Source organism: Streptomyces coryli, assembly GCF_011044975.1.
Classification (GTDB): domain Bacteria; phylum Actinomycetota; class Actinomycetes; order Streptomycetales; family Streptomycetaceae; genus Streptomyces; species Streptomyces coryli.
The window spans coordinates 1-51,021 of record NZ_JAAKZV010000030.1; the positions used below are offsets into that span (position 1 = coordinate 1).

General features: G+C 71.7%; 44 protein-coding genes and 1 pseudogene. 23 read left to right on the forward strand and 22 right to left on the reverse strand.

Annotated features, from left to right (window positions below):
* The 7 genes from G5C51_RS09990 to G5C51_RS10020 form a co-directional block, all read right to left on the reverse strand.
* Window positions 1-2,141, reverse strand: a 2,141-nt coding sequence (locus tag G5C51_RS09990) for an FAD-dependent oxidoreductase (RefSeq protein ID WP_165235160.1), incomplete at its 3' end; no start/stop codon positions are given.
* Between the two features lie 11 nt (window positions 2,142-2,152).
* A complete protein-coding gene (locus G5C51_RS09995) occupies window positions 2,153-3,040 on the reverse strand; it encodes a MurR/RpiR family transcriptional regulator (RefSeq protein ID WP_165235163.1) in 888 nt (295 codons plus the stop codon).
* Window positions 3,041-3,048: 8 nt separating this feature from the next.
* Entirely contained in the window at window positions 3,049-3,873 is an 825-nt protein-coding gene (locus tag G5C51_RS10000; protein WP_165235166.1) for a carbohydrate ABC transporter permease, read from the reverse strand.
* Window positions 3,866-4,828 carry a carbohydrate ABC transporter permease gene (locus tag G5C51_RS10005; protein WP_165235169.1) on the reverse strand — a complete coding sequence of 321 codons (963 nt, stop codon included), beginning with the start codon at window positions 4,826-4,828 and terminating at the stop codon, window positions 3,866-3,868. The genes G5C51_RS10000 and G5C51_RS10005 overlap by 8 nt, the downstream gene beginning before the upstream one ends.
* Window positions 4,828-6,129: an extracellular solute-binding protein gene (locus tag G5C51_RS10010; RefSeq protein WP_206313658.1), complete on the reverse strand. Its 1,302-nt coding sequence runs from the start codon at window positions 6,127-6,129 to the stop codon at window positions 4,828-4,830. Before G5C51_RS10010 ends, G5C51_RS10005 begins: the two co-directional genes overlap by 1 nt.
* A gap of 94 nt (window positions 6,130-6,223) precedes the next feature.
* Window positions 6,224-7,201, reverse strand: coding sequence for an acetylxylan esterase (locus G5C51_RS10015; protein ID WP_165235172.1), 978 nt, complete (start codon window positions 7,199-7,201; stop codon window positions 6,224-6,226).
* Between the two features lie 20 nt (window positions 7,202-7,221).
* Entirely contained in the window at window positions 7,222-7,947 is a 726-nt protein-coding gene (locus tag G5C51_RS10020) for a polysaccharide deacetylase family protein (RefSeq protein WP_165235175.1), read from the reverse strand.
* 223 nt (window positions 7,948-8,170) lie between these two features.
* On the opposite strand from G5C51_RS10020, the gene G5C51_RS10025 reads away from it, so the two are divergent.
* The 9 genes from G5C51_RS10025 to G5C51_RS10065 all read left to right on the forward strand — a co-directional run bounded on the left by G5C51_RS10025 (window position 8,171) and on the right by G5C51_RS10065 (window position 20,548).
* The gene (locus tag G5C51_RS10025; RefSeq protein ID WP_165235177.1) at window positions 8,171-9,832 is read left to right on the forward strand and encodes an ABC transporter substrate-binding protein; all 1,662 of its coding nucleotides are present in this window, start codon (window positions 8,171-8,173) and stop codon (window positions 9,830-9,832) included.
* Between the two features lie 11 nt (window positions 9,833-9,843).
* A complete protein-coding gene (locus G5C51_RS10030) occupies window positions 9,844-10,890 on the forward strand; it encodes an ABC transporter permease (RefSeq protein WP_240929529.1) in 1,047 nt (348 codons plus the stop codon).
* Window positions 10,891-10,896: 6 nt separating this feature from the next.
* Window positions 10,897-11,799 (forward strand): ABC transporter permease subunit, encoded by a 903-nt coding sequence (locus G5C51_RS10035; protein WP_165235180.1) that lies wholly within the window; start codon window positions 10,897-10,899, stop codon window positions 11,797-11,799.
* Window positions 11,796-12,800 (forward strand): ABC transporter ATP-binding protein, encoded by a 1,005-nt coding sequence (locus G5C51_RS10040; RefSeq protein WP_165235183.1) that lies wholly within the window; start codon window positions 11,796-11,798, stop codon window positions 12,798-12,800. The genes G5C51_RS10035 and G5C51_RS10040 overlap by 4 nt, the downstream gene beginning before the upstream one ends.
* On the forward strand, window positions 12,797-13,864 hold the full coding sequence (locus tag G5C51_RS10045; RefSeq protein ID WP_165235186.1) for an ABC transporter ATP-binding protein: 1,068 nt from the start codon (window positions 12,797-12,799) through the stop codon (window positions 13,862-13,864). The genes G5C51_RS10040 and G5C51_RS10045 overlap by 4 nt, the downstream gene beginning before the upstream one ends.
* A complete protein-coding gene (locus G5C51_RS10050; RefSeq protein ID WP_338118077.1) occupies window positions 13,861-14,907 on the forward strand; it encodes a LacI family DNA-binding transcriptional regulator in 1,047 nt (348 codons plus the stop codon). The genes G5C51_RS10045 and G5C51_RS10050 overlap by 4 nt, the downstream gene beginning before the upstream one ends.
* Before the next feature lie 78 nt (window positions 14,908-14,985).
* Window positions 14,986-16,575 (forward strand): FAD-dependent oxidoreductase, encoded by a 1,590-nt coding sequence (locus G5C51_RS10055; protein ID WP_165235192.1) that lies wholly within the window; start codon window positions 14,986-14,988, stop codon window positions 16,573-16,575.
* A gap of 20 nt (window positions 16,576-16,595) precedes the next feature.
* Complete coding sequence (locus G5C51_RS10060; RefSeq protein WP_165235195.1) at window positions 16,596-18,767, forward strand: glycoside hydrolase family 3 N-terminal domain-containing protein; 2,172 nt, start codon at window positions 16,596-16,598, stop codon at window positions 18,765-18,767.
* 62 nt (window positions 18,768-18,829) lie between these two features.
* The gene (locus tag G5C51_RS10065) at window positions 18,830-20,548 is read left to right on the forward strand and encodes a right-handed parallel beta-helix repeat-containing protein (RefSeq protein ID WP_240929526.1); all 1,719 of its coding nucleotides are present in this window, start codon (window positions 18,830-18,832) and stop codon (window positions 20,546-20,548) included.
* Between the two features lie 76 nt (window positions 20,549-20,624).
* Here the strand turns inward: G5C51_RS10065 and G5C51_RS10070 are convergent.
* A pseudogene (locus tag G5C51_RS10070) lies at window positions 20,625-20,942 on the reverse strand (PLP-dependent aminotransferase family protein); the annotation flags it as partial.
* A gap of 25 nt (window positions 20,943-20,967) precedes the next feature.
* Here G5C51_RS10070 and G5C51_RS44000 point away from each other — a divergent pair.
* Window positions 20,968-21,321, forward strand: a complete 354-nt coding sequence (locus G5C51_RS44000) for an MFS transporter (RefSeq protein ID WP_338118082.1) — start codon at window positions 20,968-20,970, stop codon at window positions 21,319-21,321.
* A gap of 100 nt (window positions 21,322-21,421) precedes the next feature.
* Window positions 21,422-23,680: an MMPL family transporter gene (locus G5C51_RS10075; RefSeq protein ID WP_165235198.1), complete on the forward strand. Its 2,259-nt coding sequence runs from the start codon at window positions 21,422-21,424 to the stop codon at window positions 23,678-23,680.
* 75 nt (window positions 23,681-23,755) lie between these two features.
* Here the strand turns inward: G5C51_RS10075 and G5C51_RS10080 are convergent, their stop codons facing one another.
* Both G5C51_RS10080 and G5C51_RS10085 read right to left on the reverse strand, forming a co-directional pair.
* Window positions 23,756-24,619, reverse strand: a complete 864-nt coding sequence (locus G5C51_RS10080) for a PhzF family phenazine biosynthesis protein (protein WP_165235201.1) — start codon at window positions 24,617-24,619, stop codon at window positions 23,756-23,758.
* A 47-nt stretch (window positions 24,620-24,666) separates the two neighbouring features.
* Window positions 24,667-26,112, reverse strand: coding sequence for an MFS transporter (locus tag G5C51_RS10085; protein ID WP_165235204.1), 1,446 nt, complete (start codon window positions 26,110-26,112; stop codon window positions 24,667-24,669).
* 64 nt (window positions 26,113-26,176) lie between these two features.
* Between G5C51_RS10085 and G5C51_RS10090 the strand changes: the two genes are divergently transcribed.
* Together G5C51_RS10090 and G5C51_RS10095 are read left to right on the forward strand one after the other, a co-directional pair.
* Window positions 26,177-26,938, forward strand: coding sequence for an ArsR/SmtB family transcription factor (locus G5C51_RS10090; protein ID WP_240929527.1), 762 nt, complete (start codon window positions 26,177-26,179; stop codon window positions 26,936-26,938).
* Between the two features lie 10 nt (window positions 26,939-26,948).
* Window positions 26,949-27,578: a LysE family transporter gene (locus G5C51_RS10095; RefSeq protein ID WP_165235211.1), complete on the forward strand. Its 630-nt coding sequence runs from the start codon at window positions 26,949-26,951 to the stop codon at window positions 27,576-27,578.
* Between the two features lie 10 nt (window positions 27,579-27,588).
* On the opposite strand, the gene G5C51_RS10100 is transcribed toward G5C51_RS10095, so the two are convergent.
* Window positions 27,589-28,401, reverse strand: a complete 813-nt coding sequence (locus G5C51_RS10100; RefSeq protein WP_165235214.1) for an amidohydrolase family protein — start codon at window positions 28,399-28,401, stop codon at window positions 27,589-27,591.
* Window positions 28,402-28,449: 48 nt separating this feature from the next.
* Window positions 28,450-29,694 carry an NAD(P)-binding protein gene (locus tag G5C51_RS10105; RefSeq protein WP_165235217.1) on the reverse strand — a complete coding sequence of 415 codons (1,245 nt, stop codon included), beginning with the start codon at window positions 29,692-29,694 and terminating at the stop codon, window positions 28,450-28,452.
* Window positions 29,695-29,853: 159 nt separating this feature from the next.
* On the opposite strand from G5C51_RS10105, the gene G5C51_RS10110 reads away from it, so the two are divergent.
* Window positions 29,854-31,290, forward strand: coding sequence for a sugar porter family MFS transporter (locus tag G5C51_RS10110; RefSeq protein WP_165235220.1), 1,437 nt, complete (start codon window positions 29,854-29,856; stop codon window positions 31,288-31,290).
* An 11-nt stretch (window positions 31,291-31,301) separates the two neighbouring features.
* Here the strand turns inward: G5C51_RS10110 and G5C51_RS10115 are convergent, their stop codons facing one another.
* From G5C51_RS10115 to G5C51_RS10130, 4 genes are all read right to left on the reverse strand, one after another.
* On the reverse strand, window positions 31,302-32,318 hold the full coding sequence (locus G5C51_RS10115; RefSeq protein ID WP_165235223.1) for an LCP family protein: 1,017 nt from the start codon (window positions 32,316-32,318) through the stop codon (window positions 31,302-31,304).
* Between the two features lie 33 nt (window positions 32,319-32,351).
* Entirely contained in the window at window positions 32,352-33,077 is a 726-nt protein-coding gene (locus G5C51_RS10120) for a GntR family transcriptional regulator (RefSeq protein WP_165235226.1), read from the reverse strand.
* 130 nt (window positions 33,078-33,207) lie between these two features.
* On the reverse strand, window positions 33,208-34,443 hold the full coding sequence (locus G5C51_RS10125) for an aldehyde dehydrogenase family protein (RefSeq protein WP_165235229.1): 1,236 nt from the start codon (window positions 34,441-34,443) through the stop codon (window positions 33,208-33,210).
* An 83-nt stretch (window positions 34,444-34,526) separates the two neighbouring features.
* Window positions 34,527-35,453 (reverse strand): TIGR03619 family F420-dependent LLM class oxidoreductase, encoded by a 927-nt coding sequence (locus G5C51_RS10130; RefSeq protein ID WP_165235232.1) that lies wholly within the window; start codon window positions 35,451-35,453, stop codon window positions 34,527-34,529.
* Window positions 35,454-35,756: 303 nt separating this feature from the next.
* On the opposite strand from G5C51_RS10130, the gene G5C51_RS10135 reads away from it, so the two are divergent.
* From G5C51_RS10135 to G5C51_RS10150, 4 genes are read left to right on the forward strand one after another with little or no spacing between them, the layout of a single operon-like run.
* Window positions 35,757-37,472 carry a BCCT family transporter gene (locus G5C51_RS10135; protein WP_338118079.1) on the forward strand — a complete coding sequence of 572 codons (1,716 nt, stop codon included), beginning with the start codon at window positions 35,757-35,759 and terminating at the stop codon, window positions 37,470-37,472.
* Window positions 37,473-37,494: 22 nt separating this feature from the next.
* Window positions 37,495-38,169 carry an endonuclease V gene (locus tag G5C51_RS10140; protein WP_165235238.1) on the forward strand — a complete coding sequence of 225 codons (675 nt, stop codon included), beginning with the start codon at window positions 37,495-37,497 and terminating at the stop codon, window positions 38,167-38,169.
* 37 nt (window positions 38,170-38,206) lie between these two features.
* Window positions 38,207-39,226, forward strand: coding sequence for an SPFH domain-containing protein (locus G5C51_RS10145; RefSeq protein ID WP_165235241.1), 1,020 nt, complete (start codon window positions 38,207-38,209; stop codon window positions 39,224-39,226).
* On the forward strand, window positions 39,223-40,122 hold the full coding sequence (locus G5C51_RS10150; RefSeq protein ID WP_165235244.1) for an NAD(+)/NADH kinase: 900 nt from the start codon (window positions 39,223-39,225) through the stop codon (window positions 40,120-40,122). The genes G5C51_RS10145 and G5C51_RS10150 overlap by 4 nt, the downstream gene beginning before the upstream one ends.
* Before the next feature lie 3 nt (window positions 40,123-40,125).
* Here the strand turns inward: G5C51_RS10150 and asnB are convergent, their stop codons facing one another.
* The gene (asnB, locus tag G5C51_RS10155) at window positions 40,126-41,670 is read right to left on the reverse strand and encodes an asparagine synthase (glutamine-hydrolyzing) (RefSeq protein WP_165235247.1); all 1,545 of its coding nucleotides are present in this window, start codon (window positions 41,668-41,670) and stop codon (window positions 40,126-40,128) included.
* Between the two features lie 165 nt (window positions 41,671-41,835).
* Here asnB and G5C51_RS10160 point away from each other — a divergent pair, with 165 nt between their 5' ends.
* Window positions 41,836-42,483, forward strand: a complete 648-nt coding sequence (locus G5C51_RS10160; RefSeq protein WP_165235251.1) for a biliverdin-producing heme oxygenase — start codon at window positions 41,836-41,838, stop codon at window positions 42,481-42,483.
* A gap of 54 nt (window positions 42,484-42,537) precedes the next feature.
* On the opposite strand, the gene G5C51_RS43730 is transcribed toward G5C51_RS10160, so the two are convergent.
* Together G5C51_RS43730 and G5C51_RS10170 are read right to left on the reverse strand one after the other, a co-directional pair.
* Entirely contained in the window at window positions 42,538-44,115 is a 1,578-nt protein-coding gene (locus G5C51_RS43730; RefSeq protein WP_165235254.1) for an HtaA domain-containing protein, read from the reverse strand.
* 51 nt (window positions 44,116-44,166) lie between these two features.
* Complete coding sequence (locus G5C51_RS10170; RefSeq protein WP_165235257.1) at window positions 44,167-45,579, reverse strand: HtaA domain-containing protein; 1,413 nt, start codon at window positions 45,577-45,579, stop codon at window positions 44,167-44,169.
* 100 nt (window positions 45,580-45,679) lie between these two features.
* Between G5C51_RS10170 and G5C51_RS10175 the strand changes: the two genes are divergently transcribed.
* From G5C51_RS10175 to G5C51_RS10185, 3 genes are read left to right on the forward strand one after another with little or no spacing between them, the layout of a single operon-like run.
* Window positions 45,680-46,714, forward strand: coding sequence for a heme/hemin ABC transporter substrate-binding protein (locus G5C51_RS10175; protein WP_338118080.1), 1,035 nt, complete (start codon window positions 45,680-45,682; stop codon window positions 46,712-46,714).
* Window positions 46,714-47,805, forward strand: a complete 1,092-nt coding sequence (locus tag G5C51_RS10180; protein WP_165235260.1) for a FecCD family ABC transporter permease — start codon at window positions 46,714-46,716, stop codon at window positions 47,803-47,805. Before G5C51_RS10175 ends, G5C51_RS10180 begins: the two co-directional genes overlap by 1 nt.
* Entirely contained in the window at window positions 47,802-48,656 is an 855-nt protein-coding gene (locus tag G5C51_RS10185; RefSeq protein WP_165235263.1) for a heme ABC transporter ATP-binding protein, read from the forward strand. Before G5C51_RS10180 ends, G5C51_RS10185 begins: the two co-directional genes overlap by 4 nt.
* A gap of 60 nt (window positions 48,657-48,716) precedes the next feature.
* Here G5C51_RS10185 and G5C51_RS10190 read toward each other — a convergent pair whose 3' ends face one another.
* The 3 genes from G5C51_RS10190 to G5C51_RS10200 all read right to left on the reverse strand — a co-directional run bounded on the left by G5C51_RS10190 (window position 48,717) and on the right by G5C51_RS10200 (window position 50,761).
* Window positions 48,717-49,343 (reverse strand): DUF305 domain-containing protein, encoded by a 627-nt coding sequence (locus G5C51_RS10190; RefSeq protein ID WP_165235266.1) that lies wholly within the window; start codon window positions 49,341-49,343, stop codon window positions 48,717-48,719.
* A gap of 76 nt (window positions 49,344-49,419) precedes the next feature.
* Window positions 49,420-49,836 (reverse strand): DUF6153 family protein, encoded by a 417-nt coding sequence (locus tag G5C51_RS10195; protein WP_338118081.1) that lies wholly within the window; start codon window positions 49,834-49,836, stop codon window positions 49,420-49,422.
* 34 nt (window positions 49,837-49,870) lie between these two features.
* Window positions 49,871-50,761: a fumarylacetoacetate hydrolase family protein gene (locus G5C51_RS10200; RefSeq protein ID WP_165235273.1), complete on the reverse strand. Its 891-nt coding sequence runs from the start codon at window positions 50,759-50,761 to the stop codon at window positions 49,871-49,873.
* Window positions 50,762-50,793: 32 nt separating this feature from the next.
* Between G5C51_RS10200 and G5C51_RS10205 the strand changes: the two genes are divergently transcribed.
* A partial coding sequence (locus G5C51_RS10205) for a VOC family protein (protein WP_276617613.1) occupies window positions 50,794-51,021 on the forward strand: 228 nt, incomplete at its 3' end.

The window sequence follows — 51,021 nt, forward strand, 5'->3', positions numbered from 1 at the left end:
GTGAGCGGGGTGGGCTCGGGGAGGCGGTGGCGGACGGTGCGGCGGCGGTTGGCGTGGACGGTGGCGACGGTGTGCCAGGGGGCGTCGCCGTTGCGGACCTGGAGGGTGTAGTCGCGCAGCAGGGTCGGGAGGATGTCGTACGGGGTGCGGTGGTGGTGGAGGTTGATGAGGTCCTCTTCGACGTCGTCGTCGAGGATGACGACGATCTCGGCGATATCGACGGTCGCGGGCCAGGTGAGTTCGATCCAGGGCTCGGGGTCCCAGGCGAGGTCGTCGGAGGCCCAGAGCTGGGGGCCGCCGTACGGGCGGGCGTAGCCGCCGATCACCTTGCCGGGGGCGTACGCGGCGGTCTCGCCGAGCCGCAGGCACAGTCCTGAGCGGGGCAGGATGTGCTTCCAGGAGCGGAATTGCTCGGTCCACTGCTCGTCGGGGGCGGGGTCGCGGTGGGCGAAGAAGATCACGCCGGGTGGGGCGGAATCCGCGGTGTGCAGGGAGATCGCCGGATTCGCCCGCAGGACGACGACGGCGTTGGCCGGCCGCTCGGGGCGCCAGTCGAGGGGTATGCGAAGCCAGCGCTTCTCGCCCGCGGCCACCTGCACCGAGCGGGAGGCGATCAGGGCCAGGGGCAGGTAGTTCTGCGGTTTCAGCGGGTCGTGCAGCTCGACGGTGAGCGATGTCGCGGCGGCGGCGTCGACCAGGAGCTCCAGGTCGTGCAGTGCCGGGTCGGCGGGCACCACCATGGCGATGTCGGTGGTCAACGGCAGGGTTCCCGAGGACACTTCGGCGGTCGGGCGGGACAGCGCGGACGACGCCCGTACCGTCGCCTGCAAGGCCAGATTCGCCGGGTCGTCGTCGACGACGCCAAGCACCGAGGCGTCCGCCCGCCGCAGCGCAGAGCGCATCAGCTCGAAGCGCTCGCGGGCCAGCTCCCGCGGTGTGAGGCCGTGGCGGGTGGCGACGGCGGAGGCGATTCCGACCGCCTCGCCCAGGACCGCGCAGGTGGCCATCACGCGTGTGGTGCCGAAGGCCACGTGGCTGGCGCTGATGTTGCGTCCGGCCATCCACAGGTTGGTGATGTTGCGCGAGTACAGGGAGCGCAGCGGTATGTGGTAATTCCCGTTCGGGTGCCAGTGCTTGGAGCCGTGCTCGGTGGCGTAGACCCCGCCGGGAGGATGCAGGTCGATCGACCAGCCGCCGAAGGCCACGCGGTCGTCGAAGTCGGTCTGCCCGAGGACGTCGTGCTGTGTCAGTACGTGGTCGCCGAGGAAGCGCCGGTACTCCCGCTTTCCCGGCACCGATCCGATCCACTCCAGCGTGAGGTGGTCGGCGTCGAACCGGCCCGAGTTCTTGATGTAGTCCCAGATCCCGTAGACGACGGCCTGCAGCTCGTCCCGGATCCGTTCGTTGTCGTCGACGACGTCCAGCTCGCCGCCCCACTCGATCCACCAGTAGGCGCAGCCGTTGTGATCGGTGCGGATGATCCGGCGGTCGGGGATCGCGGTCTCGGTGATGTCCCGGGCGAACGACGGCGGCACGAAGCGCACCGGCTCACCGGCGTCCTTCGTATAGAAGAGGATCGTGCTGCCGAGGGTGTTCCCGTCCGGTACGACCGGCGCCCACGACTCCCCGTACAGCGATCTGGGCTCCCGCCCGGTGCGGAAGTCCGCGCCCGCGAGGAGGCCGACCAGGCCGTCGCCCGAGCAGTCGGCGAAGGCGGGGCTGTGGAAGGTGATGTCCTTCTCGGATCCCATCTGCCAGCCCGTGACGGAATTGATCCTCCCGTCCGCGGCATCCACCGTCCGTACGTCCGTGTTCAGGAAGAGCTGGATCCGCGGCTCGGCGCGCACGGCCTCCAGGAGGACGAGATCCCAGTAGTACGGATTGCCCGCGGGATTGCGGTACTGGTTCTCGACGAACAGTTCGCCCATGACGCCGGTCTCCCGGGCGAAGTGCTGCACGCCGTGGGCGGTCGCGCCGCACACCCACACCCGCACCTCGCTGGAGGAATTGCCGCCGAGCACCGGCCGGTTGTGGACCAGGGCCACGGTGCTGCCCTGCCGGGCCGCGGCGATCGCCGCGCAGATCCCGGCGAGGCCGCCCCCGACGACGGTCAGATCGGTGTGGATGTCGAGGTGCTGCATGCAGGGGCCTTTCAGGAATCCGGGCGTACGACGGGGTGCGCGGGCTCGTCGGGTTCGTTGGCGGCGAGGTGATCGGGGACGCGTTGCGCCACCAGGACGAAGAGCAGGCCGGCGGTCAGGCTGTCGCTGGCCCGGCCGGCGAAGAAGTCGGTCCAGGTCCCGCCGGCCGGCGTGCCGGTGTCGAGGACGACCTCGGCCGCCCGCCCGATCGCCGAGTCGGCGATGCCGGTGATCGCGACGGTGAGCGCCCCCTCCCCCGCCGACCGCTCGAGGAACTCCAGCGCCTCGGGCTCGGTGCCCGACCGCGACACGACGAGTGCCACATCCCCGGCGCCCAGCAGCCCGGAGGCGATGCGCGACGACTGCGGCCCGTCGAAGAACCACACCGGGATCGCGATCCGCAGCAGGCGGATGTAGAGCTCCCGCGCCGGGATCGCGTCGCCCCACTCCCCGTAGATGTGGACCCGACGGGCTCCGGCGATGGCGTCGGCGACGCGGGTGGCGGCGGTGAGGTCTATGGCCGCCAGGGCATTACGGATCGCGTTCGCGCTGGTGCTGGCGAGCACGTTGAGCACCTGCTCGGCCGGGTCCGCCGGGCCGATCGCCAGCCCGATGTCGCTCGCCCAGCCCGCCTCGCGGCCGCGGCCGATCTCCATCGCCAGGGCGGCGCGCAGCGCCGGGTAGCCGGCGAATCCGAGGTGTGTGGACAGCCTGCTCACGGTCGCGGCCGAGGTCTCCGCGGCCTCGGCGAGCTTGGTGATCGAGCCGCCCGCGACCTCGTCGGGGTGGGCCAGGATGTGCTCGGCGACGCGATGCGTCGCACCGGTCAGCCCCGGCAGGGCCTGCTTCAGCAGCTGCAGCGGGCTCGGGCTGTCCGCTCTTCCCGTCGACTTTCCCATTCCCTCTCTCATTTGATTCCGGTGTGCGTCATGGCGGCGATGAACCGTCGCTGCAGGAGGATGAAGACGATCAGCACCGGCACGATCGAGATCACCGACGCCGCCATGGTCAGACCGGGAGCGATCTGGCCCTGCTCATTGACGAAGTTGGACAGGCTGAGCGGCAGCGTGTAGCGCTCCGGATCGCTGATCAGCACCAGCGGCGTCTCGTAGTCGTTCCAGGACCAGACGAACGCCAGGATGCCGAGCGCGCTCAGCACCGGCTTCGCCAGCGGCAGATAGATCCGGGTGAACACCCGCCACTCGCTCGCCCCGTCCATCCGGGCCGCCTCGGCGAACTCGGCCGGCTGGGCGGCAAAGAACTGCCGCATCATGAAGGTCCCGAGGACGGTGAACATGCCGGGCAGGATCAGCGCCCAGAGCGTGTCGTAGAGCCCGAGCCGCTGGAAGTAGATGAACCGCGGCACCAGCAGCAGCTGCACGGGAATGATCGCCGTCGCGAGGTACATCAGGAAGATCTTGTCCCGCCACTTGAAGGACATCCGCGCGAACGCGTAGCCCGCCATCGTCGCCGTGACGAGTTCGCCGGCCACCCGCAGCGCGGCGACGAAGACCGACCGGCCGAAGGCCGGCAGCACCGAGGTCGCGCCCGTGAGCACGGACCGGAAGTTCTCCCACTGGAACGGATCCGGGATCCACTGCATCGGCACCTTGTAGGCGTCCACGTCCGGCTTCAGCGCGGTCGACAGCATCCACGCGAACGGTGCGAGGAAGGCGAGCGCGAGAATCCACATCCCGATGCCCCAGACCCACTTCGCGGTCCTGTCAGTCATGGAGGGCCCTCCCTCGCTGGGCACGCCAGGTCAGCAGGGTCAGCACCAGTACACCGGCGAACGTCACCAGGCCGATCGCGGACGCGTAGCCGAACCGGTAGAACTGGAAGCCGGTTTGGTACATGTAGTACGAGAGCGTGGTGGTCGAGTCGCCCGGACCACCCGCGGTGATCAGCGCAATCAGGCCGAACCCCTGCGATACGCCGATGATCAGCGTGACCACCAGGAAGATCGTGGACGGCAGCACCGACGGCCAGGTGATCACCCGGAACTTCGTCCATGCCCCGGCGCCGTCGATGTCGGCCGCCTCGTACAACTGGCGCGGCGCATCCTGAAGCGCGGACATATAGATCAGGGACGCGTAGCCGACGCCACCCCAGACCGCCATCACGATCAGCGCCGGCAGCGCCCAGTTGGACGAGGCGAACCAGCCGGGCTCGAGACCGAGGCCGCCGAGCACCTGGTTGACCAGGCCGGAATTCGGGTTCATCAGCATCAGCCAGGTCATGCCGACCGCAACGATGTTGACGATGTACGGGAGGAAGAAGATCGCCCGGAGTGCGGCGCGCCCCGGCAGCGGCCGGTTCAGGGCGATGCCGAGAGCGAGTCCGAGTATGACGGTCAGCGGCACACTCACCCCGGCGTACACCAGGGTCAGGCCGACCGCCTTCCAGAAGGCGGGGTCCTGGGCGATGGCGACGAAGTTGTCCGTGCCGGTGAACCTGATGCCGCCGAGACCGGAGACCAGATTCCAGTCGGTGAAAGCGAGCACGACGACGCTGACGAGCGGAATCAGCGTGAAGGCGATCACGCCGAGCAGATTGGGCAGGATGAACAGCAGCCCGACCCAGCCCTTGGGCCGGATCCCGGGCGGCGCCTTCTTCGTCCGCTTCTTCGTCCGCGCGGCGGTTGGCTTCGCCGCTGCGGAGGTCTCTGCCACGGTGGCGGTACCCATCACGGCCTCCTGTCGTTACGGGCGATCGCGGCGTCGGCGACGCGTCGTACGTCACGAATGGCCGGCCCGGGAGCCTTCTCGCCGAGCCAGCACAGGTCGCGCTGCTGCTTCTCGGCGAGCCTGATCTCCGGGAAGGCTGTCAACCGGGTGCCGGTGGCGAGCTTGAGCTTCGGGTCCAGTACGACCCGGCGGAACGACTCGACGTCGAAGTACCGCTCCGGCTCCTCGCCGAGCATCCCGCTGATCACCTGGTCTTCGGAGAGATTGCTCAGGGACGGCAGCTGGCCGGCGCTGAGCATCGGTCCGGAGCCCTCGGTCAGATAGAACTTGATGAACTCCCAGGCCACCTCTTGCTTCGGCGACTTCGGGTTCACCATCAGGAAGTTGCCGCATTCGCCGCTGTTCCAGTCCCGGCCGTCGACGGTCGGCAGCGGGGCGAAGGAGACCTTGAAGTCATGCGGATACATCTTCGCGTCGCGCAGGTACCGCAGGTTGAACGGCCAGGTCGGCCAGAGGTGGAACTCCTCCCCGAGGAAAGCGTTCTGCTGATAGACGTCGAGATGGCGCGACAGCACCTCGGTCCACCGGAACGCCGACCCCTCAGCGATCATCTCCTGGCCGATCCGGAACTCCTGCTCGAAGTGCGGATCGCCGAAGTTCGACCGATCCCCGTCGTACCAGTAGTCCGGGCCGAGGGCGATCCGGGCGACATCGGGGACCCGGTACGCGCCGACGGTGTCCGCGGTCGTCAGCCTCTTCGCCGTTGCGCGGTATTCCTCGATCGTCCACTCGTGGGGGAGTTCCACACCTGCTTGCCGGCGCAGCTTCTCGTTGAACATCACGAACGACGGCACGGACGCGGTGGCGAGCCCCTTGACCCGGCCGTTGTCGAAATACGCCCGGGGCTGCTCGGTGTCCAGGAAGGGGCGCAGCTCCGGAGCCCGCCGGACCTGATCGGTCAGGTCCGCCGCCAGTCCGGAACCGGCCCGCAGCGCCAACGGCCCCAGCCCGTAGGTGAAATACACATCGATGTCGACCCCGCCCTGCAGCGCGGTGTCCAGCTTGAGATTGCCGCGATCGTCGTTCACGTAGCGCGTGTACGTGACCTTGTGCTGCGGGAACTTCCGCTGGAACGCCTCCACCACCGCCGCGGGTCCGGACTCGGGCGGCACGCCGCCCCACACCTGCAGCGCGGCGGACCGCGAGCCCTGATCGGTGGAACACCCGGGAAGCACCGCCGTCCCAGCGGCCGCCCCCAGCACGGCCAACGCCTCGCGCCGTGAAAATCCTTTGCGCCTCACACTCCACCTCCCTCGAAATCCTGCAAAAGATTAACCAGGGAGGCCTGCACCGGCCAGACTCCGTGCAAGACTTTTCGGGACGGGCTCCCGGCTGTCAGCCCTTCCCGGCCAGGAAGGCCCGCTGAGCCGCTTCCAGTTCGGCCGTCTCGGCCGGCCCGCCGGGGTGGTCGAAGTGCCCGGCCCGCAGCACGAAGAGCTCGCGCGGCCCGGCGAGGGCGTTGTGCACCGCGAACTGCCCCGGCGGGGGCACCGAAGGATCGAAGAGGGCGGCGCCCACATGCACCGGGATACGGATATGCCCTGCCGCCGTCGCGGCGTCGAAGTACGCCAGCACGTCCAGCACCGAGGGGTCGGCGGCATGCCGCGTGCGTACCGACTCCCCGCTGCCCGTGCACGGCAGCGTCACCCGGAGCGGATGGTTGCCGAAGGTCGGCACCGTGAGGCCCGCGGCGTGGAAGCGGTCGTCCCAGGGGAGCGCGAGGGCGCCGATGCCGCCGCCGAAGCTCGTGCCCAGGTAGGTCAGGCGCTCGGCTGCCGCGGGGACCAGCCGCAGCAGGGCAGTTGCCGCGCACCAGACGTCGGCCGCGCAGCCGCCCAGGACGTAGCGCTCCCTGGCGGCGATGCCGTGCAGCACATGGCCGGCCGAATCCGGCGGGATGCCGGGCAGCAGGCTGCGGCTGCCGAGGCCGCGCAGACAGGGCCAGATGGTCGCCGCGCCCGGCACCGGCTGCCAGGGGGCCGGGGCCTCGCGGCCGCCGTAACCGTGCGTCACGACGCAGCCCTGGGTGATCCGGCCGTCGGCCGGCGTCGTCAGCCAGCCGCCGATGCGGTAGCCGTCGGTCGAGGTGTACGAGACGGGGCGGACGACCGTCCCGTCCATCTCGGCCTCGGGCGGCCCGACTTCGGGGGCCGGATCGATCCGGCGCGCCGACTCGTAGCGCTGCCGCCAGAAGGCCGCGAAGTCCCGCGGCCCCGCGGGCGCGCCCACCTCCAGCAGCCGCGGCAGGTCGTATCCGTGCGCGGGGTCGAAAGGGAAGTCGTGCGGCAGCGTGCCGGTTGCGTGCTCGGGCAAGGCGTCTCCTGGGGCTCGGGTCAGCTGGGGCTGATGATCTCGTCCAGGTCATCGAAGCCGATGCACCGTACCCCCAGCTCCGTAGCCTGCTCGATCAGCCAGGTCACGCGGGCGGGGGTGATGTAGTTGTTCTCGTGCGCCTCGGCGATGGCATGGGCGTACAGCGTCAGGGCCTCGTCGCGGTCGGCGGCGCGGCGGAGGGCGGCGAGCAGGGCGGCGTCGGAGTTGCCGCAGGGCCGGAAGTCGCGGCCGTTGTCCGCGCCGGCGGCGGTCAGCAGCCGGCGTGACGGGAGCTCGCTGACGGGGATGAAGTACCCGTCATCCTCTGCCAGTTGACGACCGTCGGACGGGGCCGAGTAGCCGCCGCGCAGCCGGGTGAAGGTCCGGGCCAGCAGCTCGTCGATCGCCGGCGAGCGGCCGCCGAACGGGTAGGCGAAGCTGCGCGGCGCCAGGCCCTCGGCGCGCAGGCCTGCGAGGCACGGGGCGATCTCGTCGCGTACGTACGCCTCCGGGCCCACGCGTGCGATCTCCTCGGCGGCGTCGAGGTGGTGCAGGCCGTGGGCCCCGATGGTGTGGCCGTCCGCGGCGAGGTCACGGAGTTTCGAAAAATCGGGCCGCGACAGCCGCCCCAGGTCGCTGACGAAGAACGTGACGCGCGCCCCGTGCGCCCTTACCACCTCCCGGGCCGCGGCCCACTCCGGCACGAAGAAATCGTCGAAGGTCAACAGCAGCGCGCCTCGGGTCATGCGGCGAGCGTAGCCAACCGGCCGCCATCGAGGCGGCGTTGGCCCGACCCCAGGACCGGGATCGTTGCGAAAAGTCTTCGCAACACCATTGACGCGTCCACGCAACGTCTCTACGGTCCTTGCTCATACGTAGAAGCACCGCCGCGAGCTGACCGCGCGACCTCTGCTCATACGTATGCACAGCCCATCCCCGCTTGCCGTTCACTCCGCCCGGGAGACAGCCATGCCAAGTAGGAGATCGACCGTTCTGTGCACGACCGCATCAGCCGCGGCGCTGGCCCTGACCGCCGCCTGCACCGCGGGTACGGACACGGGTGCGGGACCGGCGGGGGCCACTGCCGACGGGACGCTGACCGTCGGCCTGATCGACGCGGGCACCACCTTCGTACGCAACTACAACACCGTCTCGCCGTCCCCGCGGAAGGCCCCGGGCAACAACTGGGTCTACGAGCCGCTGGCCCGCGTGGACTACGCCGATGGCGCCAAGGTCAAGCCCTGGCTGGCGAAGAGCCTGGAGTTCGACGACGCCGGCACCACGCTCACCGTGAAGATCCGCGACGACGTGAAGTTCTCCGACGGCAAGCCCATGACGGCCGACGACGTGCACTTCTCCCTGGAACTTCCGCTGAAGAACAAGGACTTCAACGCGGGCGGCATCACGTACACCGGAGTCAAGAAGGTGGACGACACCACGGTCGAGCTCACCTACCCCAAGCCCGCCTTCAGCGAGCTCAACCAGCTCGCCGGCATCAAGTCACCCATCGTGCCCAAGCACATCTGGGCCAAGCAGAACCTCCGCACCTGGACCAACCCGAAGCCGGTCGGCACCGGCCCGGTCACCGTGGACAAGTTCGCCCCGCAGCAGATCACCTTCGCCGCCCGCAAGGACTACTGGGGCGGCGCGCTCCCGATGAAGCACCTGAAGGTCATCCCGTCCAACCCCGACGCCGTCAAGGCGCAGCTGCTCCGCGGCGACATCGACTACGCGTCCGCCTCCTGGGCCGCCGCCAAGAAGGAGTACGTCGCCAAGGACCCGAAGCACCACCACTACGAGCTCTACGCCGCCGGCGGCGCCTCGTCGCTGTTCTACAACACCGCGAAGGCGCCCTTCGACAACGTCCATCTGCGCCGCGCCCTGGCCATGACCATCCCGCGCACCGACGTCGTGGCCACCCTGGAGCGCCCCGGCACGGAGGCGGGCCCGTCGGGGCTCGTCGACGAGATCTACGGCGACCAGCTGCTGCCGAAGTACAAGGGCAAGGTGCAGAAGGTCGACGGCGCCGGCGCCAAGGCCGAGCTGAAGAAGAGCGGCTACACCGTCGAGGGCGGCAAACTGGTCAAGGACGGCACGTCCTACGCCCCGAAGCTGCTCTTCAACCAGGACATCGCCTGGGACCCGTACGCCAACATGCTCGTCAAGAGCTGGGAGAAGCAGCTCGGGATCAAGGTCAAGCCCGCGGGCGCGCCCGGCGCCAACCACTGGGAGCAGATGCAGAAGGGCGCCTTCGACCTGGCGGTCAACGACACCTTCGGCGCGGGCCCGGCCGGCGTCTACAGCGCGCTCAGCAGCCGCGCGTACCGCCCGCTGAAGGAGATGGCGGCCACCAACTTCGGCCGCTGGAAGGACGCCAAAACGGACCGGTTCATCGGCGACCTGATCGGCTCGAAGGACCCGGCGAAGGTGAAGGCGGCCACCGAGGGCATGCAGCGGATCGTCGCGGAGCAGGTGCCGTACTCGCCGATCTACAACCTCTACAACTTCGTCCTGGTCAACTCCAAGCGCTGGACCGGCTGGCCCACCGCCGAGAGCTACGACGTGGTGCCGGCCATCGCGCAGCCCACCGAGTTCATCCTCACGCTCAAGAAGCTGAAGCCGGCGAAGTGACCGCGACCACCCTGACCCCCGCGGACCCTGCGCCGGGATCCGCCCGGCGCCGGGTCCCCCGGCGCTGGCGGTTCCTGGGCCGCCGGCTGGGCTTCTACCTGGCCGCCGCCTGGTCGGCGATCACGCTCAACTTCGTCCTCCCCCGGCTGATGCCCGGCGACCCGGCCGCGGCGATCATCGAGCAGCTGCAGAGCGCCGGCGGCCAGCAGGTCGACGTCCAGACGCTGGAGGCGATCCAGCGCCTGTTCGGCAACCCGGACGCCAATCTCTGGCAGCAGTACTGGGAGTATCTGGGCCAGCTGGCCACCTTCGACCTCGGCACCTCGATCACGTACTTCCCCACCCCGGTCGCCGATCTGGTGTGGCAGGGCCTGCCCTGGACGATGCTGCTCGTCGGCACCACCACCGTGCTGGGCTTTCTGCTCGGCACCGGCCTCGGGATGGTCGCCGGCTGGCGGGCCGGCAGCCGCTTCGACACCCTCGTCAGCCCGCTGACCATCTTCGTCTCGGCCATCCCGTACTTCTGGATGGCGCTGCTCGGCCTGTGGGTCTTCAGCTTCCTGCTCGGCTGGTTCCCGCTCTCCGGCGGCTACGACCCGGACCTGCCGGTCGGCTTCAACGGCCCGTTCCTGCTCAGCGTGCTGCACTACGGCGCCATGCCCGCCGCCACCATCGTCTTCTCCGCCTTCGGCGGCTGGCTGCTCGGCATGCGGAACATGACGGTGACCACGGTCCGGGAGGACTACGTGCTCCTCGCCCAGGCCAAGGGCCTCTCCCCGCGCCGCGTCCTGCTCCGCTACGCCGCCCGCAACGCCATGCTGCCGAACCTCACCGGCTTCGCCATGGCGCTCGGCGGGGTGGTCGGCGGGGCGCTGCTCACCGAGATCGTCTTCAGCTATCCGGGGATCGGCTATCTCATGTACGCGGCGCTGCGGCAGCGCGACTACCCCGTCATGCAGGCGGTGTTCTTCCTCACCACCATGACCGTGCTGCTGGCGAACCTGATCGCCGACTCCGTCTACGCGCTGCTCGATCCGCGGATCAGGGAAGAGGGGTGAGCGGCGGTGCGCACTGAATTCCTGCGCAGCTGGAAGGTCAGGACCGGCCTCGGCGGCATCCTCTTCTTCGTGCTGCTGGCCGTCCTCGGCCCGTGGCTGGTGGACGCGCTGCTCGGCGTCGATCCGCGGGCGAACGACACCTCCGCCATCGCACAGCCGCCGAGCGGTGAACATCTGCTGGGCACCAACCAGTTCGGCGAGGACGTCCTCGCCCAGACCATCGCGGGGGCGCGCGGCTCGATGTTCGTCGGGTTCCTCGGCGCCGCGGTCGGCACGGTGATGGCGATCCTCGTCGGGGTGCCCGCCGGCTACTTCGGTGGCCGGGTGGACGCCGCGCTGAACTTCGTCACGAACATCTTCCTCGTCATGCCCGTCCTGCCGCTGATCCTCATCGTCGCCGGCTATCTGCAGGGCACCGGGCTGTGGGTGATCGCGCTGATCATCGGCCTGTTCGGCTGGTCCGGCGGGGCGCGCACGCTGCGGGCCCAGTCGCTGTCCCTGTCCGGGCGGGATTTCGTACGGGCGATGCAGATGCTCGGCGAGCGCGGCCACCGGCTGGTCTTCGCGGAGGTGCTGCCGCATCTCACGGGAATCATCGCCTCGATGTTCCTGCACGCGATGATCGGCGCGGTGCTCGCCGAGGCCGGCCTGGCGTTCCTGGGGATCTCCGACGCGTCGGCGATCAGCTGGGGCACGATGATCCAGTCGGCGCAGACGCAGAGCGCTGTGCTGCGCGGCCTGTGGTGGTGGTTCATCCCGCCGGGCCTGTGCATCGCGCTGATCGGCACGGCCGCCGCGCTGGTGAACTTCGGCGTGGACGAGCTGGCCAACCCCAAATTGCGCACCGCCCGCCGCAAGACCGTGCGGCGCACGGCCGCGGCCCTGGAGAAGACGGGGAGCCAGGCATGACGAACACGCGGACGGTCCTGGAGGTGCGGGGCCTGGACGTCGAGTATGTGACGGCGGATCTTCCGGTACGGGCCTGCGCGGACGTGTCGTTCACGCTGGGCCGCGGCGAAATCCTCGGCGTCGCGGGCGAGTCGGGCTCCGGAAAGTCCACGCTGATCACCGCGCTGACCAGGCTGCAGCGGCCGCCGGCCGTCACCACGGCCGGGGAGATCCTCTTCCACGGCCGGGACGGCGCGCCGCCGGTCGACCTCGCGGCGCTGGACGCCAGGGAGCTGCGCCGCTACCGCTGGACGGCGGTGTCGATCGTGATGCAGTCGGCGATGGACGCGCTCAATCCGGTGATGCGGATCGGCGCCCAGTTCGCCGACGCGCTGCGAGCCCACGACAAGGCCCTCGACAAGCGGGCGGCCTGGGTGCGGGCGGCGGAGCTGCTGGCCATGGTCGGCATCTCCGGCGACCGGGTCCGCGACTACCCGCACCAGCTGTCGGGCGGCATGCGGCAGCGGGCGGCGATCGCGCTGGCGCTGGCCTGCCGGCCGCAGCTGGTCGTGATGGACGAGCCGACCACCGCCGTCGATGTGGTGATGCAGCGGCAGATCCTGGCTCAAGTGCTGCGGCTGCGCCGCGAGCTGGGCTTCGCCGTGGTGTTCGTGACCCACGACCTGTCGCTGCTGCTGGAGCTCGCCGACCGGATCGCGGTGATGTACGCGGGCCGGATCGTCGAGCTCGGCAGTGCCGCGGAGCTCTACCGGGCGCCCCGGCACCCTTACACCCAGGGGCTGCGCGACTCCTTCCCGCCGCTGCACGCACCGCTGCGGCCGCTGTCCGGCATCCCCGGCAGCCCGCCCGACCTGCGCCGGCCGCCGTCCGGCTGCGCGTTCCATCCGCGCTGCGCGCGCCGTATCGAGGGCTGCGACGCCCGGCTCCCGCTGCTCGAAGCGGTCGGCGACGGCCATCAGGCCGCCTGCCTGTTCAACACCAGGGAAGGGGCGGGCCGATGAGCCCCGACTACGTACTCGAGGCGAGAAACGTCTCCAAGCACTTCACGGTGCGCGGATCGCTCGGACGCTCCGCGGTGGTGCAGGCCGTGCAGGACGCGACCGTGCGCCTCAAGCCCGGGCAGATCCTGGCGCTGGTCGGGGAGAGCGGCAGCGGGAAGACCACGCTGGCGCGGCTGCTCGCCCGGTTCTACGAGCCGACCAGCGGGGAGATCGCGCTGCGCGGTGAGCCGGTGGCCGGTGGCGGGCGGGCCGCGCGGCGGGCGTACCACTCCGACGTGCAGCTGATCTTCCAGGACCCGTTCGGCTCGCTGAACCCGCTGCACCGGGTGCGCTACAACCTGGACCGGGCGCTGAAGCTGCACCACCCATCGCTGGACGGCGATGCGCGGCTGCGGCGCGCCACCGCGCTGCTGGAGCGGGTCAGCCTCACCCCGGCCGCGGACTACCTCGACAAATTCCCGCACGAACTCTCCGGCGGCCAGCGCCAGCGCGTGGTGATCGCCCGCGCCCTCGCCGTGGAGCCCAAGGTGCTGCTCGGCGACGAGCCGATCTCCATGCTGGACGTCTCCATCCGGCTGGAGATGCTCAACCTGCTGGAGAAGCTGCGCGCGGAGGACGGCCTGGCGCTGCTCTACATCACCCACGACATCGCCAGTGCCCGCTATCTCTGCGACGACATCGCGGTGATGTACGCGGGGCAGATGGTCGAATCGGGACCGAAGGAGGAGGTGATCGCCGCGCCGCAGCACCCGTACACCAAACTGCTCATCGAGTCCTCACCGGACCCGGAGCGCGCGGCCGGCGACAGGGACGAGCTCTTCGAGGGCGCCGACGAACTGGGCGAGCCGCCCAGCCTCATCGACCCGCCGGCGGGCTGCCGCTTCCACCCCCGATGCCCGTTCGCCATGACCCAGTGCCGCAGCGAAGCGCCTCCCGTCACCGGCCTCGGCGACGGACACTGGGCGCGATGCTGGCTGCACCAGCACGGCCGGGCCGGCGAATTGGCCCGTACGACCCACGCCGCGGCAATGGCCCGGCGCGCACCACAGGAGGTTGCAACGTGAGCGACGGACGACGGCGCCGGGCGCCCAACCAGGCCGATGTGGCCCGGCTCGCCGGGGTGTCGCAGTCCGCGGTGTCCCGCGTCGTGAGCGGGAACGCGGCGACCGCGCGGATCCCGGAGGAGACCAGGCAGCGGGTCTTCGACGCGGTGAAGGAGCTCGGCTACGTGGCCAATCCCGCCGCCCGGGCGATGCGGAACAAGCGCAACAACCTGCTCGGCGTGCACACCTTCGAACCGGTCTTCCCGCGCGCGCACGAGGACTTCCATTTCCCGTTCCTGCTCGGCATCGAGGAGCGGGCCGAGGAGACCGACTACGACCTGGTGCTGTTCACCGCCACCACGCCCGGGAAGAACCGGCGCCCGATCTACCGCAAGGGCACCAACCGGCTGAACCTGGCCGACGGCACCGTGCTGCTGGGCGAGTCCACCGACCGCGGCGAGCTGGCCCGGCTCTGGTACGACGGCTACACCTTCATCCACATAGGCCGCCGCGAGGTGCCCGGCGCGGAGATCCCCTGCGTGATCCCCGACTACGAGAGCGCCACCGAGCGCCTGGTGGAGCGGCTCGCGGACCGGGGCCACCGGCGGGTCGCGTATCTCCGCGCCCTGGAGGATTCCGAGTGGTTCCTGGACCGGCGCAAGGGCTATGCGCACGCGGTCCGGCGGCTCGGGCTCACCGACACCTCGGCCCGGTTCACCAGCGACCCGGACGCCCTGGAGGACTGGTTCGACGAGCTGGCCGCGGGCGACGAGACGGCGGTCGTGGTGGAGACCCAATGGCTGGTGGGATTCCTGGAGAAGGGCCTCGCCGCGCGCGGCCTGCGCATCCCGGAGGACATCTCGGTGGCACTGCTGGAGGTCACGCCGACGGAGGGGCTGCGCTACGACTCCCTGGAAATCCCGCGGAAGCAGATCGGCCGCATCGCGGTCGACCGGCTGATCGCCATGCTCGACGACCCGGACCTGCGCTCGGCCAACCTGCTGGTGCCCTGCCCGGTGGTCCCGGGCGACTCCATCGGCGCACCCTCGGCACGGCCCGCCTGATCCAGCACACCTGATTCGTCAGCTCACCCCGAATTTCGTCAGCTCACCCCGACACCGGAGCGAAGGGGCTATCCCGGCATGCCCGAAATACGGACCGACCTGCTGATCGTCGGCGGCGGACTCGGCGGCACCGCCGCCGCGTTGACGGCCGTCCGGCTCGGCAGGCAGGTGGTGCTCACCGAGGCCACCGGCTGGCTCGGCGGCCAGCTCACCGCCCAGGCCGTACCGCCCGACGAGCACCCCTGGATCGAGGGCGCGGCCTGCCCGCCCGGCTACGCCGGCCTGCGCCGCCGCGTCCGGGACTACTACCGCCGCAACTACCCGCTGCGCCAGGACGATCCGCTCCTCGACCCCGGCCTCGGCATCGTCAGCCACCTGTGCCACGAGCCCCGGGTCGCCGCCGCCGTCATCGAGGAGATGCTGGCCCCCTGGCGCGCCTCCGGCGCCCTCACCGTGCTCACCGGACACACCCCGGTCAAGGCCCACACCAGCGGCGACGAGATCGAGGCTGTCACCCTGGCGGGCCCGGACGGCACCGAGATCACCGTCCACGCCGCCTACGTCGCCGACGCCACCGAGCTCGGCGACCTGCTCGAACTCGCCGGCGTGGAGCACGTGATCGGCGCCGAGGGCCGCGACGAGACCGGCGAGCCGCACGCCCCCGACACCGCCGACCCGCTCGACCAGCAGGCCGTCTCCTGGTGTTACGCGCTCGACTACCGGCCCGGCGAGGAGCATGTGATCGACCGGCCGGACGCGTACGAGCACTGGAAGACCACCGCCGCCCCCTTCTGGCCCGGCCCGCAGCTCTCCTGGACCGACGTCGAGCCGATCAGCCTGGAGCGGCGGACCTGGCGGCTGATGGGCGCAGACCGGGAGGCGGGCGACCACTTCGACCTGTGGCAGTTCCGCCGCATCCTGGCCCGCGAGCAGTTCGCCCCCGGCGCCTTCGCCTCCGATCTGACCATCGTGAACTGGCCGCAGATCGACTACTGGGAGGCGCCGCTGCTCGGCGTCGACACCGCGGCCCGCGACGCGGCGCTGGCGGCGGCGCGGGGGCTGTCGCTGTCGTTCCTGCACTGGATGCAGACCGAGGCCCCGCGCCCCGACGGCGGCGCGGGCTATCCGGGGCTACGGCTCCGGCCCGACGTCACGGGCACGCCCGACGGCCTGGCCAAGGCCCCGTACATCCGCGAATCCCGGCGCATCAAAGCCGAGTTCACCGTCCTCGAACAGCACGTCGGGGTCGAGGCCCGGCCGGCGGGCGCCGGCGGCGAGGTCTTCCCCGACGCGGTCGGCATCGGCAGCTACCGCATCGACCTGCATCCGAGCACGGCCGGGCGCAGCTATGTGGACATCGAGTCGTATCCCTTCCAGATCCCGCTGGGCGCCCTGCTTCCCGTACGGGTCGAGAACCTGCTGCCCGCCAACAAGAACATCGGCACCACCCACATCACCAACGGCTGCTACCGCCTGCACCCCGTCGAGTGGGCGGTCGGCGAGGCGGTCGGCGCCCTCGCCGGCTTCTGTCTCGACCGCGATCTGCCGCCCCGCAAGGTCCGCAGCGACCCGGGTCAGCTCATCGACTACCAGCGGCTGCTCAGCCACACCCTCGGCGTCCGGCTGAGCTGGCCGGAGGAGATCCGCACCCGCCCGCACCACTACTGAGCTGCTGAGAGGAACCCGCCATGAGCGGCCATGATCACGAGTCTCGCATCAAGGAACTCCTGGACGGGATGACCGTCGAGGAGAAGCTCGGCCAGCTGCAGCAGCTCGCCTGGGCCTGGGACACCGGGCCCGGCGGCGGCGATACGGCGGCGGCCGAGGCCGCCGCCCGTAAAGGACTGCTCGGCTCGGTGCTCAATGTCGTCGGCGCGGAGGCGAGCAATGCCCTGCAGCGCATCGCCGTCGAGGAGTCCCGGCTCGGCATCCCGCTGGTCTTCGGCCTCGACGTGATCCACGGCTACCACACCACCTTCCCCATCCCGCTCGCCCAGGCCGCCGCCTTCGACCCGGCGGTGACCGAGCGGGACGCCGAGGTCTCCGCGCGCGAGGCCCGCTCCAACGGCATCCACTGGACGTTCTCCCCGATGATGGACGTCACCCGCGAGCCGCGCTGGGGCCGGATCGCGGAGAGCCTCGGCGAGGACCCGTATCTGACGACCCGCTACGCGGTGGCCAAGGTCCGCGGCTACCAGGGCGCCGACCTGGCGGCGCCGGACCGGCTCGCCGCCTGCGCCAAGCACTTCGTGGCCTACGGCGGCGCGGAAGGCGGCCGCGACTACAACACCGTCGACGTATCCGAGCAGCGGCTGCGCAATCTCTACCTGCCGCCGTTCCAGGCCGCCGTCGATGCCGGCGCCGCCACCGTCATGGCCGCCTTCAACACCATCAGCGGCATCCCGGCCCACGCCAACCCGCACACCCTGACCGGCATCCTCAAGGAGGCCTGGGACTTCGATGGCGTCGTGGTCAGCGACTGGACCGGCGTCCAGGAACTGATCCCGCACGGCAACGCGGCCGACGAGGCGGAGGCGGCCCGGCGGGCGGTGACCGCGGGGGTGGACATGGAGATGGTGTCCACCACCTTCGCCGACCACGGCCGGGACCTGCTGGCCTCCGGAGCGCTGAGCGCGGACCGGCTGGACGACGCCGTGGCCCGGGTGCTGCGGCTGAAGCTGCGGCTCGGGCTCTTCGAGCGCCCGTACGCCGAGGAGTCCGCGGCGGTCACCGGCCCGACCGCCGAGACGCGGGCGGCGGCGCGGGAGGCGGCCGGGCGGTGCATGGTGCTGCTGAAGAACTCGGGCGGGCTGCTGCCTCTCGACGGGCCTGGCCTGCGCTCACTTGCCGTGATCGGCCCCTTCGCCGACTCCGGTGATCTGCTGGGCACTTGGTCCCTTCCCGGCGCCCCGGAGGCGGTCCCCGTCCTGCACGGGCTGCGCAAGGCGCTGCCGGAGGCCGACATCACTCATGCCGCGGGGGTCCCGGCGGAAGGCTTCGACACGTCCGGCATCCCCGCGGCCGTAACAGCCGCCGAGGCCGCCGACGCCGTCGTGCTCGTCGTCGGTGAGCCGGCCGCGATCAGCGGCGAGGCGGCGGTGCGCAGCGACCTCGGCCTGCCCGGCGCCCAGGAGCAGCTGATCGACGCGGTCGCGGCGACCGGCACCCCGTGCGTCGTGGTGGTCGTCGGCGGCCGCCCGCTCACGATCGGCGGCTGGGCGGACCAGGTCCCCGCGATCCTGCTCGCCTGGCACCCGGGCATCGAGGCGGGCCCCGCCGTCGCGGACGTGCTGACCGGGGCCGTCGTGCCGGGCGGCAAGCTGCCCGTGACCTTCCCGCGGGCCGTCGGCCAGGTCCCGCTCTACTACAACCACGAGCGCACCGGCCGCCCGTACGACCCCGCCGCCCCCGAGGTGAAGTACGTCTCGAAGTATCTCGACCTCGCCGACGGCCCGGAGTTCGCCTTCGGTTACGGGCTGAGCTACACCGCCTTCGCGGTGGGCGAGCCCTCGCTGAGCAGGGAGCGCGTCGGGGCGGAGGAGCTGCGCGCGGGCGCGACGGTCGAGGTGACCGTCCCCGTCCGCAACACCGGCGACCGCGCGGGCGACGAGGTCGTCCAGCTCTACGTCCAGGACCCCGCCGCGAGCATCGCTCAGCCGGTCCGCCGCCTGCGCGGCTTTTGCAGGGTCCGGCTGGCGGCGGGCGAGGAGCGGGAGGTCCGCTTCACCCTCGGGGCCGACGACGTCGGCTACTGGACGAACGACCCCGCCGGGGTGTTCACCGTCGAGCCGGGCGAGATCCACCTCCACACCGGGACCAGCTCGCGGACCCGGGCCCGGCGCACCCTCTTGATCACCTGAAGAAAGGAGTGCCGCACCAGAGCTCTGCCAAGCACGTGCCCCATCCACGAATTGGGAGAAGCATGCGAACCAGAACGAGAACGAAGCTATGGGCAGGACTGGCGACTTCGGGCCTGCTGGGCCTGGGCCTCGCGGGTGCCACCACCGGCACCGCGGGCGCCGCCGCCACCACGTACTACGTGTCGCCGACCGGCAGTGACAGCAATGCCGGCACCTCACCGGACCAGGCCTGGAAGTCGACCGCGAAGGTCAACGGCTTCACCTTCCCGCAGGGCAGCACCGTGGCCTTCCAGGGCGGCCAGACGACCACCGGCTGCCTGACCTTCAACGGCGACAATGTGCCCACCTCGTCGGCGACGACGCCGTTCAAGGTGACCTCGTACGGCACCGGTCAGGCCACGCTCAAGTCCAACTGCACCGGGGACTTCTCGGCGGCGGTCAACGCCGACAACGTGAGCGGCTTCCAGCTGGACAACCTGAAGCTGGTCAACGGCGGCACCACCGCCGCCGGCGTGCTGCTGCAGAATCAGAAGTCGTCGACGGCGACCAAGGGCCTGAAGGTCACCAACTCGGACATCTCCGGTTTCGCCACCCCGGAAGGCAGCAGCAGCGCCTTCGGCGGTCAGATCATGATTCTCGGGTACGCGGTGAACGCCAACACCGGGCCGCTGGACGACGTGCAGATCCTGGGCAACAAGCTGCACGGCGACAGCGTGACCTCCAAGTCCGGGCCCGGCATCTACGGCTGGAGCTCCGGCGTCAACATCACCAACGTCCGGGTCGAGGGCAACACCGTCTACAACCTCGGCATGAAGGCCAACAGCGTCGGCGCGGCCCTGACCGCGGGCGGCTGGAACGGCGCCGTCATCCAGAACAACGTCGTCCACGACATCGGCGCCAACGTCACCTCCTGCGGCGGCACCAGCGGGATCATGGCGTACGAGGCCAGCAAGGTCACCATCCGTAACAACGAGGTCTACCGGGTGCAGCCGTCACCGGCCTTCACCGCCGGCTGCGACTTCGACGGCATCGATCTCGACGGCGGCACCACCGACTCGGTGGTGGAGTACAACTACACCCACGACAACGCGGGCAACGGGCTGCTGGCCTTCACCTCGACGGTGAATTCGCGGGTCTGGGGACCGAACACCTTCCGCTACAACATCTCCGAGAACGACGACTGGGCCAATGCCCAGGGCGGCCTGATGAACGTGGTCCCGAACGCCCCGAAGAAGCCGCTGTCCGTCTACGGCAACACCTTCTACACGGACAAGGACCAGACCAACAACGTGAAGTCGGGCGCCAGCGCCTGCTTCAACTTCGGCTACACCTCGGGCACCTGGGCCAGCGGCTCGCAGATCAAGAACAACATCTGCCACATGGCCAACAAGGGCGACAACGGCAAGGCCGGCCAGCTCTACTACAACCCGTACGGCCAGACCGGCATGACCCTCTCCAACAACCTCTACTACGGCCCGTCGAACACCGGCGGCTGGCGCTGGGGCGGCACCACCTACCCCGACTTCGCCGCCTGGAAGGCCGCGGGCAAGGAGTCGAACGCGGTGTGGGGCGACCCGCTCTTCACCGCACCCGGCGGCGGCAACACCTGCACCTGGACCCCGACCTCGGGCAAGGGCCCGCAGCCGTGCCCGTCGGCGTACACGCTCAAGTCCGGCTCCCCGGCGCTGCAGAAGGGCGCCTCTGTGCCCGACAACGGCGGCGTGGACTACTACGGGGCCACCATCCCCGGCACCCCGAACATCGGGGCCGATGCCGGGTAGGCCCTGACTGACCCCCCATTGGCGGTCGGCATCGGTCTCCCTCCCTGACAGGGGAGACCGATGCCGTCCGTGGGTTTCAGCGGTCCCGGAGCGCCACGCACAAGGCATCCAGGGCGCCCGCGAAGGCATGTTCCGCCGGCGTCCCGTATCCGATGACCAGGCCGTCGCGGGCCGGTGCGGTGCTGTCCGGGTGCCGGTAGGGGGCCAGGCCGTCCAGAGCCAGTCCGTGGCGGGCGGCGGCGCGCAGGGTGGTCACCTCCGTGCCGGCGGGGAGTTCGAGGACGGCGTGCAGGCCCGCGGCGATGCCGGTGACGGTGATGTGCGGGGCCCGGTCCGCGAGGGTGGTGGTCAGCTGGTCGCGGCGGCGGCGGTAGACCTTCCGCATCCGGCGCATCGCGGGCGCTCTGATCGGCGCGCGCCTGCGGCAGACCGTCCTCGGCCTCGCGCTGATCCTCACCACCGCGCTGGCGGCCCTTGCCCTCGCCGACACCGGCATCGCCTCGGCCACCGCGATCCTCGTCCTGTGGGGCCTGGGCTACGGCGCCGTCCCGGTCACCTTCCAGACCTGGATCCTCAAGTCCGCCCCGGACGACACGGAAGCCGCCTCTTCCCTCTACGTCTCGGCCTTCAACCTCTCCATAGCCCTCGGCGCGCTCCTCGGCGGCTTCGCCGTCAACGCCCTCTCCACCACGAGCGTGCTCTGGCTCGGCGCCGCCCTGGCCGCGCTCACCCTGCTGGTGGCCGCAGGCCGCCGCACCGCAGAAACCCGTTGAAAGCGCGCTGAAAGCCTGCTGAGAGCTACCTGAAAGCGGGTGAGCGGAGGGTGTGGACCACAAGGTTCGAATTCCCCCCACCCCGACAGGAGTTCCCGCCATGGCTACCTTCCTCTACAAAGTGGGCCGTCTCGCCTTCCGGCGGCGATGGCTGATGGTGCTGCTGTGGGTGGTGGTCTTCGGCGGCGCCGGCGTCGCCGCCTCCTCCGCCCCGACGCCGCCCGCCGACACCTTCTCGATGCCGGGTACGGAGTCGCAGAAGGCCTTCGATCTGCTGGAGAAGAAGTTCCCGGACGCGAGCGCCGACGGGGCCAGCGCGCGGGTCGTGGTGCGGGCACCGGAGGGCGGGAAGATCTCCGCCCCGGCGCAGAAGGCCGATGTCGACGCGCTGGTCGGGCAGTTGAAGAAGTCCCCGCAGGTCGTCTCCGTCAGCGACCCGTTCGCGACAAAGACGGTGAGCAAGGACGGCTCGACCGCGTACGCCGTGGCCACCTACAAGGTCCCCGCCGCCGAGGTCGGCGACAAGGCCCACCAGGCCCTCGACGACGCGCTGGCCGACGCCCGCGACGCAGGGCTGAAGGCCGAAGCGGGCGGTGACGCCGTCAAGGTCGACGCCGCGATGAAGGGCACCGGCGAGCAGATCGGCATCATCATCTCCGCCGTCGTCCTCGTCCTCACCTTCGGCTCGGTGATCGCCGCCGGCATGCCGCTGCTCACCGCCCTCATCGGCGTCGGCATCGGGATCAGCGCCATCACCGCGCTCGGCACCACCCTCGGCCTGTCCAGCACCACGTCCACCCTCGCGATGATGCTCGGCCTCGCCGTCGGCATCGACTACGCCCTGTTCATCGTCTCCCGCTACCGCGCCGAACTCACCGAGGGCCGCGACCGCGCCGACGCCGCGGGCCGGGCCGTCGGCACCGCGGGCTCCGCGGTCGTCTTCGCCGGTCTTACGGTCATCGTCGCCCTCGCCGGCCTGGCCGTGGTGAACATCCCGATGCTCACCAAGATGGGCCTCGCCGCCGCCGGTACGGTCGCCGTCGCCGTACTCGTCGCCCTCACCTTCGTCCCCGCGCTGCTCGCCTTCGCGCCGGTCAAGGTGCTGCGCCGCCGGGACCGCAAGCACTTCACCGGCAAGCCGCTCACCGCCCGCCAGCAGCGCAAGGCCGCCAAGCGCGCGGCGAAGGACGCCCGCCGCAAGCCCAACCTCGGCTCCCGCTGGGCCCGTTACGTGCTGCGCCACCCCGTCGCCGTACTGGTCGTGGCCGTCGTCGGCCTGGGCGCGGTCGCCGTACCGGCCGCGAGCCTGGAGCTGGGCCTGCCCGGCGAGGGCACCATGGCCACGGACACCACCCAGCGCAAGGCCTACGACATGCTGTCGGAGTCCTTCGGCGACGGGTTCAACGGGCCGCTGATGATCACCGTGGAAGGCCAGGACGCCAAGGCCGCCGCCGAGACGGTCGGCAAGCGGCTCGCCGGGCAGGACGGCGTCACCACCGTCACCCCGGCCACCGCCAACGAGGCCGGCGACACCGCGATCCTCAACGTCGTCCCGGCCACCGGACCCACCGACGCCGCGACCGAGGACCTCGTCCGCTCGATCCGCGGCCAGGCCGCCGGCTTCCAGGCGGACACCGGCGCCGAGGTGCTGGTCACCGGCCAGACCGCGATGTTCATCGACTTCTCCAAGACCCTCGATGACGCGCTGCTGCCCTACCTCGGCCTGATCGTGGGCCTGGCGTTCCTGCTCCTGATGGTGGTCTTCCGCTCCATCCTCGTACCGCTGAAGGCCGCGCTCGGCTTCCTGCTCTCGGTCACCGCCGCGCTCGGCGCCGTCGTCGCGGTCTTCCAGTGGGGCTGGCTCGCCGAGGTGTTCGGGGTCGACCAGCCGAGCCCGATCATGAGCACGATGCCGATCTTCATGATCGGCGTGGTCTTCGGACTGGCGATGGACTACGAGGTGTTCCTGGTGACCCGCATGCGGGAGGCGTACGTCCACGGGGCGCGGCCCGGCGAGGCCGTCGTCACCGGCTTCCGCTACGGCGGCCGGGTGGTGGCCGCGGCGGCCGCCATCATGATCAGCGTGTTCTCGGGCTTCATCGTGGAGGACAACGACTTCGTGAAGATGATCGGCTTCGGCCTCGCGGCGGCGGTGCTCTTCGACGCCTTCATCGTCCGCATGACGATCGTGCCCGCGCTGTTCGCCCTGCTGGGCAAGAGCGCCTGGTGGCTGCCGCGCTGGCTCGACCGGCTGCTGCCCGACCTGGACGTCGAGGGCGCGAAGCTGTCCCGTAAGGACCGGGCTGAGGTCCCGGCCGGGCGGATGGCGCCGCGGCGCGAGCACCAACTGATCAACTGACCAACCCGGTTACCACGCACCGGGGCCCAGCGGCTCGCCGCCGCTGGGCCCCGGTGCGTGCGTGCTCCGCCCCCGTCAGATCCGGATCGCGGTGCCGGAGACGCGGATCTGCGGCTCGCCGCGCCGCAGTTCGACCTCCAGCAGGGACGGGCGGCCCATGTCGTGGCCCTGGTGGAGGGTCAGCTTCTCGTCCGGCTCGACCAGGCCCAGTTCGCGGGCGTACCCGCCGAAGGCCGCCGCCGCGGCGCCGGTGGCCGGGTCCTCGACGACGCCGCCGATGGGGAAGGGGTCGCGGACGTGGAAGACCGTCGCCGACTCGCGCCAGACCAGCTGCACCGTGGTCAGGCCGAGGCGCAGCATCAGGGCGAGCAGGCGGTCGAAGTCGTAGTCCAGATCCGCCAGTCGCTCCCGGGTCGCGGCCGCGAGGACCAGGTGGCGGACGCCCGCGTAGGCGATCTTCGGGGGCAGCGCCGCGTCCAGCTCGCCGGCCGCCCAGCCGAGCGCGGCCAGCGCCTCCGAGACGTCGGCCGGGTCCACCTCGTCCACCCGGGGCGGGACGCTGGTGAGCGTGGCCTTGAGCAGCCCGCCCTCCTCGCGGACGGTGACCGGCACCAGGCCCGCCTGGGTGTGGAGGGAGAAGTCACCGGCGCCGTGCTGCTCGCCGAGGGCCACGGCAGTGGCGACGGTGGCGTGGCCGCAGAAGTCCACCTCCGCCTTGGGGCTGAAGAAGCGCAGGGTGAAGGACCGGCTGTCGTCCGGGTCGGGCCCCGGGGTGAGGAAGGCGGACTCCGAGTAGCCGAGTTCGGCGGCTATCGCCGTCATCGCGGCGTCGTCCAGGCCGGACGCGTCGAGGAGGACCCCGGCGGGGTTGCCGCCGTCCGGGGTGGTGGCGAAGGCGGTGTAGTGCAGCACCTTGGTGGACTTGATGGCGTCGCTCATGGTGGGAAGCGTCCTTTCGTACGGAACTGGTGGATAACCGGAGGAAGTCACAGAGCCGCTCTCCGCCGCACCGCCAGGGCGAGCAGCGTACCCGCGGCGAAGGAGCCGGCGGCGAGCGCGGCGGACAGCCGCAGGCCTGCGGTGAAGCTGCCGGAGGCGGCGGCGAAGGTGCCGAACAGCGCCACGCCGACGGCGCTGCCCGTCTGCCGGGAGACGTTGAAGACGGCGGCGGCGATGCCCGCCCCGGCCGCCGGGGCGGCGTCGATGATCGCGGCGGTGGCGGCCAGGGCCGTCGTGGTCTGGCCGAGGCCGGTGGCGATCAGGGCGAAGAGCAGCACCGGGTACGGGGTGTGCGGCCCGGCGAGCAGCCAGCCGAGGAAGCCCGCGGTCCCCAGCGCGAGACCCGCGGCCATCGGGACATACGGCCCTGTGCGGGCGGCGACCCGGCTGAACAGCGGCGCCGCGATCAGCCCCATGCACACCGACGGCAGCAGGGCGAGCCCGGTGGCCAGCGCGCTGAAGCCGCGCTCCTGCTGGAAGTACAGGGTGGTCAGGAACAGCATCCCGTAATAGCCGAGGCTGATCAGCAGGCCGATCGCGGCGGTGCCGGTGAAGGCGCCGGAGCGGAAGAGGGACGGCGGCAGCAGCGGGGCGCGCTCGGTGCGGCCGGCCGCCGCCCGCGCCTCCAGGCCGCGCTCGACCAGCGCGAAGGCGACCAGTGCGGCCGCGCCGGCGCCGAAGGCGGCCAGGACCGGCGGGGACGTCCAGCCGCGCGCGCCCGCCTCGTTGAGGCCGCCGGCGAGGGCGATGAGGCCGATCATGCCGAGCAGCTGGCCCAGGGGGTCCATGCGGCGGCGCTGCGGCGTACGGGCGGAAGCGGGCAGATGGCTCAGGGTGAGGTGGACGGCGAGCGCGCCGACGGGCAGGTTCAGCAGGAACACCGAGCGCCAGTCGAAGGCGGAGATCAGCAGCCCGCCGACCACCGGACCCGCGCCGAAGGCGACCGACGCGACCGCGCCCCAGATCGCGATGGCCCGGGCCCGTAGCGCCCGGTCCTGATAGGTGGCCTGGAGCAGCGCGAGCGACGCGGGCACGAGCAGCGCCGCCCCCGCGCCCTGGGCGAGCCGCCCGGCGATCAGGACGCCAGGGGAGGCGGCGAGGCCGCAGGCCAGCGAGGCGGCGGTGAAGACGGCGAGGCCGGCCAGGAAGACGCGGCGGTGCCCGAGCCGGTCGGCGAGGCCGCCGCCGAGGAGGAGCAGGCCGGCGAAGACGGTGCTGTAGCCGTCGACGATCCACTGCAGGGCGGCGGCACCGGTGGCGAGGGAGGTGCGGATGCCGGGGATGGCGACGTTGACGACGGTGACGTCGAGCATCACCAGGAAGTAGCCGAGGCTGAGGGCGATCAGCGGAGGCAGGGCGAGGGCGGGCCGCGCGGCCGGTGCGGGGGCGGGCGGCGGTGGAGCCGTCCGGCCGCCGAGGTCCGTGGAGGTCATGCAGAGATCATCGAAGCCGGATGCTTCGTCACCCGTCAAAGTGTCGATGTCGTACGCTACGACCATGCCGGACGCCCACCCGCTCAAGCAGCAGACCGACATCGCCCGCGCCGCGGCCCTGATCGCCGACCCCTCGCGGGCCCTGATGGTCAAGTGCCTGGCCGACGGCCGCGCGCTGCCCGCGAGCGCGCTCGCCGGCGAGGCCGGGGTCAGCGCCGCCACGGCCAGCGTGCACCTGGCCAAGCTGACCGAGGGCGGCTTCGTCACGGTGACGCGGCAGGGCCGGCACCGCTACTACCGCCTCGCAGGACCCGACATCAGCGCCGCCCTGGAGGCGCTGGCGCTGATCGCCCCGCCGCTCCCCATCACCTCGCTGAAGCAGAGCAACCGCACCAACGCCCTGCACCGCTCCCGCACCTGCTACGACCACCTCGCGGGACAGCTCGGCGTCGCCCTGATGCAGTCGCTGCTCGACCGCGGCGTCCTGACCGGCTACGACGGCATCCACCGCCCCGAGAAGGCGGTGCGCGACCGTCCTTCCTCGTACGGACACGACATCCGCTACGAGCTCACCCGCAGCGGCCACCGGCAGCTCGCCGAACTCGGCGTCGACACCGACCGGTTGCCCCCGCGCCGCCCCGCGATCCGCTACTGCGTCGACTGGAGCGAACACCAGCACCACCTCGCCGGCGGCCTCGGCGCGGCCCTGACGGCGCGGCTGTTCGCACTGGACTGGGTGCGCTGGGGCGCCGCCCCGCGCGTGGTGCACCTGACGGACGAGGGGGCCGCGGGCCTGGAGCGGTCGCTCGGCATGGTCCTGGCTTAGGCTCGATGGCGTGCAGTGGCATCAAGTCCTTGCCTTCGTAGCGGCCGTTACGCCCCTGACGCTGCTCCCCGGCACCAGCTTCACGCTGGTGACGCAGCAGGTGATCGCGGGCTCGCGGGCCGACGGTGTCCGCGCGGCGCTCGGCTCGGTGTGCGGGCTGCTGGTGCACGCGACTTTTGCGGCGGTCGGCCTGTCGGCGCTGGTCATGTCGTCGGCGCAGGCGCTGACGGTGGTGAAGGTCGCGGGCGGTGTCTATCTCGTCTGGCTCGGCGTGACCACGTGGCGCTCTACGCATCGCGGAGCCGAGCCGGCGACGCGACGGCGGCGCCCGCGCCTCCCCTGGTCGCGGCTAGGCGGCTTCGGGCAGGGGCTGTTCTCCAACGTCCTCAACCCCAAGGCGGCGTCGGTCTATCTCACCCTCGTCCCCCAGTTCCTCACCACCGACCACGCCATCGCGCCGCAGATCGCCGTGCTGTCGCTCGCGCACATCGCCGTAGCGCTGGTGTGGCTGCTCTTCTGGTCGTCCGTGGTGGCCGCGGCGCGTACCGTGATCGACACGCCCCGCTTCCGGCGCGGGATGAGCCGGGTGGCGGGAGCCGTGCTGATCGGCCTTGGCATCCGTACCGCCACGGCCAGGTGAACCGCCCCCCTCAGAGCTTGAAGACCCGCCGGGCATTGCCGGACAGGAACAGCTCCGTGGCCTTCGCGTCCAGGCCGAGCTCACCGAGGTGCTCCAGCGCCCGAGCCGGCGTGATCATGGGGTAGTTCGAGCCGAAGAGCACCTTCTTACGCCCCCGGCCCCGCAGGTATTCCACCAGCTCGCGCGGATAACGGCGGGCGGTGTAGGCGCTGGTGTCGATATAGACATTCGCGTGCTTGTCGGCCACCGCGATCATCTCCGTGGTCCACGGATAGCCGATGTGCCCGCACACGATGGTCAGCTCCGGGAAGTCGAGCGCGACTTGATCGATATACGGAATGGGCCGCCCGGTCTCGGACGGCCGCAGCGGCCCGGTGTGGCCGACCTGGGTGCAGAACGGGACCCCGAGATCGACGCAGGCGGCATACAGCGGGTAGTACAGCCGGTCGGTGGGCGGCAGCTGCCACAGCCACGGCACGACGCGCAGCGCGACGAAGCCGAGCTCCTCCACCGCACGGCGCAACTCCCGCACGGCCGCGACCGGCTTGGTGAGATCGGCCCCGGCGACCCCGCGCAGCCGCCCCTCCGCCTGGGCGACAAACCCGGCCACCTCGTCATTGCTGACCAGCGCCCCCTCAGGCCCGTACCAGGCCGACGCCAGCCCGATCTCGACATCCCCCGCGGCCAGCGCCGCGACGGTCGCCTTGACCGGCAACTCCTCCTCCAGCAGCGCCATCCCCGTCCACCGGCGCAGCGACTCGAACATCTCGTGATTCGAGTGCCGCAGCGTGGGGTGCTGCATCCATGCGTCGACGATTGCCACCGGATCCGCCTCTCCCTGAGCGACTGAGCGACCGCTTAGGGCGACCGCTCAGAGCGACCCTAGCGGCTGCAGGCCGAGCGCGGACCTGAGCCGGTGGGACGCGGCGGTCCGCGGTTCGTGCCGCGACCGCCGGATCGCCGTCCGCCAGGCGGGCGCCAACTCATGCGCCAGCGCCCGGCGCAGCCGGTAGGTGATGCCGATCGCCGTGCCGTGCGCCGCCAGCATGGCGTCGAGGACGTTCGCGGCCTGCACGGCGAGCGTCATGCCCTGCCCGTGGGCCGGGTCGAGGGTGGCCAGGGCGTCGCCGACGACGAGGTACTGGTCGGGCCAGCGGCGCAGCTTCCCGTAGTGGCGCCAGCGGCTGTCGGTGCCGCTGAAGCGGTAGACCGGGCCGAGCGGAGTGGCCGCTTCCAGTACGTCGCCGAGCACCGGGTCGCGGAGGGCCGCCGCGGCGCGCAGCTCCCGGTGGTCGGCGGGCGCCGGCTCGCCCGCCGGGGTGCGGAGCGCGACCGACCAGCGGCCGCCTTCGACGGGGTGCAGCACCGCCGCCCCCGGGTCACCGGGGCCGCCCGTCAGCCAGAGCGCCTTCCAGTCGGCGACATGGCCGAGCGGCGGCGCGAACTCGGCCGCGGTATGCGTGCCGTGCCCCGGATGCAGCGTCACCGCGGGCGGTTCGTAGCCGAGCTCGGCCGCCCACTCCGGGCTGCGGGACTCCCGGCCCGAGGCGTCCACCACGAAGTCCGCCGGAATGAGGCGGCGCCGCCCCCACCCGTCCGGCGCGCGGCGGTCGCGCGCGCGGGCCCACACGCCGGTGACCGTGTCCTGCGGCCCCGGGCGCAGCCCGACGACCTCGTGCCCTGCCAGGAAGGACACCGTGCGGTCGGCGCGCAGCCGGTTCCGTACCGTCGCGTCGACAAGATCACGCCCCGCGCTCAGCAGCGGCGGCCCGGAGCCGAAGCGTGGCGGCCGGCCGCCCTGCCCCAGCAGCAGCACGTCCTCGGGCAGCGCGATACGGACCGCGCCGGCCCGGAGCAGGTCCTGGCGGATGCCGGGGAAGAGGTCTTCGAGGCCCTGCTGGGTGGCGGCGGTGAGGGGATGCGGATGCCGCGCCTGCGGTACGCCACGGCGCCGGCCCGCGTGCCCGGGCGGCAGCGGGTCCCGCTCGATCACCGTCACCCGGTCCATGAAGTTGGCCAGCGCCCGCGCCGCGGCCAGCCCGGCGAGGCTGGATCCGATGACGACGCCGTGGCCGTGGCCGCCGCCGACCTGCCGTGCATTCCGTTCCCGCCCCATAGCCGCCGCCCTTCGAGGAGTGCCCGCTGCCCGTAAGACGGGTGGGCCGTCCCGGATGTGACATGCCCCCCGGGTCACCCGATCGGCTCTCCCCCACCCCGCAGCGGCGGCCGCGGCCAGCGACCATGATCAGCAAGGGGCCGGCAGTGAGGACACGTCATGGTTCAGGGCTTCTCGCGGGAACCCGGCACCGCCGGGCCGATCACCGAGGCCGAACTCCCGCAGGCGGCGAAGCGGAAGATCACCGGCTGGGCGACCGCGATCGCGGTCGGCGGCTTCCTCTTCGGCTTCGACACCGGCGTCGTCTCCGGCGCGCTGCTGTACATCCGCGACGACTTCGACCTCAACTCCTTCCAGCAGGGCAGCGTCGTCAGCGTCCTGCTCATCGGCGCGGCCCTCGGCTCCACCTGGGCCGGAAAGCTGTCGGACCGGTTGGGGCGGCGCAAGGCGCTCGGCCTGATCGGCGTCATCTTCCTCATCGGTACGGCGATCGTGACGCTCGCGAACGGCTACCTCGTGCTGATGGCGGGCCGCATCGTCCTGGGCCTCTCGGTCGGTGCCGCGTCCGCGACGGTGCCGGTCTATCTGTCGGAGATCTCCCCGACGGCGATCCGCGGTCGCCTCCTCACCCTCAACCAGCTCATGATCACCATCGGCATCCTGGTCGCCTACCTCGTCAACCTCGTCTTCGCGGGCAACGAGGCGTGGCGGGCGATGTTCGCGGTCGGCGCGATCCCGGCGCTGGTGCTGGTGGCGGCGGCGCTGTGGTTCCTGCCCGAGTCGCCGCAGTGGCTGATCGCGCACGGGCAGAAGGACCGGGCCCACCGCGGCATCGCGGCGCTCACCGACGAGGCCACCGCCGACCGGCTGGTCGAGCGCGCCGAGCAGCGGATCGCGGAGGACCGGGAGAAGCAGGCGGCGGCGAAGAGCGCCGGGGAGACCGGCAAGCGACTGCTGGCCCCTGACGTACGCCCGGCGCTGATCGTCGGCCTCACGCTTGCCGCGGTGCAGCAGTTCGGCGGCATCAACACGATCATTTACTACGCGCCCACCATCATCGAGAAGACCGGCCTCAACGCCTCGAACTCGATCCTCTACTCCGTCTGCATCGGCGTGATCAACCTCGCCATGACGATCGTCGCGATCCGCCTCGTCGACAAGGCGGGCCGCCGCCCGATGATCCTGGTGTCCCTCGCCGTCATGGCCGTCTCGGTCTTCCTCCTCGGCCTGGCCTTCATGACCGGCATGAACTCGCTGTTCACCCTGCTCTTCATGGTGATCTACATCGCCGCCTTCGCCGGCGGCCTCGGCCCGATCTTCTGGACCCTGATCGGCGAGATCTTCCCGCCCTCCGTACGCGCCGAAGGCTCAGCCGTCTCCACCGCCGTCAACTGGATCTCCAACTTCATCGTCAGCCTCGCCTTCCTCCCCCTCGCGGGCGCCATCGGCCAGGGCGAAACCTTCTGGATCTTCGCAGCAATCTGCGCAGTAGCTTTCGTCTTCGTCAGCAAGTACCTCCCAGAAACCCGCGGCCGCGATCCGGAACAGATCGAAACGGCTCTGAACCAGCGCTTCGGCCACGCAGAGCGCCGCTGAGCAGCCGGGCTTCAGGATTTCGGCGGCAGCCGCTTGTCCTCGCGGAGGGCTTGCCACAGGTCACCGGCGGCCGGCTGAGACGGCTCGACGCGGTTCGGGTCGGCGGGATACGGGCGGACCGGCAGGGTGCGGAAGGTGATGGCGTCCGGGTTGACGCCCTTCAGGCTGCGGGCCAGGCCCAGCAAGGCGCTCAGGGAGCCGAGTTCCTTGTCCGTGGTCAGGGCCGAGGTCGCGGCGTCCGCGACCTTGTACAGGCGGACCGGGTCGCCGAGCAGGCCCTCCGACTTGAGCTGGTCGGCCAGGGCGGCCATGAACTTCTGCTGCAGCCGTATCCGGCCCAGATCGCTGCCGTCGCCTATCCCGTAGCGCGTACGGACCAGGGCGAGCGCCTCCTCGCCCCGCAGCCGATGAGTCCCCTTGCCCAGGTCGAGGCCGCTCTTCGGATCATGGATCGCCTGCGGCACCGTGACCCTCACCCCGCCCATCGCGTCGATCAGCCGCTTGAAGCCCGTGAAGTCGATCTCCATCACATGGTCGACGCGGATGCCGCTCATCCCCTCCACCGTCTTCACGGTGCAGGCGTTCCCGCCCACGCCGTACGCGGTGTTGAACATCGCGGCCCGCTCCCCCGGCGCCGTACCACCACCGTCCAGCGGGCAAGCAGGCCGCCGGACGATCGTGTCCCGCGGCACGCTCACCACCGCCGCACTCTTACGCCCCGCCCCCACATGCACCAGCATCGCGGTATCCGACCGGGCGCCCGCGACCCCCGCCCCGTACGACTGATTCTCCCCGGCCCGCGAATCCGACCCGAGCACAAGGATGTTCATCCCCGCCCCACTGCGCGGCGGCCGGTCCGAGCCCAGCCGGGAGTGCAGATCGGTGGTGGCGATATTGCCGCTGAGCCCCGTATACGCGGCCATCGCCCCACCCCCCACCACGACGAGCAGCACCACCGCGCCGCACCACACGGCGATCCGGCGGCGACGCGGTCGGCGGGCGGTACGGGCATGGCGCGGGCTCGGCATGCCACCAAGCTGGCGCCCGCCCCTAAGAGGCTTCTAAGAGCCCGCGAAGAGCCGCTCCACCAGCTCCCCGGACTCCTCCAGATACGCCCGCAGCCGGGCTTCCGCCACCGAGGCCTCCCCCGCCCGCAGGGCCGCGAGGATCTCCGCATTGCGCCCCACGAACGGCTCATGGAGCTCCCGCGGCGCGTCCACCACCTGAAAGGCGAGCCGCAGTTCGGCCAGCAGCGCCGCCATCAGCTCGTCGGTGCGCGGGCTGCCGGCGAGGACGACCAGGGCGCGGTGGAAGCGGATGTTGGCGGTGGCCACGGCCTGCCAGTCGGCGCCGGCCGCCGCCCGCTCGCCCTCGGCGACCGCGGCCGCGAGGTCGTCCACGGCGTACGGCGGCGCCCCCAGCTCACGCAGCACCCCGCACTCGAGCAGTCGCCGCACCCGGTACAGCTCCGCGGCATCGGCCGCCGTCAGCACCCGCACGAAGACCCCGCGGCTGAACTCGTGCACCAGCAGCCGCTCATGGGTGAGCAGCCGGAAGGCCTCCCGCAGCGTATTGCGGGACACCCCGAGCGCCTCTCCGATCGCGTCCTCCGACAGCCGGGTCCCCGGCCGGAAGCGCCCCTCGGCGATGCGCGTACGGAGAATCCCCGCCACCCGCTCCGCCGTGCTGGTCCGCGGCAGGGCCTGTCTGGAGTTTCCCGTCGTTCGCGCGGAGCGCGGCGCAGCGGCGTCCGGTGCGTGCGCTCGGCGTGCGCTGTCGCCGGTCATGTGGCGGAGCCACCTGTCCGGGGGCGGCGTGCGGCGAGGGTGCGTGCCGGGCGTCGGGGCGCAGACGGGAAACTCCAGACAGGCCCTGGCTGCGTGCGGCTGTCGGCGAGCGCCGCGAAGTCCGCCGCCGTCACGCCGTCGGCACCACGACGTGCTGCCGCAGATACAGGTCCCGGAAGCTCACCGGCCCGCGCGGCCCGGGCACCCGGTCGAGATTGATCCCGGTCTCGGGCAGCCGCAGCAGCTTGAAGCCGTCGAGCAGCCGGGTGCTGGAGTTCCAGAAGACCCCGGCCCCGGTATAGGCGTTCATGAAGTCGGCCGCGGCCTGGGCATCCCCCGTCACGACGGCCGCCGCCAGCCCCGAGGTGTCCTCGTTGGCGATACGGGCCGCGTCCACCGGCCCGTCCGCGGCGTCGATCGTCACGGTGGCGGAGCGGTCGTCGTCGAGCGCCCACTCGTAACCGCGCGGATGGTCGTGCGGCGGCAGCGAGACAGCGATGCCCAGCCGCTCCAGCACCTTCACCACACCGGGCAGCAGCTCGTCGTAACGACCGCGGTCGAGCAGCAGCAGATTGAGCCGGTTGCAGACGCCGAGCCGGTCGAGGCTCGCGGCGATCAGCTCATGCAGCATCGCGGCATCGGCCGCCGCACCCGCGTAAAGAACACCGCCGCCATCGGCGTGCGCGAGGGTGCGGACGCCGTGCCGGGCCGCCTCGTTGCCGAGGTCGCGGGTGCTGTCGCCGCTGCCGCGGAGGATGACGAGCGGGACGGTCGCGGGGAGCCGCACCAGCGAGTACGCGGCCGCCCGGTCCTCGCTGGGCACCAGCTGCACGGCATCGGGGTCGAGCCCGGCGTCCGCCAGCGCGGGCGCGACGACCTGGTCGACCAGCGCCTGCGCGGAGCGCAGCGCGGCGGAACCGGTGCGCAGCACCCCCGCGTTACGCGACTTCAGGAACTGGGAGGCGATGTCGAGGGTGACGTTCGGGCGGGCCTCGAAGTTGGCGCCAATCACCCCGACGGGCAGGCGGCGCTCGATCAGCGTCAGCCCGTCGGGGCGGTCCTCGACCACCCGGTCGCGGAGATCGTGCGGCACGTCGGCGAGGACGAGCAGCTGATCGGCCATCGCCGCCAGCCGCGGCTCGTCGAGCCGCAGCCGGTCCATCAGCGCCGGAGACATGCCGTTCCGATCGGCGGCGGCGAGATCCTCCGCATTCGCCGCCGCCAGCTCCTGCTCCGCGGACCGCACCCGCGCGGCCATGCCCCGCAGCGCCCCGTCGATGACGGAATCCTCGGCCCCCACCAGCGACGCGGCCGCCGCCTTGGCGCGGTCCGCGCAGCCGGCGACCAGCTTGTCGGTGTCGTTCACGATCTTTGCTCCTCGGCAGGCGACGGACTGCCGACCCTACCAATCGTTGAACGATCCCACGAGCCCCGTATCAGAGCCCCGTATCAGCCCAGCGTCTTCCCCGCCGCCGCGACCAGCCGCTCCATCCGCGCCAGCTGATCGCCCGGCAGCACCGGGTCGTAGTCCATCGACCAGAACGCCTCGTCCACCCCCAGCGCCGCCACCTGCGGCAGGTCCTCCGCCACCTGCTCCGGCGAGCCGCTGAGCAGCCCGCGCTCCTCGACGGGCTCGTCATAGAGGGAGGCGTTGATACGGAGCACGACGGGCAGGCCGCCCGCCTCCCGCCCGGCCTCGCGCTCCGCGGCGTGGAAGCCCTGCACGACCCCCTCCAGCGCGCTCAGGTCCATCCCCGGCTGGATCACCGGGTTGAAGCCGATGCCCTGCCGCGCCGCCCGGCGCAGCGACGCCGGCGCGAAGGCGCCGACGATCATCGGCGGGCCGCCGGGCTGCACCGGCTTGGGGTTCAGATACGACTCCGGGATCGTGTAGTGGCTGCCCTCGTACTTCACCGGGTCCGGGCCCCAGGCCGCCCGCAGCGCGTCGACGAACTCGCCGAAGCCCGCGCCCTGCCGCTCCATCGGCACCCCGGCCGCCTCGAACTCCTCCTTCATCCAGCCCTGCCCGAGCCCGGCGATGAGCCGGCCGCCGCAGAGTTGGTCGAGCGTGGCGAAGCTGCGGGCGAGCGCGGCCGGCTGATGCAGCAGCGCGATGATGATGCTGGTGCCGAGGCCGATGGTGGACGTCCGGGCGGCGGCGAAGGCCAGCACCTCGAGCGGCGAGTAGACGGTGCGGTAGTTCTCCGGCAGCTCGAAGGACTGGCCGCCCATCCCCACCGGCCCGGTGGGCGCGATCTGCCGCTCGAAGGCCCACACCCGGTCGAGGCCGATCCGCTCCGCCCCCTCCGCGACGCTGCCGATGGCTTCCGGTGACGCGTGCTCTCCGGCGGTGGGAAGGGCAAGTCCGAGCTTCATGAGGACTCCAATCGTCCAAAGCTACAAGGGTGTTCAGTCTCACCCAGGACCTCACCCACGACCACCCGCCCCCGCCAAGGCAATACCGGCCCCCGCACGCCTCCCGACGCACACCGCACACATGTCGCACGCATGGCACCCGCACACCCCGGGCAGGCGGCGCTTGACCCTGCTGGCCCTGGCCGCCCCCGCGGCCGCACCCCCAAAGGGCTGAACACAGGCCTAACCGGCATGTCACATGCGTCGCGCGGGACCTCGCCGCCGTATGTCTGATCTGCCGAACGGATGAAAGGCAAGGCAAAAGTGACGGATAAACGGGTGGAGGAAAAGGCGCCCGCCTGGGCACCCGGAAAGCCCCGCACCGACGGGGTGGTGTTCGGCGTGACAGCCGCGCTGACCCTGGCCTTCGTGATCTGGGGCGCGGTGGCCACGGACTCGCTGGAGAGCGTGTCCACGAAGCTCCTCAACGGGGCGATGCACAACGGCGGCTGGGCGTTCGTCCTGGCCGCGACCGGCTTCGTCATCTTCGCGCTGTGGCTGGCGTTCAGTAAGTACGGCAAGATCACGCTGGGCCCGGAGGGCGAGGAGCCGGAGTTCCGCACGGTCTCCTGGGTCGCGATGATGTTCAGCGCCGGCATGGGCATCGGCCTGATGTTCTACGGCGTGAACGAGCCGCTCACGCACTTCGTGGACCCGCCGCCGAGCACCCACCCGGCCGACGCCCCGGCGCCGGAGCGGATGGAGACGTCGCTGGCGACCACGCTCTTCCACTGGACCCTGCACCCCTGGTCCATCTACGCGGTCGTCGGCCTCGCCATCGCGTACAGCACCTTCCGCCGCGGCCGGCGCCAGACGATCAGCGCCGTCTTCACCCCGCTGATCGGCGAGAAGCACGCCAACGGCGGCTGGGGCAAGGTCATCGACATCCTCGCCATCTTCGCCACCCTCTTCGGCTCCGCCGCCTCGCTGGGCCTCGGCGCGCTGCAGATCGGCAGCGGCGTGAAGGAGGTCGGCTGGACCAAGGAGGCCATCGGCGAGGGCCTGCTCATCACGATCATCGCGGTGCTCACCGCCGCCTTCGTCCTCTCCGCGGTCTCCGGCGTGGAGAAGGGCATCCAGTGGCTGTCGAACATCAACATGGTGCTCGCCGCGCTGCTGGTCCTCTTCGTCTTCATCGCGGGCCCGACCATCATGCAGCTCAACCTGCTGCCCACCTCCCTGGGCTCGTACTTCGGTGAGCTGCCGCAGATGGTCTCCCGTACGGAAGCGACGGGCGGCAAGGCGGTCGCGGACTGGCTGTCGAGCTGGACGGTCTTCTACTGGGCCTGGTGGATCTCCTGGACGCCGTTCGTCGGCATGTTCATCGCGCGGATCAGCCGCGGCCGCACCATCAAGCAGTTCGTCGGCGGCGTGATCCTGGTGCCGAGCGTCGTCAGCCTGATCTGGTTCGCGGTCTTCGGCGGCACGGCGATGAAGCTGGAGGCGGACGGCAAGAACCTGACGGCCGAGGCGACCGCCGAGGGCCAGCTGTTCAAGGTCCTGGACCAGTACCCGATGGCCGGCGTGACGACGCTGGTGGTGATGATCCTCGTCGGCATCTTCTTCGTCTCCGGCGCGGACGCGGCGTCCATCGTCATGGGCACGCTGTCGCAGAAGGGCACGATGGAGCCGACGCGCCTGGTGGTCATCATCTGGGGCGTGCTCACCGGGGCCGTGGCCGCGGTCATGCTGCTCATCGGCGGCGGCGGTGACCAGGCGCTGACGGGCCTGAAGAACCTCACCATCCTCGCGGCGGTGCCGTTCATGATCGTCATGATCGGCTTGTGCATCGCGCTGCTCAGCGATCTGCGGCACGACCCGCTGATCGTCCGCGGCGAGCACGGCGAGCGGCTGGTGGAGGAGGCGGTCTTCGCCGGACACGAGCTCTACGACGGCGACTTCGAGCTCACCATCGCCCCGACGGAGGGCTCGGACGAAGAGAGCCCGGTCGGCTACCCGCCCCCCGAGGACCGCCCCTAGCCGGTCCGTACACTCCGGCCTCATGCTGACCGAGGCCGAAGCGAAAACCGCACAAGAGCACATCCGCCGGGCGGCGGTGCTGGAGGAATCCGGCCCGCCGCCCGGCGCTGTGCGTACGGTCGCCGGCGTCGACGTGGCGTACGACGAGGGCAGCGATCTGCTCGCGGCCGCCGCCGTGGTCCTGGACGCGACGACGCTGGCGGTCGTGGAGCAGGCGACCGCGGTGGGCCGGGCCCGCTTCCCGTACGTGCCCGGCCTCCTGGCCTTCCGCGAACTGCCGCCGGTCCTCGACGCCCTCGACCGCCTGCGCACCACCCCCGACCTGGTCGTCTGCGACGGCTACGGCCTCGCCCACCCGCGCCGCGCGGGCCTGGCGGTCCACCTGGGCGTGGAGACCGGCCTCCCGTGCTTCGGCCTCGCGAAGACCCCGTTCGCCTTCTCGTACGAGGCCCCGGGCCCGGCCCGCGGCGACCACTCCCCGCTGCTGGACGCGGGCGAGGAGGTCGGCCGCGCCCTGCGCACGCAGCCCGCCGTGAAGCCGGTCTTCGTCTCCGTGGGCCACCGCATCGGCCTGGACACGGCCTGCGCCCACACCCTCGCCCTCACCCCCCGCTACCGCCAGCCGGAGACGACCCGCCAGGCCGACCACCTCTGCCGCACCGAACTGAAAAAGGCCCTTGCGACCATGACCCGCTAGCCCTTACCGTCATCCTGACGATAAGGGGGATCCACACATGGCCGACATCACCCGCCGCCTCGGCTGGCGCCACCTGCGCTCCGCGCCCACCGCCCACATCCGCCACCTCCGCCGCGGCAAGACGGTCCACGACGGTACGGGCCTGAGCTTCTGGTTCCGCCCGCGCACCGCCGCGCTCTCCGAGGTCCCGGTCGACGACCGCGAGCTGGCCATGACCTTTCACGCGCGTACGGCAGACTTCCAGGACGTCACGGTCCAGGCGACGGTCACCTACCGGGTCAGCGACCCGCCCGTCGCCGCCACCCGCATCGACTTCTCCGTCGACCCGGACACCGGCGCCTGGCGCGGCAACCCGCTGGAGCAGCTGGCCACCCTCCTCACCGAGACCGCCCAGCAGCACGCCCTCGACGTCCTGGCCCGCACCACCCTCGCCGATGCGATGGCCGACGGGGTGGCGGCGGTACGGGACCGGGTGAGCAGCGCCCTGGCCGCCGAGCCCCGCCTCCCGGCGACCGGGCTGGAGACGGTCGCCACCCGCGTCGTCGCCATCCGCCCCGAACCCGAGGTGGAGCGCGCCCTGCGCACCCCGGCCCGCGAGCAGATCCAGCAGGAGGCCGACCGCGCCACGTACGAACGCCGCGCCGTGGCGGTCGAGCGGGAGCGCGCCATCGCGGAGAACGAGCTCTCCAACAAGATCGAACTGGCCCGCCGCGAGGAGCAGCTGATCGCCCAGCAGGGCGCCAACTCCCGCCGCGACGCGGAGGAGGCGGCCGCGGCCGACGGCGTCCGGGCGGAGGCCGAGGCGGCCCGCACCGTACGCCTCGCGCAGGCCCAGGCCGCGGCCACCCGCGAAACCGGCCAGGCCAAGGCCCACGCCCAGGCCGAATGGCTGCGCGCCCACACCGAGCTGAACGAGTCCGCCCTGCAGACCCTCGCCTCGATGCGCCTCGCCGACAACCTGCCCCGCGTCCGCAGCCTCACCATCACCCCCGACCTGCTCTCCGGCCTGCTGAGCAAGCTCGGCAACGGCACCGCTCCGGAGGAGGACCGCCGGTGAGCCTCGCCCCCCGCGCGGTGCTGGTGCACCGCACCACGGAGTACGCCAAGCTGCACGCCCGGCACGGCAGTCCGGGCCAGGCGAGGTTCTTCCTGGCCTCGCGCGGCGAGGACGCGGAGGCGGCTGCCGAGGCTGACGCGTCCGTCCGCGCCACGCTGGACGAGGTCGCACACGCGATCCCCGCGGACTGGCGCCGGGCCCGGGTAGAGCGCTCCGACCTGGACCGCTTCCTCTTCTCCCCCGAGGACGTGATCGTGGTGGTCGGCCAGGACGGCCTGGTGGCGAACGTCGCCAAGTACCTGTCAGGGCAGCCGGTCATCGGCATCGACACGGAGCCGGGCCGCAACCCGGGCGTTCTGGTACGCCACCGGGCGCCGGACGCGCCCAAACTGCTGCGCGCGGCGACCCTCCCGCACCCCACCGCGGACGAGCTGACGATGGCGGAGGCGGTGGCCGACGACACGCAGCGCCTGCTGGCCCTGAACGAGATCTACATCGGCCAGCCGACCCACCAGACGGCCCGCTACGTCCTGCACCCGCGCGGCGCGGAGGGACCCGCCGAACACCAGGCCTCCTCGGGCCTGTTGGTCGGCACGGGCACGGGCGCCACGGGCTGGCTGCGCTCGGTGTGGCAGCAGACCGGCGCCGGCGGGCGCCTCCCGTCGCCGACCGATGGGGAGCTGGTGTGGTTCGTACGGGAGGCGTGGCCGTCTCCGGCGACGGGGACGGAGCTGGTGCGGGGCGCCCTGGCGGGCGGTGAAAGCCTCCAGCTCACGGTCGAGTCGGACCGCCTCGTCGCCTTCGGCGACGGGATCGAGTCGGACGCGCTGACGCTGACGATGGGTCAGCGCGTCCGACTGGGCCGGGCCGGGACGGCACTTCGCCTGCTGGTATGACCCCTACGCGGTGGCGAAGCGGGTCAGCACCCGCTCGGGGCGCACCGCCGGCAGGGCCTTGCGGAAGGCGCGGTAGTAGGCGAGCTCCTCCTTGGAGCGGAGCTCGGTGCCGCCCGCCGCGCTGCATCCGGCCGCGAACTCGGCCTCGCTGATCCGCTCTTCCCACACCGGCGCGAAGAGATCCTGCGCCCCGCTGCCCGTACCGAACTGCACCTTCCGCCGCCACAGCAGCGACTCCGGCAGCCAGCCGGCGAAGGCGCGGCGGAGGTGGCTCTTCTCCATCGGGTCCCCTGCGTGCACCTCCATGCCCTTCATCGACGCGGGCAGCGACATCGCGTGCGCGATCACCTGCCCGTCGAGGAACGGCACCCGGGCCTCGAGCCCGTGCGCCATCGTGACGCGGTCGCAGCGCTGCAGGTTCAGCCCGTGCAGCGACCGGAGGGTGCGCTCCAGCTCGCGGTCGAGCTCGTCGGGCGCGGCGTGCGCCCGGTGGTAGTAGTCGTAACCGGCGAAGAGCTCGTCCGCGCCCTCCCCGGTCAGCACCGCCTTGACGTGCCGCGAAGCCAGCTCCGACAGGAACCAGTTGGGGACGGCGCTGCGGATGAGGCTGGCGTCGAAGGACTCGACGGAGGCGACGACCTCATCGACGGCGGCGATCGCCATCTTCCCGTCGAAGACCGCTTCGTGGTGCTCCGTACCGAGGAAGGCGGCGGCTTCGCGGGCGGCGAGGAGGTCGGGCGACCCGGCCGTGCCGACGGCGAAGGTCTTCAGCCGCCGGCCCTGCCGGGCGTATTCGTTGGCGGCGATGGCGGCGACGAGGCTGGAGTCGAGTCCGCCGGAGAGGAAGACGCCGACCTCGACGTCGGCCATCAGGTGGCGCTTCACGGAGTCGACGAAGACCTCGCGGGTCGCCTTCTCGGCGACCTCGGGGGCGAGATCCGCCCACTCGCGGGCCGCGGCGTCGCGAGTGACGACGTCGGCGAAGCGGACGACGCCGGACTCCGGGGTCCAGTAGCAGCCGGGCGGGAAGGACTCGACCGCGGGCTGCGCGGCGCGCGGGAAGGCGCGGATCTCGGAGGCGAAGTAGACATGGCCGTCATGCCGCGCCCAGTACAGCGGCTTGATGCCGAGGCGGTCGCGGGCGGCGACGAAGCGGCCGTCCGGGGTGGCGGCGCACAGGGCCCACATGCCCTGGAGGCGCTGCAGGCCCGCGGTGCCGTTTTCGCGCAGCAGCGCGAGGGCGGCTTCGCTGTCGGAGGAGGTCTCGAAGGTGACGCCGTCGAGGGCGGCGCGGATGTCGGCGTGGTTGTAGATCTCGCCGTTGCAAACCAGGGCCCAGGATTCCGGGTCCCCGAGGGGCTGCCGCCCCCCGTCGAGGTCGACGATCGACAGTCGCGTGTGCCCCAGCCAGGCGCGCTGTCCGACCGTCCAGTGGTCGCTGTCGTCCGGACCGCGGTGCGTGATTCCCGAGAGCATCGGCACGCCCGCGGTCACGATATGGGAGGGATCACCCTTTGATTCGCTGTACACAGCTGCAATGCCACACATGCGATTCGACCCTAAGCGGGGTCGTGCGCGGCGGCAAGGAAAGTGAGACCAGGCTCATAACGCGGCTCCACACATGGTTCGGCCGAGCGACACCGGGTAAAGTTGCCGACAGATCGTCGGTAAGCGTATTGACTTAGGTAAGCCTAACCAAAGAAGATGGCCACCATGGAGACGACGCCCTTTTCGGTCCGCCTGCGCACCGAATCGCACGACCAGCACACCGAGGCCGAGACCTCGACCTTCATGTCCGACCTCCTCGGCGGCCGCCTCGGCGTCGACGCCTATGCCCGCTACACGGAGCAGCTGTGGCACGTCTACAGCGCCCTGGAAGCTGCCTGGGACCGGCTGGCCGACGACCCGGTAGCGGGCCCGTTCGTCCAGCCCGAGCTGGCCCGGGTCCCGGAGCTGGAGCGGGATCTGGACTTCGTCGCGCCTGGGTGGCGGGGGACGGCGCCGCTGGCGGCTACGCGGGCTTACGCGGAGCGGATCAGCGAGTGCGCGCGGGAGTGGCCCGCCGGGTACGTGGCGCACCACTACACCCGCTACCTGGGCGACCTGTCCGGTGGACAGATCATCCGCGGCACGGCGGAGAAGACCTGGGGCTTCGAGCGCAAGGGCGACGGCGTGCGCTTCTACGTCTTCGAGCAGATCTCCAACCCGGCCGCCTACAAGCGCTCTTACCGGGAGCTGCTGGACGAGGTGCCGCTCGACGACCTCGAGCAGCGCCGGGTCGTGGACGAGTGCAAGCGCGCGTTCGCGCTGAACACCGCCATGTTCCACGACCTGGGCGCGCAGTTCCCGCGTACCGCTTAGAAAAGCGCGAAGCGCGCCTGGTGACTGTCGGATCACCAGGCGCGCTTCGCCGTCTCAGCCCTCGGCTCGGTTACGGCGCCGCGACGCCGCGAACACCGCGGCCCCGCCGATCGCGGCTGCCGCGGCGCCCGCTCCGAGGAGGGCGCCCACCGGCGTGCCGGAGCCGGTCGATGCCAGCGGGTCGGAGCCGCCGACCGTGCCGGCGCCGCCCGCGCTGTCGGCACCGCCGGAGCCGGAACCTTCAGAACCACCCGAGCCGCCGCCAGGCAGCTCCGCGTCCTCGGACAGTGACAGCGCCGCGCTCACCGGGTCCAGCGCGTCGCCCTCCTGGTAGAAGCCGCCGAAGGCTTTCGCGCCTTCCGCCGTCAGCTTCGCCGGTACGGACTTGAGCTCGACGATGTCGTCCTTCGCGGTCAGCTTGCCCGCGTCCGTAGAAAGGTCCGCGACCTCGATGTCACTGCTGTTGGTGACCTTGCCGGACTCCCGGTCCTTCGACGAGACATCCGCGACCAGCGCCGCGCTCTGCCCGTCCGCCTCGACCCGCAGGTCGCTGAACTTCAGGTCCAGGGCGTAGGAGTCGCCCTCCTTGTGCGCGAGGAACCGCACCGTCCCGCCGAAGCGCGCGTCGAGACCGGGCGTCTCCGTCTCGAACTCGCCCTTCCCGTCGGGGAAGCGATACCCCTCACCCTGCTTCGTGGCCCCGTCGCCCAGCTCGACCTTGCCGCCCCCGACCGGCCCGGTGACGTACTTGCGGAAGGACTCCTTCACGCCCCAGTCGAGCCGCCCGTCGACGATCGCGCCCTCCACCGGAGCCGGCGCCTCGCCACCGCCCGAGCCGGACCCGGATCCGGACCCGCCGCCCGCGTCCGAGCCGCCCGAGCCGGAGCCGCCGCCCGAACCGCTGCCCCCGGTGGCGTCCGTACCGCCGGAGCCGGTCGAGCCGCCCGCGCCGGACGAGCCACCGGTCGCGCCGCCGGTGCTGCCCCCGGTCGCACCGCCCGAACCGCCCGAAGCCGCCTTGACGCTCAGCGTCGCCGCGTCGAGCGTCTCGCCCTCCTTGTACATGTCGTTGAAGGCCTTGGCGCCCTCGGCCGTCAGCTTCGCCGGGATATCGGCGAACGTCATCGCCCCGCCCTCGCCCTGCCCCGGCTTGACCCCGCTCAGATCGAGGTCGGCAAGCGCCACGTCGTCGCTGGTCTTGCCCGCCGCCGTGATGTCGGCGGTGATCGCGCCGGCGGTGGCGTTCTCCGTCTTCAGCTTCACATCGGCGAGCTTGATGTCGAAGCCGTGCAGCTTCGACGTAAAGCGCACGCTCCCCTTGAAGGCCGAGTCGACGGCGTGCGTCGCCGGGTCGTACGAGCCCGTGCCGCCGGTGAAGGTGAACGGCCCGTTGTCCGCCGCCTGTTCGGCCCCGTCCGCGACGGTGATCTCACCGGCCGCCATCCCGGTGACGTACTTGCGGAAGGACTCCTTGACCCCCCACTTCAGCGTGCCGTCGGTAAGGTCGATCGCCGCCGGACCGGCGGCGGGGGCATCGGCGTCGGCGGCCATGGCGGGGAGGGCGAGCGCGCCCGTGCCGAGGACGGCGGCCGAGGCGACGGCTATCGCGAGGCGTCTGCGGGTGGCGGTCATGGGTGTATGGCTCCTCGGGGTTTCAGTTGTCAGTCGTCAGTGAGTCAGTCGTCAGTCAGTCGGAGTGCTGGTCTCAGAGGCACCGCCCGCCGCCGCCTTCCGACGGCGCACGGCATACGCCCCCGCGCCGGCCGCGGCCAGCAGCAGCGCGGCGCCGCCGAGCGAGAGCGGGAGGGCGTTGGAGCCGGACGAACCGGCCGGCTCGGTCTCGGCCGCGACCGCCGCCTTCGTCTCGGCGGCGGCACTCGGCGCCGCGTCGCTGCCCAGGTCCGGCAGCGCGGGCAGCTCGGCGTCCTTGTCGAGGGCGGCCGCGACGGAGACCGGGTCCATCTCCGTACCGGCCGGATACATCCCGCCGAAGGCCTTCGAGCCGTCCTTCGTCAGCCGCGTCTTGGCGTCCGCCACCGCGACCAGGCCGTCCTTCGGCTTCAGTTCACCGGCGTCGAAGGTGACCAGCGGCACGCCCTGATCCGTCTTCCCGCCCGCCGACGTGACATCGGCGGACAGCGTGCCCTTGCCCTTCGCGACCTCGACGCCCACGCCGCTCAGCACGAGGTCGAGATCCTTGCCGGTGAAGCGCAGCTTCCCGGAGAAGTCCGCGTCGAGGCGCTGCTTCTTCGCGTCGTACGTGCCCGTGCCCGCGCCGAAGCGGAAGAGCGCGCCGCCGTCCTTCGCCCCGTTGCTGACCGCCCACTTGCCCTTGGCGACCGGGCCGGTCACGTACTCGCGGAAGGTGCGGCGCACGCCCCAGTCGACGGCGCCGTCGCGGAGCTTGCCGTCGGCGGCGGGCTTGTCGTCCTTGTCGTCAGAAGACGAAGAGGGCTTCGCCGACGGGCTCTTCGGCTTCTTCGCCGCCGCCTTCACATCCACCGACAGGCTCACCGGGTCCAGCGCCGTCCCGGCCGGGTAGTACCCGCCGAACGCCTTTTCCCCCGCCGCCGTCAGCGTCGCCGGGACCCGGTTCAGGGCGATCGGGGTGCCGCCGCCGCGCATGTTCACGCCGGACACGCCCAGGTTGGCCAGCGCCACCTGGCTCTGGCTGCTCACCTGTCCGCTGTCGCGGTCCTTGCTGGTGACATCGGCGTGCAGGGTGCCCTTGCCGCCGGCGATCTTCACGGTGAACCGGCGCAGCGTCATGTCCAGCCGGTACGACCCGCCCTCCTTGTGCCCGGTGAAGTGCACGCCGCCGGTGAAGGCGGCGGTCAGCGCGCCGGTGCCGGGGTCGTACGAGCCCGTCGCGGAGTGGAAGCGGAAGCCGCTCGCCGCATTGTCGAGCAGCGTCCATTTGCCCTGCGCGATGGGCCCGGTGACGTACGCGAGGAAGGAGCTCTTGATACCCCAGTCCAGCCGGCCGCCGGACACGGTGCGGGCCTCGGCGTGCGCCGTGGACTTGGGCAGCAATCCGGCGAAGAGCAGCGCGGCGAGCGCGGTGGCGAGGTAAGCGGGCAGGCTGCGCCGCGGCATCGGATCACCCCTCCGATCTGGTTGTTTAGGTGAGCCTAACCTAAGCTATCGGCCGGTAGGTCGGAAGACCCGGCCCCGGAGATCGTGAGGTGGAGGTCCGGTGAAGCGGCTGGATTATGCAAGAACGGGGCGCAGACTGCGCGCCGTTGCCGCCGCGGGCGTGCTGGCGCTGGCCCTGGCGGGCTGCGGCGGCGGCTCGGGTGCGCCGGCCGACGCGGCGGGCGGTGGCAAGGGCGGCACAGCGGACAAGCGGCCCGACCGCGTCGAGCCGGTCGCCGCCACCGCGCAGCCGGACCTGCCCACCACCGTCCGCTCCGCCGACGGCCGCAAGGTGACCGTGCGTAAGGCGGACCGGATCGTCCCGCTCACCGGCTCGATCTCGGAGCTGGTCTACTCGCTCGGCCTCGGCAAGCGCGTCGTGGCCCGCGACATCACCGCCACCTTCGAGCAGGCGAAGAAGCTCCCGGTGGTCACCCACGGCCACGACGTCTCCGCCGAGAGCGTGCTCTCCCTCAAGCCCGACGTGGTGCTCGCCGAGACCACGACGGGCCCGGAGGAGGCCATTTCGCAGATACGGGCCGCCGGCATCCCGGTCGTGGTCATCGACCCGGCGAAGGAACTCACCGACGTCGGCAAGCGCATCGACGCGGTGGCCGGGACCCTGGGTGTCACCGACAACGGCAAGAAGCTGCGCACCCGCAGCGAGGACCGTATCGCCGCGGCCCAGCGCAAGATCCCCGAGCACAAAGGCGACAAGCCCCGCGTCGCCTTCCTCTACCTGCGCGGCACCGCCTCCGTCTACATGCTCGGCGGCGCCGACTCCGGCGCCGCGTCCCTGATCGAGGCCGCGGGCGGCATCGACGCGGGCAAGGAGTCCGGGCTGGAGAAGGACTTCACGCCGATCACCAGCGAGGCGCTGGCGAAGGCGGCGCCCGACGTGATCCTGGTGATGACGAAGGGCCTCGAGTCCGTCGACGGCGTGGACGGGCTGCTGAAGATCCCGGGCATCGCGCAGACCCCGGCCGGGCAGCAGCGCCGGGTCGCGTCGATCGACGACGGGGTGCTGCTGAGTTACGGGCCGCGCACGGACGAGGTCCTCACGGACTTGGTCGCGCAGCTCCACAAGGGACGTTGATGGACACCACTTTGACCCGCTCCGAGGTCGACTCAAAAGCCGATCGCCCAGCGCCGAAGGCGCATCGCTCCCGCGTCCCCGTCCTCGCCGCAGCCCTGATCGTCGCCACCGTCGCCGCCGCCGTGCTCGCGGCGGGCACGGGCGCGTACGGGATCGGGCCAGGCGATGTCGTCGGCTCGCTGCTGCACCGCGCCGGACTCGGCGGCTCGGCGCTGGACCGCACCGGCGAGAGCGTGCTGTGGAACGTCCGCCTCCCGCGGGTCGTCCTCGCCCTGCTCGTCGGGGCCTCGCTCGGCTGCGCGGGCGCGCTGATGCAGGGCGTGTTCGGCAACCCACTCGCCGAGCCCGGCGTGATCGGCATCTCGGCCGGCGCCGCCGTGGGCGCGGTCGGCGCCATCGCGCTCGGCCTGAACTTCTTCGGCAACTGGACCATCACCGCCTGCGCGTTCGTCGCGGGCCTGGCGACCGTCCTCCTCGTCTACGTGCTCTCCCGCGCCGGCGGCCGCACCGAGGTCGTGACGCTGATCCTCACCGGCATCGCCGTGAATGCCTTCGCGGGCGCGCTGATCGGCCTGTTCATCTTCTTCGCCGACAACGCCCAGATCACCCAGATCACCTTCTGGCAGCTCGGCTCGCTCTCCCAGGCCACCTGGCCGAAGGTGCTGGCCGTACTCCCCTGCGCCGCCGCCGGGTTGGTGATCGCCCCGTGGTACGCCCGCAAGCTGGACCTGCTCGCGCTCGGCGAGCGCCCGGCCCGGCACCTGGGCGTGGATGTGGAGCGGCTGCGGCTGACGCTGGTGCTCGTCGTGGCGCTGCTGACCGCGGCCGCGGTGGCGGTCGCCGGCATCGTCACCTTCGTCGGCCTGCTGGTCCCGCACCTCCTCCGCATGGCGGCCGGGCCAGGGCATCGCTTCCTGGTGCCGTTCAGCGCGGTCGGCGGCGCGCTCGTGCTGGTCGCCGCCGACCTGGCGGCCCGTACCGCCGCCGAGCCGGCCGAGCTGCCGCTCGGGGTGCTGACGGCGCTCTTCGGCAGCCCGTTCTTCTTCTGGCTGCTGCGCAGGACCCGTAGCAAACAAGGGGGCTGGGCATGATCCGCACGCTGCTCGCACCGGGCCGCGCGCTGGCCTCCGGCCGGTCCAGCCGCCGATTCCCGGAGTCGCTCGCACCCGGCGCGGTGGCGGCCGAGGCGCTTGCGGCCTCCGTTCGCCTCGGGGGCCGTATGGTCCTCGACGGCGTCGACATGTCCGTATCGGCGGGCGAAGTACTGGCGCTGGTCGGCCCCAACGGCGCCGGGAAGTCCACGCTGCTGGCCGCCCTGGCCGGGGACATCGCCCCCGAGGAGGGTGAGATACGCATCGCGGGCCGCCCCGCAGCCGCTTGGTCCGCACCCGAACTCGCCCTGCGGCGCGCGGTGCTGCCGCAGGCGGCGGCGGTGTCGTTCCCGTTCACCGTGGCGGATGTCGTACGGATGGGGCGCGCGCCCTGGAGCGGCACGCCGGCGGAGGACGAGGACGACACGGCGGTGGCGTCCGCCCTGTCCGCGACCGAGCTGACCGACTACGCCGACCGCCCCTTCACCGCCCTCTCCGGCGGCGAAAAGGCCCGCGCCGCCCTCGCCCGCGTCCTGGCCCAGCACACGGACCTGCTCCTCCTCGACGAGCCCACCGCCGCCCTGGACCTGCGCCACCAGGAGCTGGTCCTCCGCCTCGCCCGCGCCCGCGCGGCGGCGGGCGCCGCGGTCGTGGTGGTCCTGCACGACCTCGGCCTGGCGGCGGCATACGCGGACCGGGCCGCGGTCCTGCACGAGGGACGGGTGGCCGCGGCCGGACCCCCGGCGGAGGTCTTCGACGAGGCGCTGCTCACGAAGGTCTACCGACAGCCGGTGGAGGTCTTCCCGCACCCGGAGACGGGGGCTTTGCTCGTACTCCCCAAGCGCCCGTAACCAAAGGGGCCCGGCCCGGCGGACGCACCGCCGGGACCGGGCAGGAGAGGTGCGGCAGGCTCAGTCGGCCAACTTCTCCATCACCTTGATCTCGGCGCTCTGCGTCTTGATCACCGCGTCGGAGAGCTTCTTGGCGGGCCCGTAAGCGCCGTCCTTCTTCTCCGTCTCGGCCATCTCGATCGCGCCTTCGTGGTGCTTGATCATCAGCTCGCTGAAGAGCTTGTCGAAGGCGGCGCCCTCGCTCTTCTCCAGCTTCGCCATCTCGTCGGCGCTCATCATGCCCGGCATGTCGTGCCCGCCGTGGCCGCCGCTCATGTCGCCGGGGACCTCCTCGCCCCAGGACTTGAGCCAGCCGCTCATGGTCTCGATCTCCGGGTCCTGCGCCTTCTTGATGTCCGCGCCGAGCTTCTTGACCTCGGCGGAGCCGGCCCGGTCGGGGACCAGTTCGGCCATCTCGATGGCCTGCCGGTGGTGCTGGATCATCTGCTGCGCGAAGGCGACGTCGGCGGCGTTGTGCTTGCCGTCCTTGTCCGCCTTGGCGGCGGGCGCGGACGAGGACGACCCGTGGCCGCCCCCGTGGCCGCTGCCGCTGTCGTCATTGCCGCCGCAGGCGGCGAGGGTGAGCGCGGCGCCGGCCGCGACGGCGGCCATGGCGATACGGGGGGTGTGCTTGCGGTACGAAGTCATGCGGAGTTGTCTCCTGTTGCTGAGAAACGAATAGAGGCACGTCGCACGGACCCACGTGGATCCGTAGAACGTCGGCCTAAATCCGCAGCAACTGGAGCTCGGCGAGCGAGGGCGGCGCCCGCTCCGCCGCAGAGCCGGGCCCGTTCCGGACGGCGAGCACGGCCGCCCCGTCGGCGGCCGGCTCCGCGACCCCCAGCGGAGGCGCGAGCACCGGCGCCCCGGCGACACCCGCCGAGGCACAGGTCCCGTCGGCATGCTGCCCGCCATGCCCGGCGGGCTCATCGTGCGAGCAAGCCGCCGCGAGCACGGCGGCGGCGTCGTCGTGACCGGTCGATACGTGACCACCGGCGGCATGCCCGCTCATCGCATGCGCGCCCGGCCCGCGCTCCGCGGCCACCGCGTCCCCGGGCGCCAGCGCATGCATGCCGACCAGCCCCACCAACACGGCGAGGACCAGCAGCGCGGCACGCGCGGACACCCGGACAGGACTCACCCGGTCACGGTACCGCACCTACCCCCCACCGGTATCAGCGGCCGAAGCCGGCCTTCCCCCGCAGCACCGGGTTCGCCAGCCGCCCGATGCCCTCGATGTCGATCACGACCCGGTCCCCCGCCTCCAGCGTGACCTCCGGCCCGGGCACCGCCGACGTACCGGTGGACAGCACCGCCCCACGCGGAAAGTCGTCCCCGCGGAACAGCCAGTCGGCGAGCTCCGCCGGCGTCCGGTGCAGCCGCGCCGTCGTCGTATCGCCCTTCCACAGGGGCCCGCCGTCCCGCTCGATGGCCGCCTCGATCCCCAGCGTCAGCAGGTCCCCGACCCCCTCGGCCAGCCGGATCCAGGGCCCGATCGCGCACGACCCCCGGTACACCTTCGCCTGCGGCAGATAGAGCGGATTCTCGCCCTCGATCGACCGCGAGCTGACGTCATTGCACACCGTCGCCCCGACGATCTCCCCGGACGCGGCGCACACCACCGCCAGCTCCGGCTCGGGCACATCCCACGTGGAGTCGGCCCGCACCCCGACGGCCTCCCCGGGGCCGCTGACCCGCCACCCGACCGCCTTGAAGAACAGCTCCGGCCGCTCGGCGTCGTAGACCTGCTCGTAGACGTCCGCGGACTGCTCGCTCTCCTCCATCCGCGCCTCGCGCGAAACGGTGTACGTCACACCCGCCGCCCACACCTCCGTATCGGAGTCGACGGGGGCCGCGAGCCGGACCGCCCGGTGCGGTACAGGGCGGGCGGCCGCGAGCGCGGCCCGGAAGGCCTCGGCATCGCCGCCCAGCAGCTCACCGAGCCCGACGCCCTCGCCCAACTCCCGCGCCCCGTCCGGGGTTACGACCAGCCACCTCCGGGCCCCGCCCTCCAGGCCCTCGGCGATCAACGTGTACGGCGGTATGGCACTCGTATCGATCGTCATGCCCGCCGATGGTAGTTAGGTACTCTCCCGTAATGATCGGCGAGTTGGAATGCATCGTGCTTGACTGCCCCGACCCGCACGCCCTGGCCGTGTTCTACAGCGGCCTCCTCGGCGGCGAGGTCAACCGCCCCGACCCCCGCTGGGGCCCGGGCGAGGACTTCGCGACGCTCCACCCGCCCGCCGCCCCGCCGCTCTGCTTCCAGCGGGTCGCCGACCACCGCCCGCCGCGCTGTCCGACCCGGAGGCGCGGCGGGGGATGC

Excerpts from the sequence above, each read along its gene's own strand:
- G5C51_RS09995 (WP_165235163.1), bottom strand. The coding sequence starts at position 3,040 with ATGGGAAAGTCGACGGGAAGAGCGGACAGCCCGAGCCCGCTGCAGCTG.
- G5C51_RS10000 (WP_165235166.1), bottom strand. The coding sequence starts at position 3,873 with ATGACTGACAGGACCGCGAAGTGGGTCTGGGGCATCGGGATGTGGATT.
- G5C51_RS10005 (WP_165235169.1), bottom strand. The coding sequence starts at position 4,828 with ATGGGTACCGCCACCGTGGCAGAGACCTCCGCAGCGGCGAAGCCAACC.
- G5C51_RS10020 (WP_165235175.1), bottom strand. The coding sequence starts at position 7,947 with ATGACCCGAGGCGCGCTGCTGTTGACCTTCGACGATTTCTTCGTGCCG.
- G5C51_RS10025 (WP_165235177.1), top strand. The coding sequence starts at position 8,171 with ATGCCAAGTAGGAGATCGACCGTTCTGTGCACGACCGCATCAGCCGCG.
- G5C51_RS10040 (WP_165235183.1), top strand. The coding sequence starts at position 11,796 with ATGACGAACACGCGGACGGTCCTGGAGGTGCGGGGCCTGGACGTCGAG.
- G5C51_RS10045 (WP_165235186.1), top strand. The coding sequence starts at position 12,797 with ATGAGCCCCGACTACGTACTCGAGGCGAGAAACGTCTCCAAGCACTTC.
- G5C51_RS10055 (WP_165235192.1), top strand. The coding sequence starts at position 14,986 with ATGCCCGAAATACGGACCGACCTGCTGATCGTCGGCGGCGGACTCGGC.
- G5C51_RS10060 (WP_165235195.1), top strand. The coding sequence starts at position 16,596 with ATGAGCGGCCATGATCACGAGTCTCGCATCAAGGAACTCCTGGACGGG.
- G5C51_RS10065 (WP_240929526.1), top strand. The coding sequence starts at position 18,830 with ATGCGAACCAGAACGAGAACGAAGCTATGGGCAGGACTGGCGACTTCG.
- G5C51_RS10075 (WP_165235198.1), top strand. The coding sequence starts at position 21,422 with ATGGCTACCTTCCTCTACAAAGTGGGCCGTCTCGCCTTCCGGCGGCGA.
- G5C51_RS10080 (WP_165235201.1), bottom strand. The coding sequence starts at position 24,619 with ATGAGCGACGCCATCAAGTCCACCAAGGTGCTGCACTACACCGCCTTC.
- G5C51_RS10085 (WP_165235204.1), bottom strand. The coding sequence starts at position 26,112 with ATGACCTCCACGGACCTCGGCGGCCGGACGGCTCCACCGCCGCCCGCC.
- G5C51_RS10090 (WP_240929527.1), top strand. The coding sequence starts at position 26,177 with ATGCCGGACGCCCACCCGCTCAAGCAGCAGACCGACATCGCCCGCGCC.
- G5C51_RS10105 (WP_165235217.1), bottom strand. The coding sequence starts at position 29,694 with ATGGGGCGGGAACGGAATGCACGGCAGGTCGGCGGCGGCCACGGCCAC.
- G5C51_RS10110 (WP_165235220.1), top strand. The coding sequence starts at position 29,854 with ATGGTTCAGGGCTTCTCGCGGGAACCCGGCACCGCCGGGCCGATCACC.
- G5C51_RS10115 (WP_165235223.1), bottom strand. The coding sequence starts at position 32,318 with ATGCCGAGCCCGCGCCATGCCCGTACCGCCCGCCGACCGCGTCGCCGC.
- G5C51_RS10120 (WP_165235226.1), bottom strand. The coding sequence starts at position 33,077 with ATGACCGGCGACAGCGCACGCCGAGCGCACGCACCGGACGCCGCTGCG.
- G5C51_RS10130 (WP_165235232.1), bottom strand. The coding sequence starts at position 35,453 with ATGAAGCTCGGACTTGCCCTTCCCACCGCCGGAGAGCACGCGTCACCG.
- G5C51_RS10140 (WP_165235238.1), top strand. The coding sequence starts at position 37,495 with ATGCTGACCGAGGCCGAAGCGAAAACCGCACAAGAGCACATCCGCCGG.
- G5C51_RS10145 (WP_165235241.1), top strand. The coding sequence starts at position 38,207 with ATGGCCGACATCACCCGCCGCCTCGGCTGGCGCCACCTGCGCTCCGCG.
- asnB (WP_165235247.1), bottom strand. The coding sequence starts at position 41,670 with ATGTGTGGCATTGCAGCTGTGTACAGCGAATCAAAGGGTGATCCCTCC.
- G5C51_RS10160 (WP_165235251.1), top strand. The coding sequence starts at position 41,836 with ATGGAGACGACGCCCTTTTCGGTCCGCCTGCGCACCGAATCGCACGAC.
- G5C51_RS43730 (WP_165235254.1), bottom strand. The coding sequence starts at position 44,115 with ATGACCGCCACCCGCAGACGCCTCGCGATAGCCGTCGCCTCGGCCGCC.
- G5C51_RS10170 (WP_165235257.1), bottom strand. The coding sequence starts at position 45,579 with ATGCCGCGGCGCAGCCTGCCCGCTTACCTCGCCACCGCGCTCGCCGCG.
- G5C51_RS10180 (WP_165235260.1), top strand. The coding sequence starts at position 46,714 with ATGGACACCACTTTGACCCGCTCCGAGGTCGACTCAAAAGCCGATCGC.
- G5C51_RS10185 (WP_165235263.1), top strand. The coding sequence starts at position 47,802 with ATGATCCGCACGCTGCTCGCACCGGGCCGCGCGCTGGCCTCCGGCCGG.
- G5C51_RS10190 (WP_165235266.1), bottom strand. The coding sequence starts at position 49,343 with ATGACTTCGTACCGCAAGCACACCCCCCGTATCGCCATGGCCGCCGTC.
- G5C51_RS10200 (WP_165235273.1), bottom strand. The coding sequence starts at position 50,761 with ATGACGATCGATACGAGTGCCATACCGCCGTACACGTTGATCGCCGAG.